Annotated in this window: 61 protein-coding genes; 59 read left to right on the top strand and 2 right to left on the bottom strand. The window is 42.3% G+C overall.

What is annotated here, in order from left to right; all coding sequences use genetic code 11:
- Positions 1-80: 80 nt before the first annotated feature.
- From rpoB to BLW31_RS16560, 38 genes are all read left to right on the top strand, one after another.
- The gene (gene rpoB / locus BLW31_RS16745; RefSeq protein ID WP_008762029.1) at positions 81-3,893 is read left to right on the top strand and encodes a DNA-directed RNA polymerase subunit beta; all 3,813 of its coding nucleotides are present in this window, start codon (positions 81-83) and stop codon (positions 3,891-3,893) included.
- Between the two features lie 106 nt (positions 3,894-3,999).
- Positions 4,000-8,283 carry a DNA-directed RNA polymerase subunit beta' gene (rpoC, locus tag BLW31_RS16740; protein WP_008762030.1) on the top strand — a complete coding sequence of 1,428 codons (4,284 nt, stop codon included), beginning with the start codon at positions 4,000-4,002 and terminating at the stop codon, positions 8,281-8,283.
- Between the two features lie 143 nt (positions 8,284-8,426).
- Positions 8,427-8,732: a DUF3467 domain-containing protein gene (locus BLW31_RS16735; RefSeq protein WP_008762031.1), complete on the top strand. Its 306-nt coding sequence runs from the start codon at positions 8,427-8,429 to the stop codon at positions 8,730-8,732.
- A gap of 136 nt (positions 8,733-8,868) precedes the next feature.
- Complete coding sequence (gene rpsL, locus BLW31_RS16730; RefSeq protein ID WP_005675419.1) at positions 8,869-9,270, top strand: 30S ribosomal protein S12; 402 nt, start codon at positions 8,869-8,871, stop codon at positions 9,268-9,270.
- A 143-nt stretch (positions 9,271-9,413) separates the two neighbouring features.
- Positions 9,414-9,890, top strand: a complete 477-nt coding sequence (gene rpsG, locus BLW31_RS16725; RefSeq protein ID WP_008762032.1) for a 30S ribosomal protein S7 — start codon at positions 9,414-9,416, stop codon at positions 9,888-9,890.
- A 55-nt stretch (positions 9,891-9,945) separates the two neighbouring features.
- Positions 9,946-12,063, top strand: coding sequence for an elongation factor G (gene fusA, locus BLW31_RS16720; protein ID WP_008762033.1), 2,118 nt, complete (start codon positions 9,946-9,948; stop codon positions 12,061-12,063).
- 84 nt (positions 12,064-12,147) lie between these two features.
- Positions 12,148-12,453, top strand: a complete 306-nt coding sequence (gene rpsJ / locus BLW31_RS16715) for a 30S ribosomal protein S10 (protein ID WP_002558075.1) — start codon at positions 12,148-12,150, stop codon at positions 12,451-12,453.
- An 18-nt stretch (positions 12,454-12,471) separates the two neighbouring features.
- Positions 12,472-13,089: a 50S ribosomal protein L3 gene (gene rplC / locus BLW31_RS16710; protein WP_008762034.1), complete on the top strand. Its 618-nt coding sequence runs from the start codon at positions 12,472-12,474 to the stop codon at positions 13,087-13,089.
- Positions 13,089-13,715, top strand: coding sequence for a 50S ribosomal protein L4 (gene rplD, locus BLW31_RS16705; protein WP_008762035.1), 627 nt, complete (start codon positions 13,089-13,091; stop codon positions 13,713-13,715). The genes rplC and rplD overlap by 1 nt, the downstream gene beginning before the upstream one ends.
- Positions 13,716-13,731: 16 nt before the next feature.
- A complete protein-coding gene (rplW, locus tag BLW31_RS16700; protein WP_007747932.1) occupies positions 13,732-14,022 on the top strand; it encodes a 50S ribosomal protein L23 in 291 nt (96 codons plus the stop codon).
- 5 nt (positions 14,023-14,027) lie between these two features.
- The gene (gene rplB / locus BLW31_RS16695) at positions 14,028-14,852 is read left to right on the top strand and encodes a 50S ribosomal protein L2 (RefSeq protein ID WP_008765427.1); all 825 of its coding nucleotides are present in this window, start codon (positions 14,028-14,030) and stop codon (positions 14,850-14,852) included.
- Between the two features lie 20 nt (positions 14,853-14,872).
- Entirely contained in the window at positions 14,873-15,142 is a 270-nt protein-coding gene (gene rpsS / locus BLW31_RS16690) for a 30S ribosomal protein S19 (protein WP_008762037.1), read from the top strand.
- A 35-nt stretch (positions 15,143-15,177) separates the two neighbouring features.
- Positions 15,178-15,588 carry a 50S ribosomal protein L22 gene (gene rplV, locus BLW31_RS16685; protein WP_004296344.1) on the top strand — a complete coding sequence of 137 codons (411 nt, stop codon included), beginning with the start codon at positions 15,178-15,180 and terminating at the stop codon, positions 15,586-15,588.
- Between the two features lie 5 nt (positions 15,589-15,593).
- Positions 15,594-16,325: a 30S ribosomal protein S3 gene (gene rpsC / locus BLW31_RS16680; protein WP_008762038.1), complete on the top strand. Its 732-nt coding sequence runs from the start codon at positions 15,594-15,596 to the stop codon at positions 16,323-16,325.
- Between the two features lie 23 nt (positions 16,326-16,348).
- A complete protein-coding gene (gene rplP, locus BLW31_RS16675; RefSeq protein ID WP_002558067.1) occupies positions 16,349-16,783 on the top strand; it encodes a 50S ribosomal protein L16 in 435 nt (144 codons plus the stop codon).
- A 5-nt stretch (positions 16,784-16,788) separates the two neighbouring features.
- Entirely contained in the window at positions 16,789-16,986 is a 198-nt protein-coding gene (gene rpmC, locus BLW31_RS16670; RefSeq protein ID WP_008762039.1) for a 50S ribosomal protein L29, read from the top strand.
- Positions 16,983-17,252, top strand: a complete 270-nt coding sequence (gene rpsQ / locus BLW31_RS16665) for a 30S ribosomal protein S17 (RefSeq protein WP_008762040.1) — start codon at positions 16,983-16,985, stop codon at positions 17,250-17,252. The genes rpmC and rpsQ overlap by 4 nt, the downstream gene beginning before the upstream one ends.
- A gap of 2 nt (positions 17,253-17,254) precedes the next feature.
- Positions 17,255-17,620: a 50S ribosomal protein L14 gene (rplN, locus tag BLW31_RS16660; RefSeq protein WP_004296340.1), complete on the top strand. Its 366-nt coding sequence runs from the start codon at positions 17,255-17,257 to the stop codon at positions 17,618-17,620.
- 20 nt (positions 17,621-17,640) lie between these two features.
- Positions 17,641-17,958: a 50S ribosomal protein L24 gene (gene rplX / locus BLW31_RS16655; protein WP_008762041.1), complete on the top strand. Its 318-nt coding sequence runs from the start codon at positions 17,641-17,643 to the stop codon at positions 17,956-17,958.
- Between the two features lie 2 nt (positions 17,959-17,960).
- Complete coding sequence (rplE, locus tag BLW31_RS16650; protein ID WP_005675434.1) at positions 17,961-18,518, top strand: 50S ribosomal protein L5; 558 nt, start codon at positions 17,961-17,963, stop codon at positions 18,516-18,518.
- 6 nt (positions 18,519-18,524) lie between these two features.
- Entirely contained in the window at positions 18,525-18,824 is a 300-nt protein-coding gene (gene rpsN, locus BLW31_RS16645) for a 30S ribosomal protein S14 (RefSeq protein ID WP_008762042.1), read from the top strand.
- A gap of 52 nt (positions 18,825-18,876) precedes the next feature.
- Positions 18,877-19,272: a 30S ribosomal protein S8 gene (gene rpsH, locus BLW31_RS16640; protein ID WP_008762043.1), complete on the top strand. Its 396-nt coding sequence runs from the start codon at positions 18,877-18,879 to the stop codon at positions 19,270-19,272.
- 17 nt (positions 19,273-19,289) lie between these two features.
- Positions 19,290-19,859 (top strand): 50S ribosomal protein L6, encoded by a 570-nt coding sequence (gene rplF, locus BLW31_RS16635; RefSeq protein ID WP_008765429.1) that lies wholly within the window; start codon positions 19,290-19,292, stop codon positions 19,857-19,859.
- Positions 19,860-19,880: 21 nt separating this feature from the next.
- Complete coding sequence (gene rplR / locus BLW31_RS16630) at positions 19,881-20,225, top strand: 50S ribosomal protein L18 (RefSeq protein ID WP_008765430.1); 345 nt, start codon at positions 19,881-19,883, stop codon at positions 20,223-20,225.
- 5 nt (positions 20,226-20,230) lie between these two features.
- Positions 20,231-20,749, top strand: coding sequence for a 30S ribosomal protein S5 (rpsE, locus tag BLW31_RS16625; protein ID WP_008762045.1), 519 nt, complete (start codon positions 20,231-20,233; stop codon positions 20,747-20,749).
- 9 nt (positions 20,750-20,758) lie between these two features.
- Positions 20,759-20,935 carry a 50S ribosomal protein L30 gene (rpmD, locus tag BLW31_RS16620; protein WP_005782220.1) on the top strand — a complete coding sequence of 59 codons (177 nt, stop codon included), beginning with the start codon at positions 20,759-20,761 and terminating at the stop codon, positions 20,933-20,935.
- A gap of 31 nt (positions 20,936-20,966) precedes the next feature.
- On the top strand, positions 20,967-21,413 hold the full coding sequence (gene rplO / locus BLW31_RS16615) for a 50S ribosomal protein L15 (RefSeq protein ID WP_008762046.1): 447 nt from the start codon (positions 20,967-20,969) through the stop codon (positions 21,411-21,413).
- A gap of 4 nt (positions 21,414-21,417) precedes the next feature.
- A complete protein-coding gene (secY, locus tag BLW31_RS16610) occupies positions 21,418-22,761 on the top strand; it encodes a preprotein translocase subunit SecY (protein WP_010535560.1) in 1,344 nt (447 codons plus the stop codon).
- A gap of 15 nt (positions 22,762-22,776) precedes the next feature.
- Positions 22,777-23,574, top strand: a complete 798-nt coding sequence (gene map, locus BLW31_RS16605; RefSeq protein ID WP_010535559.1) for a type I methionyl aminopeptidase — start codon at positions 22,777-22,779, stop codon at positions 23,572-23,574.
- 1 nt (position 23,575) lies between these two features.
- Positions 23,576-23,794 (top strand): translation initiation factor IF-1, encoded by a 219-nt coding sequence (gene infA / locus BLW31_RS16600; RefSeq protein WP_002558052.1) that lies wholly within the window; start codon positions 23,576-23,578, stop codon positions 23,792-23,794.
- 9 nt (positions 23,795-23,803) lie between these two features.
- Positions 23,804-23,920, top strand: coding sequence for a type B 50S ribosomal protein L36 (gene ykgO, locus BLW31_RS16595; protein ID WP_002558051.1), 117 nt, complete (start codon positions 23,804-23,806; stop codon positions 23,918-23,920).
- Between the two features lie 33 nt (positions 23,921-23,953).
- The gene (gene rpsM / locus BLW31_RS16590; protein WP_004296328.1) at positions 23,954-24,334 is read left to right on the top strand and encodes a 30S ribosomal protein S13; all 381 of its coding nucleotides are present in this window, start codon (positions 23,954-23,956) and stop codon (positions 24,332-24,334) included.
- 11 nt (positions 24,335-24,345) lie between these two features.
- The gene (gene rpsK / locus BLW31_RS16585; protein WP_004296327.1) at positions 24,346-24,735 is read left to right on the top strand and encodes a 30S ribosomal protein S11; all 390 of its coding nucleotides are present in this window, start codon (positions 24,346-24,348) and stop codon (positions 24,733-24,735) included.
- A 116-nt stretch (positions 24,736-24,851) separates the two neighbouring features.
- On the top strand, positions 24,852-25,457 hold the full coding sequence (gene rpsD / locus BLW31_RS16580; protein WP_008762050.1) for a 30S ribosomal protein S4: 606 nt from the start codon (positions 24,852-24,854) through the stop codon (positions 25,455-25,457).
- Between the two features lie 11 nt (positions 25,458-25,468).
- The gene (locus tag BLW31_RS16575; RefSeq protein ID WP_008762051.1) at positions 25,469-26,461 is read left to right on the top strand and encodes a DNA-directed RNA polymerase subunit alpha; all 993 of its coding nucleotides are present in this window, start codon (positions 25,469-25,471) and stop codon (positions 26,459-26,461) included.
- Positions 26,462-26,464: 3 nt separating this feature from the next.
- A complete protein-coding gene (gene rplQ / locus BLW31_RS16570) occupies positions 26,465-26,947 on the top strand; it encodes a 50S ribosomal protein L17 (protein WP_010535558.1) in 483 nt (160 codons plus the stop codon).
- Between the two features lie 147 nt (positions 26,948-27,094).
- A complete protein-coding gene (locus tag BLW31_RS16565; RefSeq protein WP_008765431.1) occupies positions 27,095-27,490 on the top strand; it encodes a DUF8440 family protein in 396 nt (131 codons plus the stop codon).
- Between the two features lie 106 nt (positions 27,491-27,596).
- Positions 27,597-28,136: a DUF8460 domain-containing protein gene (locus tag BLW31_RS16560; protein ID WP_010535556.1), complete on the top strand. Its 540-nt coding sequence runs from the start codon at positions 27,597-27,599 to the stop codon at positions 28,134-28,136.
- Positions 28,137-28,326: 190 nt separating this feature from the next.
- Here BLW31_RS16560 and BLW31_RS16555 read toward each other — a convergent pair whose 3' ends face one another.
- On the bottom strand, positions 28,327-30,141 hold the full coding sequence (locus BLW31_RS16555; protein ID WP_010535555.1) for a MutS family DNA mismatch repair protein: 1,815 nt from the start codon (positions 30,139-30,141) through the stop codon (positions 28,327-28,329).
- 1,112 nt (positions 30,142-31,253) lie between these two features.
- On the opposite strand from BLW31_RS16555, the gene BLW31_RS16550 reads away from it, so the two are divergent.
- From BLW31_RS16550 to BLW31_RS16450, 21 genes are all read left to right on the top strand, one after another.
- The gene (locus tag BLW31_RS16550) at positions 31,254-31,901 is read left to right on the top strand and encodes a DUF6563 family protein (protein ID WP_029425055.1); all 648 of its coding nucleotides are present in this window, start codon (positions 31,254-31,256) and stop codon (positions 31,899-31,901) included.
- 120 nt (positions 31,902-32,021) lie between these two features.
- On the top strand, positions 32,022-34,013 hold the full coding sequence (hutU, locus tag BLW31_RS16545) for a urocanate hydratase (protein WP_010535553.1): 1,992 nt from the start codon (positions 32,022-32,024) through the stop codon (positions 34,011-34,013).
- A 28-nt stretch (positions 34,014-34,041) separates the two neighbouring features.
- Positions 34,042-34,944: a glutamate formimidoyltransferase gene (ftcD, locus tag BLW31_RS16540; RefSeq protein ID WP_008762058.1), complete on the top strand. Its 903-nt coding sequence runs from the start codon at positions 34,042-34,044 to the stop codon at positions 34,942-34,944.
- A 97-nt stretch (positions 34,945-35,041) separates the two neighbouring features.
- Positions 35,042-36,295, top strand: coding sequence for an imidazolonepropionase (hutI, locus tag BLW31_RS16535; protein ID WP_010535552.1), 1,254 nt, complete (start codon positions 35,042-35,044; stop codon positions 36,293-36,295).
- A gap of 21 nt (positions 36,296-36,316) precedes the next feature.
- Entirely contained in the window at positions 36,317-36,946 is a 630-nt protein-coding gene (locus BLW31_RS16530; RefSeq protein WP_010535551.1) for a cyclodeaminase/cyclohydrolase family protein, read from the top strand.
- Entirely contained in the window at positions 36,943-38,442 is a 1,500-nt protein-coding gene (gene hutH, locus BLW31_RS16525) for a histidine ammonia-lyase (protein ID WP_010535550.1), read from the top strand. The genes BLW31_RS16530 and hutH overlap by 4 nt, the downstream gene beginning before the upstream one ends.
- 331 nt (positions 38,443-38,773) lie before the next feature.
- Positions 38,774-39,424: a TetR/AcrR family transcriptional regulator gene (locus BLW31_RS16520; protein WP_010535549.1), complete on the top strand. Its 651-nt coding sequence runs from the start codon at positions 38,774-38,776 to the stop codon at positions 39,422-39,424.
- 49 nt (positions 39,425-39,473) lie between these two features.
- A complete protein-coding gene (locus BLW31_RS16515) occupies positions 39,474-40,820 on the top strand; it encodes a TolC family protein (protein ID WP_010535548.1) in 1,347 nt (448 codons plus the stop codon).
- A gap of 34 nt (positions 40,821-40,854) precedes the next feature.
- On the top strand, positions 40,855-41,871 hold the full coding sequence (locus tag BLW31_RS16510) for an efflux RND transporter periplasmic adaptor subunit (RefSeq protein ID WP_010535547.1): 1,017 nt from the start codon (positions 40,855-40,857) through the stop codon (positions 41,869-41,871).
- A gap of 30 nt (positions 41,872-41,901) precedes the next feature.
- Positions 41,902-45,060 (top strand): efflux RND transporter permease subunit, encoded by a 3,159-nt coding sequence (locus BLW31_RS16505; protein ID WP_010535546.1) that lies wholly within the window; start codon positions 41,902-41,904, stop codon positions 45,058-45,060.
- A gap of 12 nt (positions 45,061-45,072) precedes the next feature.
- On the top strand, positions 45,073-45,366 hold the full coding sequence (locus BLW31_RS16500) for a PG0541 family transporter-associated protein (protein WP_008762066.1): 294 nt from the start codon (positions 45,073-45,075) through the stop codon (positions 45,364-45,366).
- A gap of 222 nt (positions 45,367-45,588) precedes the next feature.
- On the top strand, positions 45,589-46,983 hold the full coding sequence (locus BLW31_RS16495; protein ID WP_010535545.1) for an SGNH/GDSL hydrolase family protein: 1,395 nt from the start codon (positions 45,589-45,591) through the stop codon (positions 46,981-46,983).
- Positions 46,970-47,878 carry an SGNH/GDSL hydrolase family protein gene (locus tag BLW31_RS16490; RefSeq protein ID WP_029425053.1) on the top strand — a complete coding sequence of 303 codons (909 nt, stop codon included), beginning with the start codon at positions 46,970-46,972 and terminating at the stop codon, positions 47,876-47,878. Before BLW31_RS16495 ends, BLW31_RS16490 begins: the two co-directional genes overlap by 14 nt.
- Positions 47,865-49,352, top strand: a complete 1,488-nt coding sequence (locus BLW31_RS16485; RefSeq protein WP_010535543.1) for an MBOAT family O-acyltransferase — start codon at positions 47,865-47,867, stop codon at positions 49,350-49,352. The genes BLW31_RS16490 and BLW31_RS16485 overlap by 14 nt, the downstream gene beginning before the upstream one ends.
- Positions 49,353-49,531: 179 nt before the next feature.
- Entirely contained in the window at positions 49,532-52,537 is a 3,006-nt protein-coding gene (locus BLW31_RS16480; protein WP_010535542.1) for a glycoside hydrolase family 2 protein, read from the top strand.
- A 167-nt stretch (positions 52,538-52,704) separates the two neighbouring features.
- Positions 52,705-53,718, top strand: coding sequence for an aldo/keto reductase (locus BLW31_RS16475; RefSeq protein ID WP_010535541.1), 1,014 nt, complete (start codon positions 52,705-52,707; stop codon positions 53,716-53,718).
- 232 nt (positions 53,719-53,950) lie between these two features.
- Entirely contained in the window at positions 53,951-54,397 is a 447-nt protein-coding gene (locus BLW31_RS16470; protein WP_010535540.1) for a lipocalin-like domain-containing protein, read from the top strand.
- 139 nt (positions 54,398-54,536) lie between these two features.
- The gene (locus BLW31_RS24890; RefSeq protein WP_074759626.1) at positions 54,537-54,767 is read left to right on the top strand and encodes a hypothetical protein; all 231 of its coding nucleotides are present in this window, start codon (positions 54,537-54,539) and stop codon (positions 54,765-54,767) included.
- 98 nt (positions 54,768-54,865) lie between these two features.
- Entirely contained in the window at positions 54,866-55,351 is a 486-nt protein-coding gene (locus tag BLW31_RS24505) for a hypothetical protein (protein WP_029425050.1), read from the top strand.
- A 21-nt stretch (positions 55,352-55,372) separates the two neighbouring features.
- Positions 55,373-56,008, top strand: coding sequence for an outer membrane beta-barrel protein (locus tag BLW31_RS16455; RefSeq protein ID WP_010535537.1), 636 nt, complete (start codon positions 55,373-55,375; stop codon positions 56,006-56,008).
- 95 nt (positions 56,009-56,103) lie between these two features.
- A complete protein-coding gene (locus tag BLW31_RS16450; RefSeq protein WP_010535536.1) occupies positions 56,104-56,829 on the top strand; it encodes a hypothetical protein in 726 nt (241 codons plus the stop codon).
- Between the two features lie 289 nt (positions 56,830-57,118).
- On the opposite strand, the gene BLW31_RS24885 is transcribed toward BLW31_RS16450, so the two are convergent.
- Positions 57,119-57,247, bottom strand: coding sequence for a hypothetical protein (locus tag BLW31_RS24885; protein WP_255323165.1), 129 nt, complete (start codon positions 57,245-57,247; stop codon positions 57,119-57,121).
- Positions 57,248-57,671: the final 424 nt, after the last annotated feature.

Raw genomic sequence — 57,671 nt, 5'->3', positions numbered from 1 at the left:
CGGTTAGGAATCCTTCGCAAGAGGATTCTTAACCTTTTTGTGTATATATTTCAAATTAAGTTCTCCAAATTCATTCACAGATGTCTTCAAATACTGTAAATCAAAGAGTTAATTTTGCTTCGACTAAGAATCCGCTTGAATATCCGGATTTCCTGGAAGTACAATTGAAGTCATTCCAAGACTTTCTACAATTAGATACCCCACCTGAAAAGCGCAAGAATGAGGGTTTGTATAAAGTATTTGCTGAAAACTTCCCTATTGCCGATACAAGAAACAATTTTGTTCTTGAGTTTTTGGATTATTATATTGATCCGCCGCGCTATACCATCGATGATTGTATAGAGCGTGGGCTCACATATAGTGTTCCTTTGAAAGCGAAACTTAAGCTGTACTGTACTGACCCCGATCATGAGGATTTTGATACAGTTATTCAGGACGTATTCCTCGGCCCGATTCCTTATATGACTGACAAGGCTACTTTCGTCATTAACGGTGCCGAACGTGTAGTTGTGTCACAGCTTCACCGTTCTCCGGGTGTGTTCTTCGGTCAGAGTGTACATGCCAATGGTACGAAACTTTATTCGGCTCGTATTATCCCGTTTAAAGGTTCGTGGATTGAGTTTGCTACTGACATCAATAATGTGATGTATGCATACATCGACCGTAAGAAGAAATTGCCGGTAACTACTTTGTTACGTGCGATTGGCTTCGAGAACGATAAGGATATTCTTGAGATTTTCAACCTTGCAGAAGATGTGAAGGTAAACAAGACAAATCTGAAGAGAGTTCTAGGTCGTAAGTTAGCTGCACGTGTTTTGAAAACATGGATTGAAGATTTCGTTGATGAAGATACCGGTGAAGTGGTTTCTATCGAACGTAACGAGGTTATTATCGACCGTGAAACCGTGCTGGAGGAAGTACATATTGATGAAATTTTGGAATCGGGAGTTCAAAACATCCTTTTACATAAGGACGAGCCGAATCAATCTGATTTCTCTATTATATATAATACCCTGCAGAAGGACCCGAGTAACTCGGAAAAGGAAGCTGTGTTGTATATCTACCGTCAGTTGCGTAACGCTGATCCGGCTGATGACGCAAGTGCACGTGAAGTTATCAACAACTTGTTCTTCTCAGAAAAACGATATGACCTTGGTGATGTAGGTCGATACAGAATTAACAAGAAGTTGAATCTGACGACTGATATGGACGTGCGTGTCCTCACGAAGGAAGATATCATTGAAATCATTAAATATCTGATTGAGTTGATTAACTCAAAAGCGGATGTGGATGATATTGACCACTTGAGTAACCGTCGTGTGCGTACAGTTGGTGAGCAGCTTTCTAATCAGTTTGCTGTTGGTCTGGCTCGTATGTCTCGTACGATTCGTGAACGTATGAATGTTCGTGACAATGAAGTATTTACTCCGATCGATTTGATCAATGCGAAGACTATTTCTTCTGTGATCAACTCTTTCTTTGGAACAAATGCTTTGTCACAGTTCATGGACCAGACAAACCCGCTGGCTGAAATTACGCACAAGCGTCGTATGTCTGCACTGGGGCCTGGTGGTCTTTCTCGTGAACGTGCCGGATTTGAGGTTCGTGACGTTCACTATACACACTATGGTCGTCTATGCCCGATTGAGACTCCTGAAGGTCCGAATATCGGTTTGATCTCTTCCTTGTGTGTATTCGCTAAAATTAATGAGCTGGGATTCATTGAAACTCCGTACCGTAAAGTGGAAAACGGAAAAGTGGATCTTTCCGATAATGGTCTGGTTTATCTGACTGCTGAAGAAGAAGAAGAAAAGATTATTGCACAGGGTAATGCTCCGTTGAATGATGACGGTACATTTGTCCGCAATAAAGTTAAATCTCGTCAGGACGCTGACTTCCCGGTTGTAGAACCGTCTGAAGTAGATTTGATGGACGTTTCTCCTCAGCAGATTGCATCGATTGCTGCTTCACTGATTCCGTTCCTGGAACATGATGATGCTAACCGTGCATTGATGGGATCAAACATGATGCGCCAGGCAGTTCCTTTGTTGAGAAGTGAAGCTCCGATTGTAGGTACAGGTATCGAACGTCAGTTAGTGAGAGACTCTCGCACGCAGATTACTGCAGAAGGCGATGGTGTTGTTGACTTCGTTGATGCAACTACGATCCGTATTTTGTATGACCGTACAGAAGACGAAGAATTTGTAAGCTTCGAGCCTGCTTTGAAAGAATATAGAATTCCGAAGTTCCGTAAGACGAACCAGAACATGACTATTGACTTGCGTCCGATTTGTGACAAAGGTCAGCGCGTGAAGAAGGGTGACATCCTGACTGAAGGTTATTCTACCGAAAAGGGTGAATTAGCTTTGGGTAAAAACCTGTTGGTTGCTTATATGCCATGGAAGGGATATAACTATGAGGATGCTATCGTATTGAACGAACGCGTGGTTCGCGAGGACTTGTTGACTTCTGTTCACGTAGAAGAATACTCTCTGGAAGTTCGTGAAACGAAGCGCGGTATGGAAGAATTGACTTCTGATATTCCGAATGTAAGTGAGGAAGCTACTAAAGACCTGGATGAAAATGGTATCGTAAGAATCGGTGCGCGTATCGAACCGGGTGATATCATGATCGGTAAGATTACTCCGAAAGGTGAATCTGATCCTTCTCCGGAAGAAAAACTGCTTCGTGCTATCTTCGGTGATAAGGCAGGTGATGTGAAAGATGCTTCTTTAAAAGCTTCTCCTTCTTTGAAAGGTGTTGTTATTGATAAGAAACTTTTCTCACGTGTAATCAAGAACCGTAGCTCTAAACTGGCGGATAAAGCATTGTTGCCTAAGATTGACGATGAGTTTGAATCAAAGGTTGCAGACTTGAAGCGTATTCTGGTTAAGAAACTGATGACTTTGACTGAAGGCAAGGTTTCTCAGGGTGTGAAAGACTACTTGGGCGCAGAAGTTATTGCTAAGGGATCTAAGTTCAGTGCTTCTGATTTTGATTCACTTGACTTTACTTCTATTCAGCTGAGTAACTGGACTAGTGATGACCATACTAATGGTATGGTTCGTGATCTGGTTATGAACTTTATCAAGAAATACAAAGAACTGGATGCTGAATTGAAACGTAAGAAGTTTGCTATCACTATCGGTGATGAACTTCCGGCTGGTATCATTCAGATGGCTAAAGTATATATTGCTAAGAAACGTAAGATTGGTGTAGGTGATAAGATGGCAGGTCGTCACGGAAACAAGGGTATCGTGTCACGTGTTGTACGTCAGGAAGATATGCCGTTCTTGGCAGATGGTACTCCGGTTGACATTGTACTGAATCCGTTGGGTGTGCCTTCTCGTATGAACATTGGTCAGATTTTTGAAGCTGTATTAGGTCGTGCCGGAAAAACTTTGGGCGTGAAATTTGCAACTCCTATTTTTGACGGTGCTACGATGGACGACTTGGATCAGTGGACAGACAAAGCGGGATTGCCACGTTACTGTAAAACTTATCTTTGTGATGGTGGTACAGGTGAGCAATTTGACCAGGCAGCAACCGTAGGTGTGACTTATATGCTGAAGCTGGGGCACATGGTTGAAGACAAGATGCACGCTCGTTCTATCGGTCCGTACTCATTGATTACTCAGCAACCTCTTGGTGGTAAAGCACAATTCGGTGGTCAGCGTTTCGGAGAAATGGAGGTTTGGGCACTCGAAGGCTTCGGTGCTGCTCATATCCTGCAGGAAATCTTGACTATTAAGTCTGACGACGTAGTAGGACGTTCTAAGGCTTATGAAGCAATTGTGAAAGGTGAACCGATGCCGCAACCCGGTATTCCGGAATCCTTGAACGTATTGTTACACGAGTTGAGAGGTTTAGGTTTGAGTATCAACCTAGAATAAAATAATGAAAGAATGCAGGATGTCAATAGGCCGATGAAGGTCTGTTGACATTCGCATCTTCTTCAATTTCCAATGATTCAATTATCAAATCTCAATTATATAGAGTATGGCTTTTAGAAAAGAAAATAAGACGAAAAGCAATTTCTCGAAGATCTCAATTGGTCTGGCTTCTCCGGAAGAAATCCTAGAGAATTCGAGTGGTGAAGTTTTGAAGCCTGAAACCATAAATTACCGTACGTACAAACCCGAACGCGATGGTTTGTTCTGCGAGCGCATTTTTGGTCCCATTAAGGATTACGAATGCCATTGCGGTAAATATAAGCGTATCCGTTATAAAGGTATCGTCTGCGACCGTTGTGGTGTAGAAGTTACAGAAAAGAAAGTACGCCGTGAACGTATGGGACATATACAGCTGGTGGTGCCGGTGGCACACATCTGGTATTTCCGTTCGCTTCCAAATAAGATCGGTTATTTGCTCGGACTGCCGACAAAGAAGCTGGATTCGATTATATATTACGAACGTTATGTTGTTATTCAGCCGGGTGTAAAGGCTGAAGATGGCATTGCCGAATATGATTTACTTTCTGAAGAAGAATATCTGGATATTCTGGATACACTTCCGAAGGACAATCAATATCTGGAGGATAATGATCCGAATAAGTTCATCGCTAAGATGGGAGCTGAAGCAATCTATGATTTGCTGGCTCGTTTGGATCTGGATGCTCTGTCTTATGAATTGCGTCACCGTGCAGGCAATGATGCTTCACAGCAACGTAAGAATGAGGCATTGAAACGTCTGCAGGTTGTAGAATCGTTCCGTGCATCACGTGGACGTAACAAGCCGGAATGGATGATTGTACGTATCGTACCGGTTATTCCGCCCGAACTTCGTCCATTGGTTCCATTGGATGGTGGTCGTTTTGCTACTTCTGACTTGAATGACCTTTATCGTCGTGTTATCATTCGTAACAACCGTCTGAAGAGATTGATCGAAATCAAAGCTCCGGAAGTAATCTTGCGTAATGAGAAACGTATGCTTCAGGAATCTGTAGACTCATTGTTCGATAATTCACGTAAATCAAGTGCAGTGAAGACGGATGCTAACCGCCCGTTGAAATCACTGTCTGATAGCTTGAAAGGTAAACAAGGACGTTTCCGTCAGAACTTGCTGGGTAAACGTGTTGACTACTCTGCACGTTCGGTAATTGTCGTTGGTCCGGAACTGAAGATGGGTGAGTGCGGTATTCCTAAATTGATGGCTGCCGAACTTTATAAGCCGTTTATTATCCGTAAGCTCATTGAACGTGGTATCGTTAAGACGGTGAAATCTGCAAAGAAGATTGTAGATCGTAAGGAAGCGGTGATCTGGGATATTCTGGAACACGTAATGAAAGGACATCCTGTACTGTTGAACCGTGCTCCGACATTGCACCGTTTGGGTATCCAGGCATTCCAGCCGAAGATGATCGAAGGCAAAGCTATCCAGTTGCACCCGTTGGCATGTACGGCATTCAACGCCGACTTTGACGGTGACCAGATGGCTGTTCACTTGCCTTTGAGTAACGAAGCAATTCTTGAAGCTCAGATGTTGATGCTTCAGTCACATAATATCCTGAATCCGGCAAATGGTGCGCCTATTACTGTGCCTGCACAGGATATGGTTCTTGGTTTGTATTATATTACCAAGTTGCGTGCCGGTGCTAAGGGAGAAGGACTTACATTCTACGGACCGGAAGAAGCATTAATTGCTTATAATGAAGGTAAGGTAGATATTCATGCTCCGGTAAAGGTTATCGTGAAAGACGTTGATGAAAATGGTAACATTGTTGACGTTATGCGTGAAACCTCTGTAGGACGTGTGATTGTTAATGAAATTGTTCCTCCTGAAGCAGGTTATATCAATACGATTATTTCTAAGAAATCTCTTCGTGATATCATTAGTGATGTAATCAAGGTTTGTGGTGTGGCTAAAGCTGCAGACTTCTTGGATGGAATCAAGAACTTAGGTTACCAAATGGCCTTTAAGGGTGGTTTGTCATTCAACTTGGGTGATATTATTATCCCGAAAGAAAAAGAGACATTGGTACAAAAAGGTTACGACGAAGTTGAACAAGTCGTAAATAACTATAATATGGGGTTCATTACCAACAACGAACGTTATAATCAGGTAATTGATATCTGGACACATGTGAACTCTGAGTTGTCTAACATCTTGATGAAAACTATTTCTTCGGATGACCAAGGATTTAACTCTGTATACATGATGCTGGATTCGGGTGCCCGTGGTTCTAAAGAACAGATTCGTCAGTTGTCCGGTATGCGTGGTTTGATGGCTAAGCCCCAGAAAGCTGGTGCTGAAGGTGGTCAGATTATTGAAAACCCGATCTTGTCAAACTTTAAAGAGGGACTTTCTGTGTTGGAGTACTTTATCTCCACTCACGGTGCCCGTAAAGGTTTGGCGGATACCGCTTTGAAGACTGCCGATGCCGGATATTTGACTCGTCGTCTGGTAGACGTTTCTCACGACGTGATCATCACAGAAGAAGACTGCGGTACACTTCGTGGATTGGTTTGTACAGACTTGAAGAATAACGATGAAGTAATCGCTACCCTGTATGAACGCATCTTAGGTCGTGTTTCTGTACATGATATTATTCATCCTACTACAGGCGAATTGCTTGTTGCCGGTGGTGAAGAAATCACAGAAGAAGTTGCTAAGAAGATTCAGGATTCTCCGATTGAAAGCGTTGAAATCCGTTCTGTATTGACTTGTGAAGCGAAGAAGGGTGTTTGTGCTAAGTGTTACGGACGTAACCTGGCAACAAGCCGCATGGTTCAGAAGGGTGAGGCTGTCGGTGTAATTGCTGCTCAGTCAATCGGTGAGCCGGGTACACAGTTGACATTGCGTACATTCCACGCCGGTGGTACTGCTGCGAATATTGCGGCAAATGCAAGTATTGTGGCTAAGAACAGTGCTCGTCTGGAATTTGAAGAACTTCGTACGGTAGATATCGTAGACGAAATGGGTGAAGCTGCAAAAGTAGTGGTAGGCCGTTTGGCTGAAGTTCGTTTTGTGGACGTAAATACTGGTATCGTTCTTTCTACGCACAATGTACCTTATGGTTCTACATTATATGTTTCGGATGGTGATCTGGTTGAAAAGGGTAAGTTAATTGCTAAATGGGACCCGTTCAATGCCGTTATTATAACTGAAGCAACTGGTAAGATTGAATTCGAAGGTGTAATTGAGAATGTTACTTATAAAGTGGAATCGGATGAAGCAACCGGTCTTCGTGAAATCATTATTATTGAATCTAAGGATAAAACGAAAGTTCCTTCGGCTCATATCCTGACAGAAGACGGTGATTTGATTCGTACTTATAATTTACCGGTAGGTGGTCACGTGATTATTGAAAATGGTCAGAAAGTGAAAGCCGGTGAAGTAATCGTGAAGATTCCGCGTGCTGTAGGTAAGGCGGGTGACATCACGGGTGGTCTTCCTCGTGTTACTGAGTTGTTTGAAGCACGTAATCCGTCTAATCCTGCTGTCGTTTCTGAAATTGACGGTGAGGTTACAATGGGTAAGATCAAGCGTGGTAACCGTGAAATCATCGTAACTTCGAAAACAGGTGAAGTGAAGAAGTATCTTGTTGCATTGTCCAAACAGATTCTGGTTCAGGAGAACGACTATGTGCGTGCTGGTACTCCATTATCTGACGGTGCTACTACTCCGGCTGATATCCTGGCAATTAAAGGTCCTACGGCTGTACAGGAATATATTGTGAATGAAGTTCAGGATGTATACCGTCTGCAGGGTGTGAAGATCAATGATAAGCATTTTGAGATTATCGTTCGCCAGATGATGCGTAAGGTTCAGATCGATGAGCCGGGTGATACTCGCTTCTTGGAACAACAGGTAGTGGATAAGCTTGAGTTTATGGAAGAGAACGATCGTATCTGGGGTAAGAAAGTCGTTGTTGATGCAGGTGATTCTCAGAATATGCAGCCGGGACAGATTGTGACTGCCCGCAAGTTGCGTGATGAGAACAGTATGCTGAAGCGCCGTGACTTGAAACCTGTTGAGGTACGTGATGCTGTAGCTGCAACTTCTACTCAGATTCTTCAGGGTATTACGCGTGCTGCACTGCAGACTTCAAGCTTTATGTCAGCTGCATCCTTCCAGGAAACAACGAAGGTATTGAATGAGGCTGCTATCAATGGCAAGACAGATAAACTTGAAGGAATGAAGGAAAACGTAATTTGCGGTCACTTAATTCCGGCAGGTACAGGTCAGCGTGAATTTGAAAAGATTATCGTTGGTTCAAAAGAAGAGTATGATCGTATCTTGGCGAACAAGAAGACAGTACTTGATTACAATGAAGTAGAATAATACAATTCAATTGACTATATGAAAAAGGAGCGATTGCTGTAATAGGGCAGTTGCTCCTTTTTTTGTTTCTTTTACCTGACTGTATCATTCTTATCTCGATAAAATTTTGTTATTTTGCAAAAAAACATTTTATCTTATTTAATATGGAAGAACAAAATAACAACCAGTTACAGATCGAGTTGAAAGAAGAAGTAGCGCAAGGAACTTATGCGAATCTTGCAATCATTACTCATTCAAGCTCAGAGTTTATTCTAGACTTTGTACGGGTTATGCCAGGAGTGCCGAAAGCAGGAGTGCAATCTCGTATTATAGTAGCTCCAGAACACGCAAAACGCTTGTTGCGGGCATTGGAGGATAACATAGCAAAGTATGAACGTGCTTTTGGACCTATTCGTATTTCTGAAGAGTCACCGATGCCTCCGCTAAGTGTTGTAAAAGGCGAAGCATGAGGTTGATATAAAAACATTAAAAAAGAAAAAAAAGTTGTAGCGCATTGAATATTCAAATATTATTCGTATTTTTGCAGCCCAAAATGTATAGTTACGAAATTAATATAACAATAATATAAATCAAAAAACAATTAAAATGCCTACAATTCAGCAATTAGTAAGAAAAGGACGCGAAGTGCTGGTGGAGAAAAGTAAATCTCCAGCCTTGGATTCATGTCCTCAAAGACGTGGCGTTTGCGTGAGAGTATATACTACTACTCCGAAGAAGCCGAACTCTGCAATGCGTAAAGTAGCTCGTGTACGTTTGACTAACCAAAAAGAGGTTAACTCATACATTCCGGGAGAAGGACACAACTTGCAGGAACACTCAATCGTTTTGGTACGTGGCGGTCGTGTAAAAGACCTTCCTGGTGTACGTTACCACATTGTACGTGGTACACTTGATACTGCAGGTGTTGCTGGTCGTACTCAAAGACGTTCTAAATACGGAGCTAAGCGTCCGAAACCAGGACAAGCTGCGCCGGCTAAGAAAAAATAAGGATTAAAACCTAATTAGAATTAAAGTAATAACTTACGTTTTAGTTTGTTGGAAATGCTAAAGGTTGAGTAAATTCTCCGGTGGGAGAGTTGAAGAAGTCAAGAAGTAGACAACCAAGAACAAAAACATTATTTTTCAAACAAATGAGAAAAGCAAAACCCAAAAAACGCGTAATCCTTCCGGATCCCGTTTTTAATGACCAAAAGGTTTCTAAGTTTGTAAACCATTTGATGTATGATGGTAAAAAGAATGCGTCTTATGAAATCTTTTATGCCGCTCTGGAAACAGTGAAAGCAAAACTTCCTAACGAAGAAAAATCAGCTCTCGAAATCTGGAAAAAGGCTTTGGATAATGTAACTCCGCAAGTAGAAGTAAAATCTCGTCGTGTAGGTGGTGCTACCTTCCAGGTTCCTACTGAAATCCGTCCTGATCGTAAAGAATCGGTTTCAATGAAAAACTTGATTCTGTTTGCTCGCAAAAGAGGTGGTAAATCTATGGCAGACAAATTGGCTGCTGAAATCATGGATGCCTTTAACGAACAAGGTGGTGCATACAAACGTAAAGAAGATATGCATAGAATGGCTGAAGCTAACCGTGCATTTGCCCATTTCAGATTCTAATACTATAAGAATATAACCGATTTAGATTAAAAACTTAAAGTAAAGGAATAAGAAAATGGCAAAGACAGATTTACATTTGACTCGTAATATCGGTATCATGGCTCACATTGATGCCGGAAAAACAACAACTTCTGAACGTATCCTGTTCTACACTGGATTGACTCACAAAATTGGTGAGGTACACGATGGCGCTGCAACAATGGACTGGATGGAACAGGAGCAAGAACGTGGTATTACTATTACATCTGCTGCAACAACAACAAGATGGAAATATGCTGGTGATACTTATAAAATCAACTTGATTGACACTCCGGGACACGTTGACTTTACTGCTGAAGTAGAACGTTCGTTACGTATCCTGGATGGTGCTGTGGCTGCTTACTGTGCAGTAGGTGGTGTAGAACCTCAATCAGAAACTGTATGGCGTCAAGCTGATAAGTATAATGTGCCACGTATTGCGTACGTAAACAAAATGGACCGTTCGGGTGCTGACTTCTTTGAGGTTGTACGCCAGATGAAAGCTGTTTTGGGTGCTAATCCTTGTCCAATCGTTGTTCCTATTGGTGCTGAGGAAACCTTCAAAGGTCTAGTAGACTTGATTAAAATGAAAGCTATCTATTGGCATGATGAAACAATGGGGGCTGACTATACAGTTGAAGAAATACCGGCAGATCTCGTTGATGAAGCAAATGAATGGAGAGATAAAATGCTTGAAAAGGTAGCTGAGTTTGACGATGCTTTGATGGAGAAATATTTCGACGATCCTTCTACTATTACAGAAGAAGAAGTGTTGAGAGCTCTCCGCAATGCAACAGTTCAGATGGCAGTTGTACCAATGTTGTGTGGCTCTTCATTTAAGAATAAGGGTGTTCAGACATTGTTGGATTATGTTTGTGCTTTCTTGCCTTCTCCATTGGATACTGAGAATGTGATTGGTACAAATCCGAATACAGGTGCAGAAGAAGATCGTAAACCGAGTGATGATGAGAAAACATCAGCTTTGGCATTTAAGATTGCTACTGACCCTTATGTAGGTCGTTTGACTTTCTTCCGTGTATATTCGGGTAAGATTGAAGCTGGTTCTTATATCTATAATTCTCGCTCTGGTAAGAAAGAACGTGTTTCTCGTCTGTTCCAGATGCATTCAAACAAGCAGAATCCGGTTGAAGTAATCGGTGCTGGTGATATTGGTGCAGGTGTAGGTTTTAAAGATATTCATACAGGTGATACGCTTTGTGATGAAACAGCTCCGATCGTATTAGAGTCTATGGACTTCCCAGAACCGGTAATCGGTATTGCAGTTGAGCCTAAAACTCAGAAAGACATGGATAAATTGTCTAACGGTTTGGCTAAGCTCGCTGAAGAAGATCCGACATTTACAGTTAAGACTGATGAGCAAACAGGACAGACTGTAATCTCTGGTATGGGTGAGTTGCACTTGGATATCATTATTGACCGTTTGAAACGTGAATTTAAAGTAGAATGTAACCAAGGTAAACCTCAGGTTAATTATAAAGAAGCTATCACTAAGACAGTTGATCTTCGTGAAGTTTATAAGAAACAGTCTGGTGGTCGTGGTAAGTTTGCAGATATTATCGTTAAGATCGGTCCTGTTGATGAAGATTTCAAAGAAGGCGGATTGCAGTTTATCGATGAAGTGAAGGGTGGTAATATTCCTAAAGAATTTATTCCTTCAGTTCAGAAAGGTTTCACAAGCGCAATGAAGAACGGTGTGTTGGCCGGATATCCGTTGGATTCAATGAAAGTAACTTTGATTGATGGTTCATTCCACCCGGTTGACTCTGACCAGTTGTCTTTCGAAATCTGTGCTATTCAGGCATATAAGAATGCATGTGCTAAAGCTGGTCCGGTATTGATGGAGCCTATCATGAAACTGGAGGTTGTTACTCCGGAAGAAAACATGGGTGATGTGATCGGTGACTTGAATAAGCGTCGTGGCCAGGTTGAAGGGATGGAATCTAGCCGTTCCGGTGCTCGTATCGTGAAAGCAATGGTGCCACTGGCTGAAATGTTTGGTTATGTAACAGCGTTACGTACTATTACATCAGGTCGCGCAACTTCATCAATGGTATATTCTCATCACGCTCAAGTTTCTAACTCTATTGCTAAGGCAGTATTGGAAGAAGTAAAAGGACGTGCTGATTTACTCTAAAAGAATATCAAAAGCAGCAGGCTAGCGAATGACTCTTAGCCTGCCGCTTTATCTTATTTATAAATATATTAATTTAAAACCATAATGAGTCAGAAAATTAGAATTAAATTGAAATCTTACGACCACAACTTGGTTGACAAGTCAGCTGAGAAGATTGTAAGAACCGTAAAGGCTACGGGTGCTATTGTTAGTGGTCCAATTCCTCTGCCTACGCACAAGCGTATCTTTACAGTAAACCGCTCGACTTTCGTTAACAAGAAGTCACGTGAACAGTTTGAACTCTCTTCTTATAAGAGATTGATCGACATCTATAGCTCAACTGCTAAGACAGTAGATGCTCTTATGAAGCTTGAGTTGCCGAGTGGTGTGGAAGTAGAAATTAAAGTTTGATAATTAAAAATTAGTGAAATGCCAGGATTATTAGGAAAAAAAATCGGAATGACATCCGTTTTCAGTGCTGATGGTAAGAATGTACCATGCACTGTTATCGAAGCAGGTCCTTGTGTTGTTACTCAGGTTAAAACTGTCGAAAAAGATGGCTATGCAGCTGTTCAGTTGGGTTTTCAGGACAAAAAGGAAAAACATACAACTAAACCGTTGATGGGTCACTTTAAGAGAGCTGGAGTAACACCGAAGAGACACTTGGCCGAGTTCAAAGAATTTGAAACAGAGTTGAATCTGGGTGATACTATTACTGTAGAGATGTTTAATGACGCTACTTTCGTAGATGTTGTCGGAACTTCTAAAGGTAAAGGCTTCCAGGGTGTAGTTAAGAGACATGGTTTCGGTGGTGTAGGTCAAGCTACTCACGGTCAGCATAATCGTGCTCGTAAGCCGGGTTCTATCGGTGCTTGTTCTTATCCAGCTAAAGTATTCAAAGGAATGCGCATGGGCGGACAGCTCGGTGGTGACAGAGTTACTGTTCAAAACTTGCAGGTATTAAAAGTAATCGCGGATCATAACCTTCTTTTGATCAAAGGTTCTATCCCGGGTTGCAAAGGTTCAATCGTAATAATTGAGAAATAATGGAAGTTAACGTATATAACATTAAAGGTGAAGACACTGGGAGAAAGGTTACGTTAAACGAATCTATCTTCGGAATTGAGCCCAACGACCACGCTATCTATTTGGATGTAAAGCAATTTATGGCCAACCAGCGTCAGGGTACTCATAAGTCAAAAGAAAGAAGTGAAATCAGTGGCTCTACTCGTAAGATCGGTCGCCAGAAAGGTGGTGGTGGAGCACGTCGTGGTGATATGAATTCACCGGTGCTCGTTGGTGGTGCTCGTGTTTTTGGTCCGAAACCAAGAGACTACTTCTTCAAGTTGAATAAAAAAGTTAAGACATTGGCTCGTAAGTCAGCATTGTCTTATAAAGTTCAGAACAACGCGCTTATTGTTGTTGAAGACTTCGTTTTTGAAGCTCCTAAGACAAAAGATTTCGTTGCTATGACAAAAAATCTTAAAGTTTCCGATAAAAAGCTACTCGTAATTTTACCGGAAGCAAATAAAAACGTATATTTGTCAGCTCGTAACATAGAGGGTGCAAACGTGCAGACTGTCTCAGGATTAAATACTTACAGAGTATTGAATGCTGGGGTTGTTGTGCTTACAGAAAACTCTTTGAAGGCTATTGACAATATCTTAATTTAAAAAGGAGGCTTAAATAATGGGAATTATTATTAAACCGTTGGTAACAGAGAAAATGACTGCAATCACTGATAAGCTGAATCGTTTCGGCTTTGTTGTACGTCCTGATGCTAACAAACTGGAAATTAAGAAGGAAGTTGAAGCTCTTTATAATGTTACTGTAGTTGATGTGAATACAGTGAAGTATGCAGGCAAAAATAAAAGCCGTTATACTAAAGCAGGTATCATCAATGGCCGTACGAATGCATTCAAAAAAGCAATTGTAACATTGAAAGAAGGAGATACTATTGATTTTTATAGTAATATTTAATAAAAATGGCAGTACGTAAATTAAAGCCCACAACACCGGGGCAAAGACATAAAATTATTGGTACTTTCGAAGAAATTACTGCATCAGTACCAGAAAAGTCTCTTGTATATGGTAAGAAATCATCTGGTGGTCGTAACAACGAAGGTAAGATGACTATGCGCTACATTGGTGGCGGTCATAGAAAGGTGATTAGAATTGTTGATTTCAAGAGAAACAAAGACGGTGTACCAGCAGTGGTTAAGACAATTGAATACGATCCGAATCGTTCGGCTCGTATCGCTTTGTTATATTACGCTGATGGAGAAAAAAGATATATTATTGCTCCCAATGGATTGCAAGTTGGTGCGACTCTGATGTCGGGTGAAACAGCAGCGCCAGAGATTGGTAATACTCTTCCCCTTCAGAACATTCCGGTTGGTACTGTAATTCACAATATTGAGTTACGTCCGGGACAGGGTGCTGCTCTGGTTAGATCAGCTGGAAACTTTGCTCAGTTAACTTCTCGTGAGGGTAAGTATTGTGTGATTAAATTGCCTTCAGGTGAAGTAAGACAGATTCTTAGCACTTGTAAAGCTACTATCGGTAGTGTTGGTAACTCAGATCATGGATTGGAACGCTCAGGTAAGGCTGGACGTTCTCGTTGGCAAGGTCGTCGTCCTCGTAACCGTGGTGTTGTAATGAACCCGGTTGATCACCCGATGGGTGGTGGTGAAGGACGTTCTTCCGGAGGACATCCAAGATCTCGTAAGGGATTGTACGCTAAGGGACTTAAGACTAGAGCTCCTAAGAAACAATCGTCTAAGTACATTATTGAGAGAAGAAAAAAGTAATCTGATTAATTGAGTAAACTATGAGTCGTTCATTAAAAAAAGGTCCATATATTAACGTAAAGCTTGAAAAGAGAATTTTTGCCATGAATGAATCTGGCAAAAAAGTCGTAGTAAAGACATGGGCCAGAGCTTCAATGATTTCGCCTGATTTTGTAGGCCATACAGTTGCAGTTCACAATGGAAATAAATTTATTCCTGTATATGTTACCGAAAATATGGTAGGACACAAGTTGGGCGAATTCGCTCCAACTCGTACATTCAGAGGACACGCTGGTAACAAGAAAAGATAACAGGAATTATTTGAAATAATAAAGTAATAAATATAATGGGAGCAAGAAAAAAAATATCGGCTGAAAAAAGAAAAGAAGCCCTTAAGACCATGTATTTTGCTAAATTGCAAAATGTTCCTACTTCTCCACGTAAGATGCGCTTAGTCGCTGATATGATTCGTGGTATGGAAGTGAACAGAGCACTTGGTGTTTTGAAATTTTCTTCAAAAGAAGCTGCTGCAAGAGTGGAAAAATTGCTTCGCTCTGCAATTGCTAACTGGGAACAGAAAAACGAACGTAAAGCAGAAAGCGGCGAGTTGTTCGTAACGCAGATTTTTGTTGATGGTGGCGCTACACTCAAAAGAATGAGACCGGCACCGCAGGGTAGAGGTTATAGAATTCGCAAACGTTCAAATCACGTAACATTGTTCGTTGGTGCTAAAAGTAATAACGAAGATCAAAATTAAGGTAGATGGGACAAAAAGTTAATCCAATAAGCAACCGTTTAGGAATTATCAGAGGATGGGATTCTAACTGGTATGGTGGAAATGATTACGGTGATTCTTTGCTGGAAGATAGCAAAATCCGTAAATATCTTAATGCAAGACTTGCAAAGGCAAGTGTATCAAGAATCGTAATTGAACGTACGCTGAAGCTCGTTACTATTACCGTTTGCACTGCTCGCCCGGGTATTATCATCGGTAAAGGTGGCCAAGAAGTTGATAAGTTAAAAGAAGAGTTGAAGAAGGTTACCGACAAAGATATTCAGATTAATATCTTTGAAGTGAAAAGACCGGAACTGGATGCTGTAATTGTTGCTAACAACATTGCTCGCCAGGTAGAAGGTAAAATTGCCTACCGCCGTGCCATTAAAATGGCTATCGCAAATACAATGCGTATGGGTGCTGAAGGTATCAAAATTCAGATTTCAGGACGTTTGAATGGAGCTGAAATGGCTCGTTCTGAAATGTATAAAGAAGGAAGAACTCCGTTACACACTTTCAGAGCTGATATCGACTACTGTCATGCTGAAGCATTGACTAAAGTGGGTCTTTTAGGTATCAAAGTTTGGATTTGTAGAGGTGAAGTGTTTGGTAAGAAAGAATTAGCTCCGAACTTTACACAAAGCAAAGAAAGTGGTCGTGGAAACAATGGTGGAAACAACGGCGGAAAGAACTTCAAAAGAAAGAAAAATAATCGCTAAACGAATTTGAATTTTAGGAAACTATGTTACAACCGAAAAAGACAAAATTCAGAAGACAACAAAAAGGCCGTGCAAAAGGTAATGCTCAGAGAGGCAACCAGCTGGCTTTCGGTTCTTTTGGCATTAAGGCTTTGGAAACTAAATGGATTACAGGCCGTCAGATCGAAGCTGCTCGTATTGCAGTAACAAGATATATGCAACGTCAAGGACAGATCTGGATCCGTATATTCCCGGATAAACCAATTACTAGAAAACCTGCCGATGTGCGTATGGGTAAAGGTAAAGGTGCTCCCGAGGGATTTGTGGCTCCTGTAACTCCAGGTAGAATCATTATTGAAGCTGAAGGAGTATCTTACGAAATCGCGAAAGAAGCATTGCGCTTAGCTGCTCAAAAGCTTCCTATTACAACGAAGTTTGTCGTAAGACGTGATTATGATATTCAAAATCAAAATGCGTAAGGTTTATGAAAATTGCAGAAATTAAAGAAATGACTACTAATGATTTAGTAGAAAGAGTAGAGGCAGAAACAGCTAATTATAACCAGATGGTTATCAATCATTCTATTTCTCCTTTGGAAAATCCTGCTCAAATCAAACAATTACGCAGGACTATTGCGCGTATGAAAACAGAATTACGCCAAAGAGAACTTAACAATAAATGATCAGCTTGATGGAAGCAAGAAATTTAAGAAAAGAAAGAACAGGGGTTGTATTGAGCAACAAGATGGAAAAAACTATCACAGTTGCTGCCAAGTTTAAAGAAAAACACCCTATATATGGTAAGTTCGTTAGTAAAACGAAGAAGTACCATGCTCATGATGAAAAGAATGAATGCAATATCGGTGATACTGTACGCATCATGGAAACTCGTCCTTTGAGCAAGACTAAAAGATGGAGATTAGTAGAAATAATTGAAAGAGCTAAGTAATTATGATACAAGTAGAATCCAGACTTACAGTATGTGATAACAGTGGAGCTAAAGAAGCTTTGTGTATCCGTGTATTGGGTGGCACAGGTCGTCGTTATGCTTCAGTAGGAGATGTTATTGTAGTTTCCGTAAAGAGTGTTATCCCTTCGAGTGATGTTAAAAAAGGTGCAGTATCAAAGGCTTTGATTGTACGTACGAAGAAAGAAATCCGTCGTCCTGATGGTTCTTATATACGTTTTGATGATAATGCTTGCGTGTTGCTTAATAATGCAGGTGAAATTAGAGGAAGTCGTATTTTCGGTCCTGTAGCAAGAGAACTTCGTGCTACAAACATGAAGGTTGTGTCACTTGCGCCTGAGGTACTTTAATTTTGTAAAAGATTTGAGTAATGAGTAAATTACATATTAAAAAAGGCGATACAGTTTACGTAAATGCTGGCGAAGATAAGGGCAAAACTGGTCGTGTATTGAAGGTTCTTGTTAAAGAAGGTCGTGCAATTGTTGAGGGTATCAATATGGTATCTAAGAGCACTAAGCCGAATGCAAAGAATCCGCAGGGTGGTATTGTGAAGCAAGAAGCTTCTATCCACATTTCAAACTTGAACCCGGTTGATCCAAAAACTGGTAAAGCAACGCGTATTGGGAGAAGAAAGAGTTCTGAAGGAACTTTAGTGCGTTATTCTAAAAAATCAGGAGAGGAGATTTAGTAATGAGTAATACTGCTAGCCTAAAGAAAGAATATGCAGATCGTATTGCACCTGCATTGAAATCACAATTCCAGTATTCTTCAACGATGCAGGTACCCGTACTTAAGAAGATTGTTATCAATCAAGGTTTAGGTATGGCTGTTGCTGATAAGAAGATTATTGAAGTAGCAATCAATGAAATGACAGCTATCACAGGTCAGAAGGCCGTAGCTACCATTTCTCGTAAAGATATCGCAAACTTTAAGTTACGTAAAAAAATGCCGATTGGCGTTATGGTAACTTTGCGCCGTGAGAGAATGTATGAATTCTTGGAAAAACTAGTTCGTGTAGCTCTTCCTCGTATTCGTGACTTCAAAGGTATCGAAAGTAAGTTTGATGGTAAAGGTAACTATACCCTTGGTATTCAGGAACAAATCATTTTCCCTGAAATAAATATCGATAGTATTACAAGAATTCTCGGAATGAATATTACCTTTGTAACCTCTGCGGAGACAGATGAAGAAGGTTATGCCTTGTTGAAGGAATTCGGTTTACCTTTTAAAAACGCTAAAAAAGATTAATAGAATATGGCAAAGGAATCAATGAAGGCACGTGAAGTAAAGCGTGCTAAATTAGTAGCCAGATACGCCGAGAAAAGAGCTGCTTTGAAGCAAATCGTGAGAACAGGTGAACCTGCCGATGCTTTTGAAGCTGCACAGAAATTGCAAGAGTTGCCTAAGAATTCAAATCCGATTCGTATGCACAACCGTTGCAAACTGACTGGTCGTCCAAAAGGTTATATCCGTCAGTTCGGAATTTCAAGAATCCAGTTCCGTGAGATGGCATCTAACGGTCTGATCCCGGGCGTAAAGAAAGCAAGCTGGTAATTATTGTTTAAATATTGTCAGGGAAGTCCTGATTAATTTAATTTATTTTTATATGACTGATCCAATAGCAGATTATTTGACGAGGTTGCGGAACGCAATTGGTGCTAAGCACAGAGTTGTAGAAGTTCCCGCTTCGAACTTGAAAAAAGAAATCACTAAGATTCTTTTTGAAAAAGGCTACATTCTTAACTATAAGTTTGTAGAAGATGGTCCTCAAGGAACTATTAAGGTTGCCTTGAAGTATGATTCTGTTAACAAAGTTAACGCAATCAAAAAATTAGAAAGAGTATCTTCTCCGGGTATGCGTAAGTATACTGGTTACAAAGATATGCCGCGTGTTATTAATGGGCTGGGTATTGCTATAATATCTACTTCCAAAGGTGTAATGACTAACAAAGAAGCTGCTGAACTGAAAATCGGTGGTGAAGTCTTGTGTTACGTATATTAATTTAGGAGGAATAAGCAATGTCAAGAATAGGAAAATTACCCATTAGTATCCCTGCTGGAGTGACAGTCACTCTGAAGGATGATGTGGTTACCGTTAAGGGACCCAAAGGCGAACTTAGCCAATATGTGAATCCTGCTATCAATGTTGCCATTGAAGACGGACACGTGACTTTAACAGAAAACGAAAAAGAAATGATTGATAACCCGAAGCAAAAACATGCTTTCCACGGTTTGTATCGTTCTTTAGTTCATAACATGGTTGTGGGCGTGTCTGAAGGATATAAAAAGGAACTGGAACTTGTCGGTGTAGGTTACCGTGCTTCTAACCAAGGTAACATCATTGAACTGGCTTTAGGTTATACACACAATATTTTCATTCAATTGCCTGCTGAGGTGAAAGTTGAAACTAAGTCTGAAAGAAATAAGAACCCTCTTATTATATTGGAATCGTGTGACAAACAATTGCTTGGTCAAGTTTGCTCTAAAATACGTTCTTTCCGTAAGCCTGAACCATATAAGGGTAAAGGTATTAAGTTTGTTGGCGAAGTAATTCGTAGAAAGTCTGGTAAATCAGCCGGTGCTAAGTAAATCATATAAAATTAGATTATTATGACAACAAAAATAGAAAGACGAGTTAAGATCAAATATAGAGTACGCAATAAGATCTCAGGTACTGCTGAACGTCCGCGTATGAGTGTATTTAGAAGTAACAAGCAAATTTATGTCCAGATTATCGATGATCTTTCTGGTAAGACACTGGCTGCTGCTTCTTCTTTAGGTATGGCTGAGAAAGTCGCAAAGAAAGAACAAGCTGCTAAAGTTGGTGAAATGATTGCTAAAAAGGCTCAGGAAGCAGGTATAACTACTGTTGTTTTCGACCGTAATGGTTACTTGTATCATGGGAGAGTAAAAGAAGTAGCTGATGCTGCTCGTAACGGTGGACTTAAATTTTAATCATTATGGCAGGAGTTAATAATAGAGTTAAGGTTACTAACGATATAGAACTGAAGGATAGATTGGTTGCTATTAATCGTGTTACTAAAGTTACCAAAGGTGGTAGAACTTTTAGTTTCTCTGCAATCGTTGTTGTAGGTAACGAAGAAGGTATTATCGGTTGGGGACTTGGTAAAGCAGGTGAAGTAACAGCTGCTATCGCTAAAGGCGTAGAATCAGCTAAAAAGAACCTGGTGAAAGTACCTGTTTTGAAAGGTACTGTTCCTCATGAACAATCAGCTAAGTTTGGTGGTGCTGAAGTATTCATCAAACCTGCATCTCACGGAACCGGTGTAGTAGCTGGTGGTGCTATGCGTGCTGTATTGGAAAGTGTTGGTATTACTGACGTTTTGGCAAAATCTAAAGGTTCTTCAAATCCGCACAACCTTGTTAAAGCTACAATTGAAGCTTTGAGTGAGATGCGTGATGCAAGAATGATTGCTCAGAACAGAGGTATTAGTGTTGAAAAAGTATTTAGAGGATAAGGAGGAGATATGTCAATTATAAAGATTAAACAAGTTAAAAGTAGAATTGGTGCTCCAGCTGATCAGAAAAGAACTCTTGATGCACTGGGACTTCGCAAACTGAACCGTGTGGTTGAACACGAAAGCACTCCTTCAATTCTTGGAATGGTAGATAAAGTAAAACACTTGGTTGCCATTGTTAAGTAATTATTTGTTGAATAAAAAAACGAATTACAATATGAACTTAAGTAATTTAAAACCTGCAGAAGGATCTACTAAGACAAGAAAGAGAATAGGACGTGGTGCCGGTTCTGGCTTGGGTGGCACTTCTACAAGAGGTCATAAAGGAGCTAAATCAAGATCTGGATACTCTAAGAAAGTTGGCTTTGAAGGTGGTCAGATGCCTCTTCAACGTCGAGTACCTAAATTTGGTTTTAAGAATATCAATCGTGTAGAATATAAGGCTATCAACTTGGATACAATTCAGACGCTTGCAGACGCTAAGAATCTGACAAAAGTTGGTATTAGCGACTTTATTGAAGCAGGATTTATTTCTTCAAATCAATTGGTTAAAGTATTGGGTAACGGAGCTCTGACTAACAAGCTGGAAGTAGAAGCTAACGCATTCTCTAAGAGTGCTGCTGCTGCTATTGAAGCTGCTGGTGGAACTGTAGTAAAACTCTGATTCAATGAGAAAAGCTATTGAAACATTAAAGAATATATGGAAGATTGAGGATCTGAGACAGCGGATCCTCATCACCATATTGTTTGTGGCAATTTACCGTTTCGGATCATATGTCGTATTACCGGGTATTAATCCGGCAATGCTGGCAAAATTGCACGAACAAACAAGTGAAGGCCTTTTAGCCTTGTTAAATATGTTCTCTGGAGGAGCATTTTCTAATGCCTCTATTTTTGCATTAGGAATCATGCCTTATATCTCTGCATCTATCGTTATTCAGCTATTGGGAATCGCTGTGCCGTATTTCCAGAAGTTGCAGCGCGAAGGTGAGAGCGGCAGAAGAAAAATGAATCAATATACTCGTTATCTGACGATTGCTATATTGTTAGTTCAGGCCCCTTCTTATTTGCTCAATCTTAAAATGCAGGCTGGCCCTTCCTTAAATGCTTCATTAGATTGGACTCTGTTTATGGTTACCTCTACCATTATTTTGGCAGCAGGTAGTATGTTTATTTTGTGGCTTGGTGAAAGAATAACTGATAAAGGTATTGGTAACGGTATTTCATTTATCATCCTGATCGGTATTATCGCTCGTTTCCCTGATGCTTTGATACAAGAAGTTGTATCCAGAGTAGCAAATAAGAGTGGTGGTCTGATTATGTTTATAATTGAAGTCGTATTCTTATTGTTAGTAATTGGTGCTGCAATCCTGTTGGTACAAGGTACAAGAAAGATTCCTGTACAATATGCTAAAAGAATTGTAGGTAATAAACAATATGGTGGTGCAAGACAGTATATTCCTTTGAAGGTGAATGCTGCTGGTGTAATGCCTATTATCTTTGCTCAGACAATCATGTTTATTCCAATTACATTTATCGGTTTTTCCAATAATGTAAATAACGCAGGCGGTTTCTTGCATGCGTTTACAGATCATACAAGTTTCTGGTATAATTTTGTTTTTGCGGTAATGATTATATTATTTACATATTTCTATACTGCAATTGCAATCAATCCGACTCAGATGGCTGAGGATATGAAGAGAAATAATGGTTTCATCCCTGGTATCAAACCGGGAAAGAAAACAGCAGAGTATATTGATGATATCATGTCTCGTATTACTTTACCGGGTTCTTTCTTCTTGGCATTGGTTGCTATTATGCCTGCTTTTGCTGGTATATTTGGGGTTCAAGCTGGATTTGCTCAATTCTTCGGCGGTACATCTTTGTTAATTCTTGTAGGTGTTGTTCTTGATACACTGCAACAGGTTGAAAGTCATTTGTTGATGAGACATTATGATGGTCTGTTGAAATCAGGTCGTATTAAGGGACGCGCTGGTGTAGCGGCATATTAATTCTTTAGAATAGAAATGATATTTCTTAAGACAGAAGATGAAATAGAATTGCTCCGTCAGAGTAACCTGCTTGTCGGTAGAACTCTAGCTGAGGTTGCTAAAGTGGTGAAGCCTGGTGTAACTACACGTGAGTTGGATAAAGTTGCTGAAGAATTCATTAGAGATAATGGGGCAACTCCAACTTTTAAAGGATTCCCGAATCAATATGGAGACCCGTTTCCTGCATCCATCTGTACTTCTGTAAATGACCAGGTAGTACATGGAATCCCGGGGGATATTGTTTTGAAAGACGGTGATATCGTATCTGTGGATTGCGGAACTTATATGAATGGTTTTTGTGGAGATTCTGCTTATACTTTTTGTGTAGGAGAGGTAGACGAAGAAATTCGTAACTTATTGAAGGTAACTAAAGAAGCGTTATATATCGGTATTCAGAATGCAGTACATGGAAAAAGAATCGGAGATATCGGATATGCTATTCAGCAATATTGTGAGTCTCATTCTTATGGTGTAGTGCGTGAGTTTGTCGGTCACGGCATCGGTAAGGAAATGCACGAAGATCCCCAGGTACCTAATTATGGTAAAAGAGGATATGGTCCTTTGATGAAAAGAGGTCTTTGCATTGCAATTGAGCCGATGATAACGTTGGGAGACAGACAAGTGATTATGGAAGGTGACGGATGGACTGTGAGGACCAGAGATCGTAAATGTGCTGCGCACTTTGAACATACGGTAGCTGTTGGAGTTGGTGAGGCTGATATTTTGTCTTCATTCAAATTCATAGAAGAAGTTTTAGGAGATAAAGCAATATAATATGGCAAAGCAATCTGCAATAGAACAAGATGGAGTTATAGTTGAAGCATTGTCTAATGCAATGTTTCGTGTTGAATTAGAAAACGGACATGAGATTACTGCACATATTTCAGGTAAGATGCGTATGCATTACATTAAGATTTTGCCGGGAGATAAAGTGAGAGTCGAAATGTCTCCTTACGACTTATCGAAAGGAAGAATTGTGTTTAGATATAAATAAAATTAAGATATGAAAGTAAGAGCATCATTAAAGAAACGCACGCCAGAATGTAAGATCGTTAGACGTAATGGCCGTTTGTATGTTATTAACAAGAAAAATCCTAAGTATAAACAACGTCAAGGATAATTTGTTATTTTTGCAAAAAAAATAATTTAGTATATGGCTATAAGAATAGTTGGTGTAGATTTACCTCAGAATAAAAGAGGTGAAATTGCGTTGACCTATGTATATGGAATAGGTCGCAGTAGTTCAGCAAAAATTTTAGATAAAGCTGGTGTAGATAAAGATCTGAAGGTTAAAGACTGGACAGATGATCAAGCTGCTAAGATTCGTGAGATTATCGGTGCAGAGTATAAAGTAGAAGGTGATCTTCGTTCTGAAATCCAATTGAACATTAAGCGATTAATGGATATTGGTTGTTACCGTGGTGTACGTCATCGTATTGGTCTGCCGGTTAGAGGTCAGAGCACTAAGAACAATGCGCGTACTCGTAAGGGTAGAAAGAAAACCGTTGCTAATAAGAAAAAAGCTACTAAATAATAATTGTTGATATGGCAAAAAAAACAGTTGCAGCTAAGAAGAGAAATGTGAAAGTAGACGCTAATGGACAGTTACACGTTCATTCATCTTTCAACAATATTATTGTTTCTCTTGCAAACAGTGAAGGGCAGATAATCTCTTGGTCATCTGCAGGAAAGATGGGATTTAGAGGTTCAAAAAAGAATACTCCTTATGCAGCTCAGATGGCTGCCCAGGATTGTGCAAAAATTGCATTTGATCTTGGCCTGAGAAAGGTAAAAGCATATGTGAAGGGTCCAGGTAACGGACGTGAGTCTGCTATTAGAACTATCCACGGAGCTGGTATTGAGGTTACAGAGATCATCGACGTAACTCCACTTCCACACAATGGTTGTCGTCCTCCGAAAAGACGTAGAGTTTAATTTACCTTTAACTTAAAATGATCTTGATTTTGTTTTTGGATTGCAATAATTTCTTCTCTGCAATCGCGGCTGCAACAAATTAAGTTCATGAATAAACAATTAAATATTTAAAAGAAATGGCTAGATATACTGGACCAAAATCAAGAATAGCCCGTAAATTCGGTGAAGGCATCTTTGGAGCTGATAAAGTTTTGTCAAAGAAGAACTATCCTCCCGGACAACACGGAAATTCAAGAAAAAGAAAAACTTCTGAATATGGTGTGCAACTTCGTGAAAAGCAGAAAGCGAAATACACTTATGGAGTTTTAGAAAAACAATTCCGCAATTTGTTTGAAAAAGCCGCTACCGCTAAAGGTATTACCGGTGAGGTGCTTCTTCAATTGCTGGAAGGCCGCCTTGACAACGTAGTATTCCGTTTGGGTATTGCTCCTACACGTGCTGCTGCTCGTCAGTTGGTTAGTCACAAGCATATTACTGTAGATGGTGAAGTGGTAAACATTCCTTCGTTCGCAGTAAAACCAGGACAATTGATTGGTGTTCGTGAAAGATCTAAATCTTTGGAAGTAATTGCTAACTCTCTTGCAGGTTTCAATCACAGCAAATACGCTTGGTTGGAGTGGGATGAAACTTCTAAGGTTGGTAAAATGTTGCATATACCTGAAAGAGCAGACATTCCTGAGAACATTAAAGAACATTTGATCGTTGAATTGTATTCTAAATAATAATTAATTTCATGGCGATATTAGCATTTCAAAAACCTGATAAAGTATTAATGTTGGAGGCGGACTCCAGATTCGGTAAATTCGAATTTCGTCCGTTGGAACCGGGGTTTGGTATTACCGTAGGTAATGCATTACGCCGTATCCTGCTCTCTTCATTAGAGGGTTTTGCTATCACTACTATCAGAATAGATGGTGTGGAGCATGAATTTTCTAGTGTACCTGGAGTAAAAGAGGATGTTACCAACATTATCTTGAATCTGAAACAAGTGAGATTCAAGCAAGTAGTTGAAGAATTCGAGAGCGAAAAAGTGAGCATCACTGTCGAGAATTCAAGTGAATTTAAAGCAGGTGACATAGGTAAGTATTTGACTGGATTTGAAGTGTTAAATCCGGAATTAGTTATTTGTCATTTAGATTCTAAGGCAACTATGCAGATTGATATTACTATTAACAAGGGTCGTGGATATGTTCCTGCTGATGAAAATCGCGAATATTGCACGGATGTTAATGTAATTCCAATCGACTCTATTTATACACCGATACGTAATGTCAAGTATGCTGTAGAAAACTTCCGTGTAGAACAGAAGACAGACTACGAAAAGCTAGTGCTTGAGATTAGTACCGACGGTTCTATACACCCGAAGGAAGCGCTGAAAGAAGCTGCAAAAATTCTGATTTATCACTTCATGTTGTTCTCTGACGAGAAGATCACGCTTGAAAGTAACGATACTGATGGCAATGAAGAGTTTGATGAAGAAGTATTGCATATGCGTCAGCTGTTGAAGACTAAGCTTGTTGATATGGACTTGTCAGTTCGCGCCCTCAATTGTTTGAAGGCTGCTGACGTAGAAACTCTCGGTGACTTGGTACAATTCAACAAAACTGACCTGTTGAAGTTCAGAAACTTCGGAAAGAAATCGCTTACCGAGCTTGATGATTTGCTGGAAAGTCTGAATCTATCGTTTGGAACCGACATTTCTAAATATAAATTAGATAAAGAATAAAAAATGAGACATAATAAAAAATTCAATCATTTAGGTCGTACTGCTTCTCATAGAAGCGCTATGTTATCTAACATGGCTTGCTCCTTGATCAAGCACAAAAGAATCACTACGACTGTGGCAAAGGCTAAAGCTTTGAAGAAGTTTGTTGAGCCTTTGATTACAAAGTCTAAAGAAGATACTACGAATTCTCGTCGTGTTGTATTTAGCAACCTGCAAGATAAGATTGCAGTAACAGAATTGTTCAAAGAAATCTCGGTTAAGATTGCTGACCGTCCGGGTGGTTATACTCGTATCATCAAGACTGGTAACCGTTTAGGTGACAATGCAGAAATGTGTTTCATTGAGTTGGTTGACTACAATGAAAACATGGCTAAAGAAAAAGTTGCTAAGAAAGCTACTCGTACTCGTCGTTCTAAGAAGAGTGCTGCTCCTGCTGCTGTTGAAGCTCCTGCAACTGAAGAACCAAAAGCTGAATCAGCTGAATAATTTTACAGTTATTCTTATACATATAAAAAAGGCTACTCATACGGGTAGCCTTTTTTGTATCCTTATATTTTAGTTATACTAAGATACATTAAAAGATTTACCGAATGAACTTTTCGTAAGAATTATCTGTTATATTTGCAGGAGAATATGGCAAAATTTGTAAAGGTAATATTGTTTCTGTTGCTGGCAGTTGCCCTTCATGGGGTCGCAGGCAATGTTTTCACTGAAAAACAGGTGGAACAACCAGAGCATGCTGTTACATATTCTATGAAACCGCAGGGGCAGATTAATGCTCCAGAATCTCCTTATCTTCCTGTGGCTGAATTAACTAATTTGCAAAGCCATCAGATATCGGTGACACGCATCCAACGTGTGCAAATCGGTGAATACTTCTCTTCTCTGAGAAATGTACTGCAATGTTGTGCAGACCGTGATAACTCACTGTCACAGCATTGGGGAAGGATTTATAATACTACAACTTCCTATTATTGCCAGCCTGCAAGTGAATATTATGTATTTACTTTAAGGCATATTATTATTTAGACGTTTATTTATTGGTATTATTTTACGGATTGCTGGCGTTAATTATATAGTGCCGGTCAGTCTTTATTATCTTCATATTTTTACTAATAATTTAAACTTCAATATTATGGCAACTCAAGCTATTGATGCTACTATATTTGCATCTTCACATCCCGATATCGCTAAACGTACGAGTATCTCCGGTCTTTTAATTTCTTGTGTAATGTTACTGATTGGTATTTTATCTTTTGCTTCTACTTTCGAACTGGAAGATAAATCGTCTACTGTCAGTATGGCTCTGATGGTCTTTGGAACAGGATTGTTCCTTTTAGGTATATTCCGGCTTTTCTGGAAGTCAAAAGAAGTGGTCTATGTTCCGACAGGAAGCATAACGAAAGAGCGTAGTGTTTTCTTTGATCTGAAGCATATGGACAAGTTGACTGACCTTGTTAATTCCGGTTCATTTTCTGCGGATTCAAAGATTAAGAGTGAGGCAAGTGGTAATATACGTATGGACGTGATACTATCTGCTGATAATAAATTTGCAGCTGTACAGCTATTCCAGTTTGTACCTTATACATATCAGCCGGTGACTGCTGTGCATTATTTTACCAATGATGCAGCTGCAGCTGTTGCTGCGTTTCTGACTAAAAGTCAATTGAATTAAAGTGCTTAATGCCAAATGGTGTTCATGTTGATGGCGAATTGTCATTCATCAGAAGATCATTTCTAAGATAGTCAAGTGCAGGGATGCAGGGATAAATGGATAATGGATTGATAATTACTGAATATCGCACTTCTATGTCTTAATAGCTTAGATACAAGCAGGCTTTAAGGAATAATTTGACATGTGGGGATTAACCGTCGATGACGGCAATCCCCATTTTTTTCATTAAGAAGCACGCATTCATGTTCTGTGCGACTCCGCTTCTCATCTGGTATGAAAATGTCAGTTCGTTGTTGGTAATGTCCGCTTCGAAACAATAATTCCGGATATTTTGTGGAAAAGCATCTATTAGTGTGCCTAGCAGTAGGTCATGAGTAGCGATAATACCATTGGCATCCATGCTCATGAACTGTTTGATTAAGGCAAAAGAACCTTTCTGTTTATCCATAGAGTTAGTTCCTTTCAGAATTTCATCAAGGATGATAAATAATTCTTCTCCGGCTTTGAGTTTATCAATGATTAGTTTCAGTCGTTTGAGTTCGGCGAAGAAGTAAGATTCGTTGTCGGTGAGTGAATCACTTGTCCGGAGGCTGGTGACAAGACGAGCGGGAAATATTTCCATTTTCGCAGCCCATACAGGAGCACCAATGCAAGCCAAGAGGTAGTTGACACCTACGGTGCGCAGGTAAGTACTTTTGCCTGCCATGTTGGCGCCGGTAATAATGATAAAGAACGGGCGTTTCTCCATATCGATTCCATTGCGGACACATTTATTGCGGTCCATGAGCGGATGCCCTAAGGCTTCGGCTTGCAGATGGAAAGACTGAGAAGTTATTTGAGGATAGATGTAATCCGGATGGTTGTATGAGAATGTTGCAAGAGAACAATAAGCATCAATTGCTCCGATAGCTTCGATCCAGCGGGGGAGATCTGCGGAGTGTACTTCTTTCCATTTCTCGATTTGCATGACTTGGCGGAGTTCCCAAAATAGGAGGCCGTTCAAGATGGTGCTTATTAGCAGATTACCTCGTTGGTCGAGTGCATTCATGAGTTTAGCAAGGCGATGTACGGACTGGGAAGCTGTTTGATTTTGGCTTGTAAGTTCGGCTTTCAGTTGTTGCAGTGCAGGGCTGTGCATCTCTTTTTTCTCGGTGATGAGAATCTGGTCGGCGTAAGTAGACAGAATTTGTAGTTTTTCGCCATACGTCGCTTGTATTTTGGTTATTCCTTTTGAGAAGATAAAACTGAATACGACAAAGCATGCAAATACTATCCCGCTGATGCTTGCAGGGAGAAATCCCAGAATCGTTGCGCCGATACATAGGAGGTTTATAATACCTACTGCTGTCGGGAGGATACGGAGGAAAGCGTGTTTCCGATAGTCGCTCGGACTGTTTACCCATTCTTTAATTTCAGAGGTGTCGGATGGCTTGCCTTTATAAAGTAATCCGAGCAGGCGGAATTGTTGCCGAAACTCAAGTTCTGAAGATAGTTCCCGAATCGCTTCCTGACGTTGTTCGATAGCTTCTTTTTCTTCCAGATGTGCATTGAACCAGTTGGCAAGACGCTGTTTGCCGATGGGGGTCGAAGTACGATTGATATACTGGAATAGTGAGTGCTCGCCAAATATGTCCAAGTCAAAAGTATAGAGGTGAGACGGATCGATGTATTCCTTTCCGTTGTCGAAGTCGGAAAAGTCATATTGCAGTGCTCGTAGTTCCTGCTGATTGATTTCTATTTTCTTTTTGAGATAATCTTTCCAGTAAAACCATCGGTTGTGGCTTTGCACCAGCCAAATGAAAGCGATGATGGGAATTACGGTAAAGACGATGAGCTTTAACCATCCATCAGACCAAAAAATAATGGCGGAGGCTACTGCTTCTACGAATAAGATCAGTCTCAGAAGGCTGATATAGCGAATGCGTTTCTGCGCTTTTTGTAGTTGTTGTTCTGTTTCCTGAATGATTTGTTGATAGGTTGCTATAATATTTTCTTGTTTTTCCATACGATTATATTGCTTTTCGGACAAAGGTAATATAATTCGTAAAAAGCAGAATGGGAGCGTGTTTTTGTAAAGAGCAGATTTACTCTTTATTAACGGTCATTCAGTAATCGGTGATGAAGCAAGTTGTGATGGTTTAGAGCAAAGTTACATAGGAAATAAACACACTTTGTTATTGTCACTTGTCACCTTTGTGTGATAAGTGTCTTATAATTAGTCAAGTAATGGTGATAATAACCGGTGATAATAAGGTGATAATAGATGTTTTTCTGCTTTCTATTATCACCTGTTTTTAATAGATAATACGGTTAATTTGTTGATTATCAGTAGAAAGTGTACTCTTTTAAAGCCTTTGCCTATTTGTGTTAAGAATTCCCTTTTAGGCATGAATGTACGTTGTTTATGCCATATATTACTTCCTGTATGCCGCCTATATTAAGACAAGACTCGGCAACCTTAACCTGTAAACAAGGTTTGACTAATATATTTTGTTCGTTTCATATTTTCGTTTCACGTCCGTGATCTGTTCGGTTCACGTATGTGAGCTCAATGGTTTACGTACGTGGACTGATGGGAGCATGTACGTGAAACGATTTGTTGTTACTGACGGAATATATTAATCATGCCTGCATAATAGCATAATGAATCGTTCATTTGCTGTTGTTCCCGGGTGCTTATCCTTTCTTTGTCCGGATAAACATTGTCGCAAACTTAAACGGATATGAATGGAGTCTGTTTCCATGTAAATTGTCACAACTTATTCTTTATGATTACTTATGTATGCTACATCAGTATGGGGCACAGTATAAGTCATAATATCGGTCATAACAGGTATTAATGCTTGATATACCAGATAAAACACCTGATATTCAGGATGGAAAAAGACAAGATAAGATTATAAAAAGAACCATAAACCGTATCTCATGAGTAAACAAACTTCGGGGGCGATTGACTTGCTTCCGGGATAATTGCGTGTAAGAGGTGCTGTGCCAAGAAGGCGAAAGAGGCTTCTTGGCTTCTTTTTTCAACATTTCTTTTTCCATTCTTGCATTTATGCGCTAAAATTTATAACTTTCCACTCGAAAAGGCGTTGAATGAAGAAAGGAGGATGGCTTATGAAGAAAGGATATGTTTTGTGGTTGCTGATAAGCGTGATTAGCCTTCCGGTAGTTGCGCAGAATATCATTTATTCAAACTTGAAGGAGTTGATGGTTCAAGATGGCGATACCCTTGCAGTGTTGCGAGTAGAGAAGCGTTCCAGAAGCCAGATTCTATTGACAGGCGGGGCTGACTACCGGATAACGGCAGGCAATGATGAATCTATGTGCCGCCAGTTGAAGAAGCGTTGTTTTGCGGTGCGTACTTCTGAAGGAGACTTATTTATCAACTGTCGTAAGTTGCGTTATAAAAAGATGCGTTTCGGGGCGTGGTATGCTCCGGCTGTTCAGTTGGGCAAAAATATTTATTTCTGTGCGATGCCATTAGGGTCGGTAATCGGTGGGACATTTGCAGAAGAAGATGATGTGAAACTGGGCGGAAATGTGGGAGATGCTCTTGCTGCTTCAAGTCTGGTTACTAAACGGGTCTGCTATGAGCTGAACGGTGAGACCGGAAAGATTGATTTTGTAGGAAAAGAAAAGATGGCGCAACTGCTGGAAAAACATCCGGAATGGAAAAAAGCCTACCTTACAAAAGACAGTCAGGAAGCGAAGCATACCTTCAAGTATCTGCAAATGCTGTGTGGTGAGCAGCAGAAAGAATAAATAATACCTTTCTGATAATAAATCTACCAAAACCTTTGTCTTTTCTCTTCTTTTTTTCTATATTGCGAAGAGTTATAGAACTGTATTGCTTACAGTTTGTAATCCTTAATTCTGCTTATTATGAAGATAACTCTTGGCAACACGTTACCTCCCTACCCAGCTTTCATAGAAGGTATCCGGAGGGCCCCCGACCGTAGTTATACGCTTACGCCGGCGCAGACAGCTACGGCATTGAAGAATGCATTGCGCTATATCCCCTTGGAATTGCATGAGCAACTGGCACCTGAATTTATGGAAGAATTGCGTACCCGTGGGCGAATTTACGGATACCGCTTCCGCCCCGCAGGCGATCTGAAAGCCAGACCGATTGATGAATATCGTGGCAAATGTGTGGAAGGCAAAGCCTTTCAAGTAATGATTGACAACAATCTCTGTTTTGATATCGCGTTGTATCCCTATGAACTTGTTACTTATGGTGAAACCGGCCAAGTTTGTCAGAACTGGATGCAATACCTCCTGATCAAGCAATATCTCGAAGAACTTACTCCTGAGCAAACACTGGTCATTGAGTCCGGACATCCGTTGGGACTGTTTCGTTCCCGTCCCGATGCTCCCCGCGTTATTATTACCAACTCTATGATGATAGGTCAGTTCGACAATCAGCACGACTGGCACATTGCCGCACAAATGGGAGTTGCCAACTATGGGCAGATGACGGCGGGCGGCTGGATGTATATCGGTCCGCAGGGTATTGTTCATGGCACTTTCAATACATTACTCAATGCCGGACGATTGAAACTCGGCATTCCGCAGGACAAAGATTTGCGTGGCCACCTCTTCGTATCTTCCGGTTTGGGAGGAATGAGTGGGGCACAGCCAAAGGCAGCCGAAATAGCCGGAGCAGCCTCTATTATAGCCGAAGTCGATAGCTCCCGTATCGAAACACGTTATCGGCAGGGATGGGTAGGCCATGTCACACAGGACCTGTCGGAAGCTTTCCGCCTGGCAAAAGAAGCGATGGAACGTCGGGAACCTTGCTCGATAGCCTATCATGGCAACGTCGTTGATTTGCTGGAATATGCGGAACGCGAGCAGATTCATATTGAACTTTTGTCCGATCAGACCTCTTGTCATGCCGTTTACGAAGGAGGCTACTGTCCCGCAGGCTTGACTTTCGAAGAGCGGACCCGCCTTCTTCATGAATCTCCTGATCAGTTCCGCCGTCTGGCAGACGCTTCTTTGCGCCGCCATTTTGAGGTAATCCGGAAACTGGTGGCACGCGGCACTTACTTCTTCGATTATGGCAACTCCTTTATGAAAGCGATTTATGATGCCGGAGTGAAAGAGATTTCCCGCAATGGAGTTGATGAGAAAGACGGATTTATATGGCCGAGTTATGTAGAAGATATCATGGGACCCCAACTCTTTGATTATGGCTATGGTCCCTTCCGATGGGTATGTCTGAGCGGTAGGCACGAAGATCTGATAAAAACGGACCGTGCCGCAATGGAGTGCATTGATGTCAATCGACGGGGACAGGATCTGGATAATTATAACTGGATACGCGACGCCGAAAAGAACAGGCTGGTAGTAGGTACTCAGGCACGTATTCTCTATCAGGATGCCGTAGGAAGAATGAATATCGCCCTCCGTTTCAATGAAATGGTACGGCGGGGAGAAGTAGGACCGATCATGTTGGGCCGCGATCATCATGATGTGAGTGGAACCGATTCGCCTTTCCGTGAGACATCGAATATCAAAGACGGAAGTAATGTCATGGCTGATATGGCCGTGCAGTGTTTCGCCGGAAACTGCGCGCGTGGCATGAGCTTGGTAGCCCTGCATAATGGCGGCGGAGTCGGTATCGGAAAAGCGATTAATGGCGGCTTCGGCATGGTATGTGACGGCAGCGAACGGGTAGACGAGATACTTCGCTCGGCTATGCTTTGGGATGTGATGGGCGGAGTAGCCCGCCGCTCGTGGGCCCGCAATCCGCATGCAATGGAAACTAGTGACGCTTTCAATGAATCACATTCGGAAGGGTATCATATAACGATGCCTTATCTGGCTGATGACGAGCTGATTAAAAAGACAATAAAAGAAGCATTGTAATAGAAAGTAACGAAATAGAGAAATAAATATGAATTGGAGTAAGATCATCGAATGTGTCCCCAACTTTAGCGAGGGACGTGATTTGGAGAAAATAGACAAGATAGTAGCCCCTTTTCGTGGCAAATCCGGCGTGAAGCTGCTCGACTATAGCAATGATGAAGATCATAACCGTCTGGTAGTCACTTTGGTTGGCGAACCGGAAGCTTTGCGCGATGCAGTCATTGAAGCTATCGGCATTGCTGTCCGTCTGATAGACCTTAATCATCATAGCGGACAGCATCCCCGCATGGGAGCGGTGGACGTGGTTCCTTTCATTCCGATCAAGAATACGACGATGGAAGAAGCCGTCGCCCTGTCGAAAGAAGTGGCTTCCCGGGTGGCGGAACTATATAATCTCCCAGTCTTTCTGTATGAAAAGTCCGCCACAGCTCCGCATCGGGAAAATCTGGCCTCCGTCCGTAAGGGAGAATTTGAAGGAATGGCGGAGAAAATCAGACTTCCCGAATGGCAGCCCGACTTCGGTCCTGCCGAGCGTCATCCCACTGCCGGAACGGTAGCTATCGGTGCCCGAATGCCGCTGGTTGCTTATAACATCAATCTGAGTACCAATAATCTTGAAATAGCCACGAAGATAGCAAAAAATATCCGGCATATCAACGGCGGTCTCCGCTACGTCAAAGCAATGGGGGTGGAACTGAAAGAGCGGAATATCACCCAAGTATCCATTAATATGACCGATTACACCCGCACCGCCCTTTACCGTGCTTTCGAATTGGTGCGTATTGAGGCCCGCCGCTATGGAGTGACGATTGTTGGAAGTGAGATCATTGGTCTGGTGCCGATGGAAGCGCTGATAGATACGGCCTCCTATTATTTAGGACTGGAGAATTTCTCCATGCAGCAGGTGCTGGAAGCGCGTATCATGGAATAGCGCCCGGAGTATTAAAATAATGTGCGTCCGATATAAAACTGCTGAAACTTATATCGAATTATGATTGAAATAGTAAGAACCGAATAATAAAAGATCAATGAGTGAAAACCTGATTATATTCAATGCCCGTATTGTCACCCCGACAGGAATCTCCGCCCGTAAAGGTGCGGAAATGAGACAACTCCGTATCATAGAAAACGGAACGGTAGAAGTGACCAAAGGCATCATCACTTACGTCGGTGAGAGCCGTGGCGAAGATCGTGACGGCTACTACCAGCATTACTGGCATTACAACGCCCGGGGACATTGCCTGCTTCCGGGCTTTGTCGATTCGCATACCCATTTTGTTTTTGGCGGAGAACGTTCCGAAGAATTTTCATGGCGGCTGAAAGGCGAAAGCTATATGTCCATCATGGAACGTGGCGGAGGGATAGCCAGTACCGTAAAAGCTACCCGGCAAATGAATTTCCTGAAACTTCGCTCGGCAGCCGAAGGCTTTCTGAAGAAGATGAGTGCTATGGGAGTCACCACGGTAGAAGGTAAAAGCGGTTATGGACTCGATCGGGAAACAGAGCTGCTGCAACTGAAAATAATGCGCAGCCTGAACAATGACGAGCACAAACGTATCGACATTGTATCCACTTTCTTAGGAGCCCACGCCCTTCCCGAAGAGTATAAAGGAAGAGGAGACGAATACATCGACTTTCTGATTCGTGAAATGCTCCCCGTTATCCGCGAGAACGAACTTGCCGAATGTTGTGATGTCTTTTGCGAACAAGGAGTTTTCTCTGTCGAACAGTCCCGCCGCCTCCTTCAGGCAGCCAAAGAACAAGGCTTCCTGTTAAAGCTCCATGCCGATGAAATCGTTTCCTTTGGTGGCGCTGAGCTGGCTGCCGAACTGGGCGCTTTGTCTGCCGATCATCTGCTTCAGGCTTCCGATGCCGGAATCCGTGCAATGGCCGACGCAGGAGTAGTAGCTACCCTGCTGCCTCTGACGGCTTTCGCACTGAAAGAACCTTATGCACGCGGTCGTGAAATGATTGATGCCGGCTGTGCCGTGGCACTTGCCACAGACTTGAATCCGGGAAGCTGTTTCTCCGGTTCCATCCCGTTGACCATTGCTTTGGCGTGTATTTACATGAAACTTAGCATCGAAGAAACCATCACTGCCCTGACACTGAACGGAGCTGCTGCCCTTCATCGGGCAGACCGGATCGGAAGTATCGAAGTAGGCAAGCAAGGTGACTTTGTCATACTGAATTCGGACAATTATCACATTCTGCCATACTACGTAGGCATGAACTGTGTCATCATGACTATTAAAGGCGGTATGTTATACCCCGTCAATTGATAACTAAAAGCATAAAATACCATGTTAGCAGATTTAACCGTAAAAGATTTTTTAGATAAGGTAGCCGGCAATGATCCGGTACCCGGCGGTGGCAGTATTGCTGCTTTAGGCGGAGCGCTGGCTTCTGCTTTGGCCACGATGGTGACGAGACTCACCATCGGAAAGAAAGGATATGAAGCCAGCGAAGAAGTAATGCAGCACGCACAGACGCTTACCACCCGATTCCAAAAAGAATTCGTCGCCTTGATTGATAAAGACTCCGAAGCCTATGATGAAGTTTTTGCCTGTTTTAAACTTCCCAAAGCTACCGATGAAGAAAAAGCTGTCCGTAGCGCTGCCATTCAGGAAGCCACCAGGCATGCCGCCCTCATTCCGATGGAAGTTGCCCGAAAAGCACTCGAAGTGATGCCCGTCATAGCAGACATCGCCCGTCTGGGGAATCGGAACGCTATTACAGACGCTTGTGTAGCCATGATGGCGGCACGATCCGCCGTATTGGGGGCATTGCTGAATGTCCGCATTAATCTGGGGGTACTCAAAGACAAAGAATTTGTCTTGGGCTTGCAAGCCGAAGCGGACCGGATAGAGCAAACCGCTTGCCGGAAAGAGAAAGAATTACTGGATGCCGTCAACCAAGACTTACGCGTATGAGCAAGAATGTGTATCAAATAGGTTCCGGAGAACTGACCTTCGAAATCATCGAACGGATCATCAACGAGAATCTGAAGCTGGAACTGGCTCCCGAAGCCAAGCTCCGCATTCAGAAATGCCGTGATTATCTAGACCATAAAATAGCTTCTTCCGAAGAACCTCTTTATGGCATCACCACTGGCTTCGGCTCATTATGCACTAAAAATATTTCTTCCGGCGAATTGGGAACCTTGCAGGAAAACCTGATAAAGAGCCATGCCTGCAGTGTAGGCGAAGAAATCCGTCCTGTCATCATCAAACTGATGATGTTACTCAAAGCCCACGCTCTCTCGTTGGGACATAGCGGCGTGCAACTAATCACCGTACAGCGTATCCTCGACTTTTTCAATAACGACGTACTGCCCATCGTCTATGATCGCGGTTCCTTGGGAGCTTCCGGCGATCTCGCCCCATTAGCCAATCTGTTCCTTCCTTTGATCGGTGTGGGCGACGTCAACTATAAAGGAAAGAAATGCGAAGCAATCAGCGTGCTCGACGAATTTGGCTGGGAACCCGTCCGGCTCATGAGCAAGGAAGGGCTTGCACTGCTCAACGGTACCCAGTTCATGAGTGCCAACGGTGTATTTGCCATTCTCAAAGCTTTCCGCCTTTCCAAGAAAGCCGACCTGATAGCTGCTCTTTCTCTTGAAGCCTTCGACGGACGCATCGACCCGTTTATGGATTGCATCCAGCAGATACGCCCTCATCCCGGACAGATCGAGACAGGAGAGGCTTTCCGTAAACTGCTGGCAGGCAGCGAACTGATCGAACGTCCCAAGGCGCACGTACAGGATCCTTACTCTTTCCGTTGCATCCCGCAAGTGCATGGTGCTACGAAAGACGCTATCCGCTATGTTTCCTCCGTACTGCTGACCGAAATCAATTCCGTCACGGACAATCCAACGATCTTCCCTGACGAAGACAGAATCATTTCCGGTGGAAATTTCCACGGTCAGCCGTTGGCTATCTCCTATGACTTTCTAGCCATTGCCTTGGCAGAACTGGGAAATATTTCCGAACGTCGTGTTTCCCAATTGATCATGGGGCTCCGTGAACTTCCGGAGTTTCTGGTAGCCAATCCGGGACTAAATTCCGGTTTCATGATTCCACAATATGCCGCTGCATCTATGGTCAGCCAGAACAAAATGTACTGTTATGCCGCGTCAAGCGATTCCATTGTCTCGTCTAATGGACAGGAAGACCACGTAAGTATGGGCGCCAATGCCGCGACTAAACTTTATAAAGTGATGGATAATCTGGAGCATATCCTTGCTATCGAACTGATGAATGCCGCACAGGGTATCGATTTCCGCCGTCCGTTGAAAACCTCTCCGCTTTTGGAGAGTTTCCTGAATGCTTATCGGAAAGAAGTGCCTTTTGTGAAAGATGACATCGTGATGTACAAAGAGATACATAAAACAGTTGCTTTTTTAAAAAGGACTAAGTTAGAGTACTAAACCTCCTTTTGTTTATCGTTAATAATGGGTGACTGTTACTGCCGGATAACATATCGATTCTTATCGGTATTTATCCGGCATTTACCGGTTATTTCCCTCTTCATAACGATAAAACTTTACTTCATATACCGCTATTCCTTACTTTTGCTCTGTATTTCCTATTAACACTTGTTTTCATATACCTCTAGTGAATGATAATATTTATCAAATGGGCTATAAATAAAAGGAAACTTGATTTGTTAATTGAGTTTTCTATATATCTTTGTTCCGTTTTTCCCCTAAAGTGGTGAATTTATAGTAAACTGAGTCTAACAAAATCTAAAAAAGAGTGATGATGGAGCATGGAAGAGACGCGTCCCAAAAGGCAGAGTTGAGAGAACGGATCATAATGACCGCGACAGAAGCTTTTACTTTGAAAGGTATTAAGTGTATTACGATGGATGACATTGCGGCAGCATTGGGAATTTCCAAACGTACGCTCTATGAGGTTTTTGCAGATAAGGAATCATTATTGAAGGAGTGTATTCTGCATAAACAGGCTGAAAGAGACAAATACTTACAGGCAATATACGAACAATCTAATAATGTGCTGGAGGTTATACTTGCTGTTTTTCAGAAGAGTATTGAGATCTTTCACCAGACAAATAAACGCTTTTTTGAGGATATCAAGAAATATCCGAAGGTGTATGCAATGATGAAAGACCGTAGTGAAAGTGACTCGGAAAAGACGATGTCTTTTTTTAAGTCGGGTGTGGAGCAAGGTATTTTTCGTTCGGATGTCAACTTTGAGATAGTCAACCTGTTGGTACGCGAACAGTTCGATGTGTTGTTGAATACGGATATTTGCAACGAATATCCTTTTATAGAAGTATACGAATCCATCATGTTTACTTATATACGTGGTATTTCCACGGAAAAAGGAGCCAGAGTTTTAGAAGAATTTATATCAGAATATCGTAAAAACCGGGTCGAACAACAATAGGAGTAAGATTCGGATGACAAACAATTAAGGATCAAATAGAAACGAGTTTATGAACAGATTGAAAAGATTGACAGGCAAGAAAATGCTTCTGACAGCAATGGCGCTCTGTGCGTTTGGCTTTGCAAAGGCTCAGACAGAACAGACAGCGCAGAATACGCTGACGCTGACGCTGGATAAAGCCCTGGAAATAGCGTTGGATGAGAATCCTACGATAAAGGTGGCAGCAGAAGAAATTGCCTTGAAGAAAGTTGCAAGTAAGGAAGCGTGGCAGAGTCTGCTACCTGAAGCAAGCCTAAACGGATCACTGGATCACACGATCAAAGCGGCTGAAATGAAACTGAACGACATGTCGTTCAAGATGGGGCAAGACGGTACGAATACCGCTAATGCCGGACTGAGCATTAACCTACCTTTGTTTGCACCGGCAGTTTACCGGGCTATGTCAATGACAAAGACGGATATCGAACTGGCGGTAGAGAAGTCACGTGCTTCCGAACTGGATCTGATCAATCAGGTAACTAAAGCTTATTATCAGCTGATGCTTGCTCAGGATAGTTATGAAGTACTTCAGGGCAGTTATAAGTTGGCAGAAGATAATTTCAACGTTGTGAACGCTAAATATCAACAAGGAGCAGTCAGCGAATTTGATAAGATCAGTGCAGAGGTGCAGATGCGTAGCATCAAACCAAATGTAATTTCTGCCGCTAATGCTGTGACGCTGGCGAAACTCCAGTTGAAAGTGCTGATGGGAATTACGGCAGATGTAGATATTAAGACTGACGATAATCTGACAAACTACGAATCAATGCTGTTTGCCAATCAGTTGAAAGAAGAAGATATGAGTTTGGATAATAATACGACGATGAAGCAGTTTGAGTTGAATATGAAGTTGCTCGAAAAGAACGTGAAGTCGTTGAGAACGAACTTTATACCTACTTTGTCGATGAGTTTCTCTTATCAGTATCAGTCTTTGTATAATCCGAATATCAATTTCTTTGATTATACATGGAGCAACAGTTCATCTTTGATGTTCAATCTGAGTATTCCTTTGTATAGAGCGAGCAACTTTACGAAAGTAAAATCAGCCCGCATCCAGATGCGCCAGCTCGACTGGAACCGCATTGATACGGAGAGAAAGCTGAATATGCAAGTAGTAAGCTACCGTAACAATATGACTGCCAGTTCAGAACAGGTTGTCAGCAACAAGGAAAACGTGATGCAAGCTGAAAAAGCGGTGCAGATTGCCGGAAAACGTTACGAAGTAGGTAAGGGAACCGTACTCGAACTTAATAGTTCGCAAGTATCCCTGACACAGGCACAACTTACTTATAATCAATCAATCTACGATTACCTGACAGCGAAGGCTGACCTTGATCAGGTTTTGGGAAAACAATAAAGAAGATAGACAACTAAAATTACAACTAAGGAATATGAAAAAAGGTATCCAATTAGTGGCTCTGCTATTGACAGTAGTTATGACCTCATGTACGGGTGGAAAAGATAAGGCTGCTTTGAAACAGGAAGACGAGAAGCCTAGAGTAAAAGTGGCTGATGTAACGGCCCGTCCCGTAGATCAGATACAGGATTACACAGCGACGGTGGAAGCTGAAGTAAAGAACAACATTGCTCCTTCGTCACCTGTCCGCATCGACCGGATTCTGGTAGAAGTGGGCGACCGTGTATCCAAAGGTCAGAAGTTGGTACAGATGGATGCAGCCAATCTGACACAAACGAAACTGCAACTGGACAATCAGAAAATAGAATTTAATCGTATTGACGAGCTATATAAAGTAGGTGGTGCTTCTAAATCAGAGTGGGATGCTTCGAAGATGCAGCTCGATGTGAAGCAGACTGCCTATGATAATCTGGTGGAGAATACTTTCCTGTTGAGCCCGATCAATGGAGTAATCACTGCCCGTAATTATGATAATGGTGATATGTATAGCGGAGGCAGTCCGGTATTGGTAGTCGAGCAGATTACTCCGGTCAAGCTGATGATCAACGTTTCTGAAACCTATTTCACGAAAGTGAAGAAAGGTGAACCGGTAGATGTGAAGCTGGATGTATATGGTGACGAACTGTTCAAGGGAACTATCAGCCTGATCTATCCGACTATCGACGCAACTACCCGTACTTTCCAGATCGAGATCAAGTTGGACAACAAAGATCAGCGTGTACGTCCGGGAATGTTTGCCCGTGCTACTCTGAACTTCGGTACGGCGGATAATGTCGTAGTGCCCGACTTGGCTATTGTGAAACAGGCAGGTTCCGGTGATCGCTATGTGTACGTTTATAAAGATGGCAAGGTGTCTTACAACAAAGTAGAGTTAGGCAGACGTATGGGCTCGGAGTATGAGCTGAAATCCGGTGTGCCCGATAACTCACAGGTGGTAGTGGCCGGACAGGCACGTCTGATAAACGGTACAGAAGTAGAGATCGAGAAGTAAAATCACTATTAAACTAATCACGATAAAGAAATGAGTTTATACGAAGGTGCGGTTAAGAAACCGATTATGACCTCCCTCTGCTTTCTGGCAGTGGTGATTTTTGGTCTTTTCTCTTTGTCTAAGTTACCTATCGACTTGTATCCGGATATTGATACAAATACGATCATGGTAATGACCGCATATCCTGGCGCAAGTGCTTCGGATATAGAAAATAACGTTACCCGACCGCTGGAGAATACCTTGAATGCGGTGAGTAACCTGAAACATATTACCTCTCGTTCTTCCGAGAACATGTCATTGATTACGCTGGAATTTGAGTTTGGTAATGATATTGACGTGCTGACGAATGATGTGCGTGACAAACTTGACATGGTAAGTTCTCAGCTTCCGGATGATGTCGAGAATCCGATCATCTTCAAGTTCAGTACGGACATGATTCCTATTGTATTGCTTTCGGTACAGGCTAATGAGAGCCAGGCTGCGCTTTACAAAATATTGGATGACCGTGTGGTTAACCCTCTGGCACGTATCCCCGGTGTGGGTACGGTGTCCATCAGTGGTGCACCGCAGCGTGAGATTCAGGTATACTGCGACCCCAATAAGCTGGAAGCGTATAATCTGAGCATTGAGACAATCAGCTCTATTATCGGAGCCGAAAACAAGAATATTCCGGGTGGTAACTTCGATATCGGTAGTGAGACGTATGCACTCCGTGTGGAAGGAGAATTTGACGATTCCCGGCAGTTGGCGGATATCGTAGTCGGTACGCACAATGGAGCCAATGTATTTCTGCGTGATGTGGCACGAATTGTTGACACAGTAGAAGAACGTGCGCAGGAGACTTACAATAATGGTGTGCAGGGGGCAATGATTGTAGTTCAGAAGCAGTCGGGAGCCAATTCTGTAGAAATCTCCCGTAAAGTAGAAGAAGCCCTTCCGCGCTTGCAGAAGAATCTGCCGAGTGACGTGAAGCTGGGAGTGATTGTAGATACTTCCGATAACATCCTGAACACGATTGACAGTTTGGCAGAAACTGTAATGTACGCTCTGTTGTTCGTTGTGATTGTCGTGTTCCTTTTCTTAGGACGCTGGCGCGCGACGTTGATTATCTGTATCACGATTCCGCTTTCATTGATTGCCTCTTTCATATATCTGGCAATTACCGGAAATACGATTAATATTATTTCGCTTTCGTCTCTGTCTATTGCCATCGGTATGGTGGTGGATGATGCGATTGTGGTACTTGAGAATGTGACGACGCATATTGAGCGTGGCTCGGACCCGAAACAGGCTGCAGTGCATGGAACGAATGAGGTGGCGATTTCCGTAATCGCTTCTACACTGACCATGATTGCCGTGTTCTTTCCGTTGACAATGGTAAGCGGTATGTCCGGTGTACTTTTCAAGCAGTTGGGCTGGATGATGTGTGCCATCATGTTTGTGTCTACTGTGGCGGCATTGTCACTGACCCCGATGCTCTGTTCGCAATTACTCCGCCTGCAAAAGAGACCGTCGAAAATGTTCAAGCTCTTCTTTACTCCGATTGAGAAGGCGTTAGACGGACTCGATACCGGGTATGCGAAGATGCTGAACTGGGCAGTTCGTCATCGTCCGATTGTGATTGTGAGCTGTATCGCTTTCTTTGTTGTCAGTTTGCTTTGTGCAAAAGGCATTGGTACGGAGTTCTTCCCTGCACAGGATAATGCCCGTATCGCTGTTCAGCTTGAGTTGCCGATCGGTACACGAAAGGAAATAGCGCAGGAACTTTCAGAGAAACTGACTAATCAGTGGCTGACGAAGTATAAGGACATCATGAAGGTATGTAACTATACTGTAGGTCAGGCAGATTCCGATAATACTTGGGCTTCTATGCAGGACAACGGTTCGCATATCATTTCCTTCAACATCAGTCTGGTGGACCCGGGCGACCGTGATATTTCGCTGGAAGCAGTCTGCGATGAGATGCGTCAGGACTTGAAAGCTTATCCGGAGTTCAGTAAAGCACAGGTTATTCTGGGAGGTAGTAATACCGGTATGTCTGCTCAGGCAAGTGCCGATTTTGAGATATACGGATATGATATGACGACGACCGATAGCGTGGCCGCCCGTTTGAAACGTGAATTGCTGAACGTGAAAGGTGTAACTGAGGTTAACATCAGCCGTAGCGACTACCAGCCTGAGTATCAGGTTGATTTCGACCGCGAGAAACTGGCGATGCACGGACTGAACCTGGCTACTGCAGGTAATTACTTGCGTAATCGTATCAATGGTGCCGTTGCTTCCAAATATCGTGAGGATGGAGATGAGTATGATATCAAAGTGCGCTATGCACCCGAATATCGTACCAGTCTGGAAAGCCTCGAGAATATCCTTATTTATAATGCAAAAGGAGAATCAGTACGCGTGAAGGATGTCGGAAAGGTAGTAGAACGTTTCGCGCCCCCTACCATCGAACGTAAAGACCGTGAACGTATCGTAACTGTGTCCGCCGTTATTTCGGGAGCTCCGTTGGGTGACGTAGTAGCAGCCGGAAATAAGATTATCGATAAGATGGAACTTCCGGGTGAAGTGACCATTCAGATTTCCGGTTCGTTCGAGGACCAGCAGGATTCGTTCCGTGATTTGGGAACACTGGGTATCCTGATTGTCATTCTTGTGTTCATCGTAATGGCAGCACAGTTTGAGTCACTGACTTATCCGTTCATTATCATGTTCTCTCTGCCGTTTGCATTTAGTGGAGTCTTGATGGCATTGTTCTTCACAGGCAGTACGTTGAGTGTAATGAGTTTGCTGGGAGGTATCATGTTGATTGGTATTGTGGTGAAGAATGGTATTGTGCTCATTGACTATATCACCCTCTGTCGAGAGCGGGGTATGGCAGTCATCAACTCTGTGGTGACATCCGGCAAGAGCCGTCTGCGTCCGGTATTGATGACGACAGCCACTACGGTTTTGGGTATGATCCCGATGGCTATCGGTGGCGGACAAGGTTCTGAAATGTGGAGTCCGATGGCGATTGCCGTTATCGGTGGTCTGACAATATCGACTATTCTTACTTTGATTCTGATTCCTACCTTGTACTGTGTATTTGCCGGAACCGGTATCAAGAACCGACGTCGTAAACTTCATCGTCAGCGCGAGTTGGATGTTTACTTCCAGGAACATAAAGACGAAATTATTAAGAAATAACAGAAAAGAAATATGAAATCAGTATTGATAACATTCGACCAGGCTTATTACGAACGGATTATGGCATTGCTCGACCGTCTGAACTGCCGTGGCTTTACATATTTGGAAAAGGTGCAGGGACGTGGTTCAAAGACAGGTGATCCGCACTTCGGCAGCCATGCCTGGCCTAGCATGTGCTCTGCTATCCTTACGGTAGTTGATGACAATAAAGTTGACCCGTTGCTGGATACACTGCACAAGATGGACTTGCAGACCGAACAGTTGGGCTTACGTGCATTTGTATGGAACATTGAACGGACGATCTAGCGCTCGTACTGTGAATAAATAATCAGAAGGGAGAATCTATAAATAATGTAGATTCTCCCTTCTTTATTCTCTCTTTTGTCTATCTTTGTAGCCCGAAAACGTTTGGCACCGATGAACTTGTGCTCCGGCACCGATGAAGACCTCCTCCGGCACCGATGAAGGGGTGGTTCGGCACCGGGTAAAAAACAAGAACGAAAAGGAGAGCCTATATCTATTTATAAGATGAAGATTATCAAAAACTACCTGAAATATTCGTTATGGTTTGTACTGACAGTGTTTGCAGCGCTGCTCGGACTTTACTGGCTTCCGGCTATAACAATCGACGGACACACGATGAGGCGTGTCGATATTTTAAGTGATCTTCGCTATCCGAAGCAAGAAGTGGCGGCAGCCGATTCTGACAGTATACCTTTACCTCCGGTTGTAAAGCCGGCTTTTGTTGATACATGTCGTGCAGGCATGACTTGTATTGAAGATTACGGTGACTCCACCCGTTGTGGTATGGCTTCTTTTTATGAAGCACTCGATCGTACTTCTTCTTCGAATCCGGAGGATGACGGACTGGTGCGTATAGCCGTTTTCGGTGATTCTTTCATAGAGGCGGATATATTTACGGCTGATTTGCGCGAAATGCTTCAGAAGCGTTTTGGCGGTTGTGGTGTGGGATTTGTCACGATTACTTCGATGACGAGTGGCTATCGTCCTACTGTGCGCCATACCTTCGGGGGATGGTCCAGCCATGCGGTGACGGACAGTGTCTATTTCGATAAAAAGAAACAAGGTATTTCCGGACATTACTTTATTCCCCGTGAAGGGGCATACGTCGAGTTGAGAGGACAAAGCAAATATGCTTCGCTTCTTGACACTTGCCAGCGAGCTTCGATTTTCTTCTGCAATAAAGATTCCGTTCATCTTACTGCACGTGTGAACCGGGGAGAGAATAAGAACTACTCTTTAGCACCTTCCGGTGATTTGCAAAAGATTTCTGTAGAGGGGCGTATCGGCTCTGTACGGTGGACGGTAGATCGTGCCGACTCCACCCTTTTCTACGGATTGGCCATGGATGGTAAGAAAGGAATCATTCTCGATAACTTTTCTTTGCGTGGTAGTTCCGGCTTGTCATTGCGTGGTATTCCGCAACAAATGCTCCGTCAGTTTAACGAGCAACGTCCTTATGACCTGATTATTCTTGAATACGGATTGAACGTGGCTACCGAGCGTGGACGCAATTATGATAACTATCAGAAAGGGCTGCTTACTTCTATCGAGCATCTGAAGAACTGTTTCCCACAGGCGAGTATTTTGCTGTTAAGTGTCGGTGACCGTGATTATAAGACTGAAGACGGTGAACTTCGTACTATGCCGGGAGTCAAGAACCTGATTCGCTATCAGCAGAACATTGCTGCCGAGAGCGGCATTGCTTTTTGGAATATGTTCGAAGCGATGGGCGGCGAGGGCAGTATGGCGAATCTGGTACATGCCAAACCTTCGATGGCGAACTATGATTATACGCATATCAACTTCCGCGGAGGCAAGCATCTGGCCGGATTGCTTTATGAAACATTGATATACGGTAAGGAACAATATGACAGGAGGCGTGCTTATGAGCAAAAGTAGCCTGTTGCGTGTCTTTATCTTAGTCTTCTCCGGAGTTTTCTCTTTTCTTCCGGAGGGAATGGCGCAAGACCGTATCCCTGCTTGTCCTCCATTGGGGAAGACCTTGAAGCACATAAAGCCTTTGCGGGAAATGAACTGGGCAAATGACACGATCTCGGTGCAGACATCTTTTCCCTCCGCTTTCCGCGAAACCGGCAGGAATGAGATTATCGACAGCATTGCTTTGTTGACACCCGTATTTGAACGGCTTCGTCAGGTGCGTGCCGGCCTTTCCGAAGATACGGTGCGTATTCTTCATATTGGTGACAGCCATATTCGGGGGCATATCTATCCGCAAACTACGGGAACGTTGCTGAAAGAAACGTTTGGGGCTGTCTCTTATACGGATATGGGAGTGAACGGAGCCACTTGTCTGACGTTTACCCATCCGGGACGTATTGCGGATATTGTAGCCTTGAAGCCCGAATTGCTGATTCTCTCTTTTGGAACAAACGAGAGTCACAATCGCCGGTATAATGTCAATCTGCATTATAACCAGATGGACGAGCTTATCAAACTGTTGCGTGACAGCCTTCCCAATATCCCCATTCTCCTGACCACTCCTCCGGGCTCTTACGAAAGTTTCCGGCAGAGACGGCGGAAACGGACATACGCCATCAATCCCCGCACAGTTACAGCGGCAGAAACGATTCGTCGCTACGCCAAAGACCACCGCCTGCTCGTTTGGGATATGTACGATGTAGTAGGGGGCAAGCGACGTGCCTGCACCAACTGGACGGAAGCGAAACTGATGCGTCCCGATCATGTACATTATTTACCCGAAGGATACATCCTGCAGGGAAATTTATTATACCAGGCCTTTATCCAAGCTTATAACGATTATGTTTCCCATTGATATTGACTTCAGTCGTTTAAAAGATGTGCTTGCCTACGATCCGCAGGCACCGATGATATTCAGTAGTGGTATCTTCCTCTGGCTGTTTGCTGCCTTTATGGTGGTATATGCACTGTTGCAGCGTAAGTATACAGCCCGTATCCTGTTTGTAACGCTTTTCTCTTATTATTTCTATTATAAGAGTAGTGGTACATACTTTTTTCTGTTGGCTTTGGTCACGGTTTGTGACTTTCTGCTGGCGCAATGGATGGATCGTACCAAAGGGCGTTGGAAGCGTAAGGGGCTGGTAACGCTGAGTCTGGGAGTCAATCTGGGACTTCTTGCTTATTTTAAATACACTAATTTCCTGGGAGGAGTGATTGCCTCGCTGATGGGAGGAGAGTTCACCGCACTCGATATATTCTTGCCTGTGGGTATCTCATTCTTCACTTTCCAGTCATTGAGCTATACTATCGATGTTTACCGGAAAGACATCAAGCCTTTGACAAACATACTGGATTATGCGTTTTATGTATCTTTCTTCCCGCAGTTGGTGGCAGGGCCTATCGTACGTGCCCGTGACTTTATCCCGCAAATCAGGAAACCGCTTTTCGTCTCTCAGGAAATGTTCGGGCGAGGAATCTTCCTCATTCTTTCCGGCTTGTTCAAGAAAGCTATTATTTCCGATTATATCAGTGTCAATTTTGTAGAGCGTATCTTTGACAATCCCACCCTTTATTCCGGTGTTGAGAATCTGATGGGAGTATATGGTTATGCTTTGCAGATTTACTGTGACTTCTCCGGATATAGTGATATGGCTATCGGTATTGCTCTATTACTGGGCTTTCATTTCAATCTCAACTTTAATTCTCCTTATAAGTCTGCTTCTATCACCGAATTCTGGCGGCGGTGGCATATTTCATTGTCCAGCTGGTTGCGCGATTACCTGTACATCTCCTTGGGAGGAAACCGGAAAGGCAAGTTCCGCCAGTATCTGAATCTGATTATTACCATGTTTTTGGGTGGACTGTGGCACGGTGCTTCCTGGAACTTTGTGCTTTGGGGGACCTTTCACGGCATCGCTTTGGCGTTGCATAAAATGTGGATGTCCATCACCGGTCGTAAGAAAGGAGAGCAAAGTCATGGCTGGCGTCGTGTATTCGGAGTCATTATCACTTTCCACTTTGTCTGTCTCTGCTGGATTTTCTTCCGTAATGCCGATTTTCAGAACTCGATGGACATGCTGAGGCAGATATTCACCACCTTCCGTCCGCAACTTTTCCCACAGTTGATTGAGGGTTACTGGCGTGTGTTTGCTTTGATGCTACTCGGCTTTTTACTCCATTTCACCCCGGATAGTTGGGAAAATGCTGCTTGTCGTGGAGTCATTCGTCTGCCGTTTTTAGGGAAAGCCCTGCTGATGGTAGCTTTGATCTATCTGGTTATCCAGATGAAGAGTTCGGAGATTCAGCCGTTTATTTATTTCCAGTTTTAAATGAATGAAGAATGATGAATGAAGAATTACTTTGCAGCGTGATAGCGCAGCCAATTCTTCATTCATCATTCTTCATTTCTATGCTTTCTGAACAAATCTCTATGCAATCTGTATTTTAGTCTATGGACAGGTGTGGTATTTTGCGCTAGCTTTGCCACGAACAGATAAATAGACATACTATGAGACATAGAATCCTCTTTTTCTTTTTGGCTTTTATTGGAATAAGCCAGTTCGTGACATCGTCCGATGTCCGTAATAAATATAATTTCAATTCAGACTGGTTGCTTTATGTGGGTGATACTCCGGAAGCAAAGCAAATACGTTTTTCTGATTCGGACTGGAAGAAAGTGACTTTGCCGCATGCTTTCAATGAAGATGAGGCTTTTCGCTTAAGTATTGATGAACTGACCGATACGATTATGTGGTATCGGAAGCATTTTCGTCTGCCGGGCGATAGTAAAAATAAGAAGGTCTTTGTAGAGTTCGAAGGAGTTCGTCAAGGGGCGGATTTTTATATCAATGGTCATCATATCGGTCTGCACGAAAATGGCGTGATGGCTGTCGGCTTCGACCTGACTCCTTACATTAAGTATGGACAGGAAAATGTAATAGCACTTCGCATCGACAATGACTGGAATTATAAAGAACGGGCAACAGGTACGAAATATCAGTGGAGCAATAAGAATTTTAATGCCAATTATGGAGGCATTCCGAAAAATGTATGGTTGCATGTCACCGACCGTCTGTATCAGACTTTACCTTTATATAGTAATCTCAAAACGACCGGAGTCTACGTCTATGCTGAAGATATTCGTGTGAAATCACAGAAAGCTGTCATTCATGCGGAGTCGGAAATCAAGAACGAATATAATCGTGATAAGCAAGTATCTTATCAAGTGGAACTGATAGACCGTGACGGGACATCCGTCAAGACATTCGGAGAAACACAAGCGGTGGTGAAACCGGGTGAAACAATCACACTGAAAGCGGCATCTGAGGTAGACAACCTGCATTTCTGGAGTTGGGGATACGGCTATTTGTATACGGTAAAGACAAGTCTGTGGGTAGATGGCAGGAAAGTAGACGAGGTCGCTACCCGTACCGGATTCCGTAAAACGCGTTTCGGTAAAGGAATGATCTGGCTGAATGATCGCGTTATTCAGATGAAGGGCTTTGCACAGCGGACGAGCAATGAATGGCCGGGAGTCGGGATGAGCGTGCCTGCCTGGTTGAGCGATTATAGCAATCATCTGATGGTAGAGGGCAATGCGAACCTTGTGCGCTGGATGCATGTCACTCCGTGGAAACAGGATATCGAGTCGTGTGACCGTGTAGGATTGATTCAGGCTATGCAGGCCGGTGATGCCGAGAAAGATTGTGAAGGACGTCAGTGGGAACAGCGTACGGAATTGATGCGTGACGCTATCATTTATAACCGCAATAATCCGAGTATCCTGTTTTATGAATGTGGCAATGAGTCTATCAGTCGTGAGCACATGATAGAAATGAAAGGAATCCGTGATCTGTATGATCCTCATGGCGGGCGTGCAATCGGTTCCCGCGAAATGCTGGATATCCGTGAAGCGGAATATGGCGGCGAAATGCTTTATATCAATAAAAGTGCGCATCATCCGATGTGGGCTATGGAGTATTGCCGTGACGAGGGGTTACGTAAATATTGGGATGATTATTCTTATCCTTATCACAAGGATGGAGAGGGCAGTAGTTCTTATAAATCTACTGTCACCAATAAGGTACAGAAGAAGGTGGATGCGCGTGTCTACAACCGTAATCAGGATTCCTTTACTGTCGAGAATATCATTCGCTGGTTCGATTATTGGCGGGAACGTCCGGGAACGGGAGATCGTGTCAGTTCGGGTGGTGTGAAGATTATCTTTTCCGATACCAATACGCATTACCGTGGAGTCGAAAATTATCGTCGTAGCGGGGTGACTGATGCCATGCGTATCCCTAAAGATCCTTTCTTTGCACATCAGGTGATGTGGGACGGCTGGGTAGATACGGAATGTCCCCGTATTTATATTGTCGGCCATTGGAACTATGATGATACGGTAGTGAAACCTGTATATGTCGTATCGAGTGCCGATAAGGTAGAGTTGCTCCTGAATGGGAAATCGTTGGGGAATGGCGAACGGGGCTACCATTTCCTGTATACTTTCAGAGATATCGCTTTTGTGCCGGGCAAGTTGGAAGCTGTGGGATATGACGAAAACGGAAAAGAATGCTGCCGCACTCAATTGCAGACGGCAGGTAAGCCGGAACAAATCCGGTTGAGCCTGATTCAGAGTCCTGAAGGATGGAAAGCGGATGGTGCGGATATGGTATTGCTTCAGGTAGAAGTGATGGATAAAGAAGGGAACCGTTGTCCGCTGGCAAATGACTTGATCCACTTTGAGGTGGAAGGGCCTGCCGAATGGCGAGGCGGTATCGCACAAGGAGAAAATAATTATATTCTTTCAAAAGATTTGCCGGTAGAGTGTGGCATCAATCGTGCGTTGATCCGTTCGCTCACCACTGCCGGAACAGTTCGTATCACGGCGAAGGCTACCGGATTGAAACCGGCAGAAATTAGCTTCGCTTCTATGCCTGTTGAAGTAAAGAACGGTTTGAGCGATTATATCCCCGGTGATGAACTGGAAGGCAGGCTGACTCGTGGGGAGACTCCGCAAACTCCTTCATACAAGGTGTCAAAGGTCGATGTCGGCATTGTCTCTGCCATAGCAGGTGCCAATAGCGAGTGTGCGGTTAACAGCTTTGATGATAATGAACTGAGTGAATGGCGGAATGACGGGAAAGCGGGTACTGCATGGATAACCTATCAGTTGGAACGTGCCGCACGTGTGGATGAAGTCTGTCTGAAGTTGACCGGATGGCGTATGCGCAGCTATCCGCTGGAAATTTATGCGGGTAAAGAATTGATTTGGAGCGGAGATACAGACAAGAGTCTGGGATATGTCCACTTAGATGTGAAGCCTGTGTTGACGAATGAAATCACTATCCGGCTCAAGGGTACAAGTAAGGAAGGAGATGCTTTCGGGCAAATAGTAGAAGTAGCTGCCCCTGTTGCCAATGAACTGGATTTGTTTAAAGCAAAGGATGGCGATAAAACCGGGCACGAATTACGCATTGTAGAAATAGAATTCAAAGAGAATTTGTTGGAGTAAGTTTCTTTAGGGTTTGTTTCTTGAACTGTTGGAGGATGTATCTCTGTGTGAGACATACATTCTCCAATATTTTACGGTTATCTTGAAGAATGAAATTTAGAGTGAATAGAATAATCGTTATTGAAATATTTTCTTTTTCTTTGTAGAAAGAAAAATCATTGACTCTTATGGACAATTATCAACCGGCTACTGGTCGTTATGATCAGATGAAATATAAGTATTGTGGTAAAAGCGGATTGCAACTGCCTCTTATTTCTTTAGGATTATGGCACAACTTCGGTAGTGTTGATGACTTTGTCGTGGCAGCGGATATGATTAAGTATGCCTTTGATCACGGGATCACCCATTTTGATCTGGCAAACAACTACGGTCCTGTTCCGGGGAGTGCTGAAGCAAACTTCGGGCGAATTCTGAAGGAGAATTTTCACGGTTACCGGGATGAAATGATAATTTCCTCCAAGGCCGGGCATGATATGTGGGCGGGGCCTTATGGCGGAAACAGTTCCCGTAAGAACCTGATGGCAAGTATCGATCAGAGCCTCCGTCGTACGGGGCTGGAGTATTTTGATATTTTCTATAGCCATCGCTATGACGGAGTCACTCCGGTAGAAGAAACGATTCAGACCTTGATCGATATTGTCAGACAAGGAAAAGCACTGTATATCGGAATCTCTAAATATCCTCCTCGGCAAGCACGGTTTGCTTATGAAATGATGGCAAAAGCGGGTGTCCCCTGTCTTATCAGCCAGTATCGTTATAGTATGTTCGACCGTGCAGTTGAGGCTGAAAATCTTCCGCTGGCTGCCGAATATGGTTCCGGCTTTATAGCCTTTTCTCCTTTGGCACAAGGATTACTCACGGATAGGTATTTGAATGGTGTCCCCGAAGGTTCGCGTGCGGCACGTTCTTCTACTTTTCTCCAACGTTCGCAGGTGACACCTGAAAAAGTGGAGGTCGCCCGGCAATTGAATGAAATCGCCCGTCGTCGTGGGCAAACACTGGCAGAGATGGCATTGGCATGGGTGTTGAGAGACGAACGGATGACATCGGTGATTGTAGGAGCTAGTTCAGTAAATCAGCTGGCTGATAATTTGCAAGCTTTAAACCATCTGGAGTTTACTGCTGAAGAATTAAATGAGATAGAGCAAATACTTTCATCGTACAAATCTTACATAAAATAATATGTTCTGACATTCTTGAAGAGAAAAACAATAAATAGGGAAATATTTATCAATGCTCTCCGGTTTTGCGCTTAAAAAATATGCATAATAAACATCTTTTTAAATAGAATGATCATCCCTTTTAGCCGTTTAATCATAAACAGATATTTTGCGTAAAAACGCCAATAATAATTTTATATATATTTGTGACCTATATCTTAATAGATAAGAATATTAACTAAAATTATTGTGTATGAAAAAGTTTATAATGAGGTCCAGTTTTGCGCTGGTCATGTGTTGTCTGCTTTTTGCAGCGTGCAGTAAGGATGATAATACGGATGTAAACACCGCATCCGTCACTGGATATTGGGTTTGTTATTATCAGTGTTGGAGTGAGGATGGCGAAACATGGGAGAGTAACTATAATGGTGATGACTATTACATTAACTTCAGTAGTCATTTGGCAGATGGTAAGTATGAGGGGGATATAGACAGTGGTAGCGACCAGCTTTTGGAACTGATGGGACATTACTCTTTTGCCTGGACTATATCTGGTAACAAAATCAAAGTTGCATTGAGTGATAGTTGGACTGAAGAATGGCAGGTCAAATCTCTCAAAGGTGATGAGATGACACTTCAATGGAAAGACGAAGAAGTTGACTATACAATTATTGCTAAATTCAAAAAACAGCCTGAGTAGTTAATATGAATTTGGTTAATAATGGGAAGAAATAGAAAAAATAGAGAAAGTATGATTGCATCGGTGTTCTTGCCATTCGTGCAAAGAGCATAAGACCAGATAGTTATTTGTTCTTGAGATGTGTATAGATAAAAATAGTATGATTCATGCAGGACGACTTATTGAACGCACACTTCACGACCAAGGGCGTACGGTCACTTGGTTCGCTGAACAATTGTGTTGTACACGTCCAAATGTCTATAAAATATTTCAGAAAGAAAATATTGACATTCATCTCCTTTGGCGTATCTCCTGTATTCTCGAACATGATTTTTTTCGTGACCTCTCTGATAGCATTGATGTTCGGGTTTCTTTGAGTGTCTCCAAATAGGACACAGTTTTGTATCGCTCTTGGAACTATGTTTTTCTCTACAAGTATACTCCTTTAGCATATCTTTGCGCTGTATTAACATATAATCACAAAAGAAAATGAAAAAGCTATTTCTAATTATCATGCTGGCTTTTGGTTGTGCAATCGGGACATATGCACAAAAGACTGTCTTCAAATTTCGTGATGCACAGGCACGTGCAGGAGATGCAGTGACTGAGGTTTGTGTAAAACCCACAGTTGTTGAGGTGAAAATACTCGAAGAAAAAGGGCGTATAAAGGATGAATGGACACTGAGCAAAGAAGAAGTGGAAGTTGCCATGAAAGGGGAACTTGATAATATCCGTGCATGGGGAACTTATTTGTCCACTATCAAGAATGACTGTGATGTGATCATGGGAGCTACTTTTAAGATAGAAGACGATGAAAAATCGGGAGGATATACGGTTACGGTCGTAGGTTATCCGGGAGTGTTCACAAACTGGCATACTGCTACGACAGAAGACTACGAATGGATACGCATTCAAAAACTTTCGGGTGCTGATGATAGAACGAAAATAGCCCCCGTTATAAAGAATAAGAATTAATAACTAAAAACATAGACAATAATGAAAAAAGTATTATCAATTGTTGCTGCGCTTTTGTTGTGCGTAGGAACACAGGCACAGATTGTATCATCCAGAAGCACAATCGTTAAGACTCAAAAGCAAGCTAGTAATACACAATGGTTCTTGCGTGCAGGCGTGAACATGATGAACCTTAGTGGTGACGGAATTGATGGAACAGATTCAAACATCGGCTATAATGCAACATTAGGCTATCAGAAGTCATTGGGTGGTGCAGGAGCTTATTGGGGAATGGAGTTCGCTCTTGGTTCTCGTGGATTTAAAGTTGACGACATGAAATGTATCGCACACAATGTTCAATATTCACCGTTTACTTTCGGATGGAAAATCGGAGTAGCAGATAATATTAGTATTGATCCGCACTTAGGAGTTTTTGCAAGTTATGACTATACCAGCAAAATGAAAGAAGATGGAGAAAGCATTAGCTGGGGAGATTTTGCTGATGCTCTTGAAGTAGATTATAATCATTTCGATGCAGGTATGAATATTGGTGTAGGCGTATGGTACGACCGTTTCAATCTGGATCTTACTTATCAGCGTGGATTCATTGATGTATTTACCGATGCTGATGGCATTAAGACTAGCAACTTTATGATTCGTCTGGGTATCGCTTTTTAATTGAAACAACCTTTTTAAGCATATAAATTTCAGCATTCACGTCTTTTCTATAAAAAGAAAAGAAAGTGAATGCTGTTTTCTTAAAATAACAGAATATGATAACAAGACTGAGACTTTTGGCAATTGTATTTTTATTGGGTGGGATATTACCCTCTTTGATTGCACAAACTTTTACAGAACAAAAGAAAACTTATCCGGTCAGTGCAGATGGTAGTAAATATGTAGTCAATGGATTCATTCCTTTCAGTCCGATGAGTGATGAAAATATTTATGCCAATGCTCTGTTATGGACTATCAAAAACGTCTGTTCCGTACAGCGTGAGGGAATAACGGAAGTAAGCGTTCCTGCCAAGAGTTTTAGTTGCAACCTGGTGCTTACTTCTCAAGCGGATGCAAAACAAAAGAATACATATTATTGTACAGCTCAGTTTCAGGTAAAAGACGGAAAATTGGTTTACTATCTTTCCAATATTCAGATAGAATCATTGGTTGTTGTAATGAAGAAATTGACTCCGATGGAAAAACTACAGCCGGAGAAGAGGACTTCTCATAAGGAAACAATGGATGATTTTGTGCATATAGAATCGCAAATGCTGAATAAGATGTTTGACTTTGTTAGTACTAACCAACTTTCTCCTATCAGCCACTGGAATGAGATAAGCATCGGAAAACCGGTAAAGGGCATGACAGAAGATGAATGTTTGCTGGCTTTTGGTAAACCACAGACAGTTTCAGAATCAAATGGAGAGGTGCAGTGGATGTATTCTAGTTCTTTTTATCTTTTTTTCAAGAATGGACATGTAGAAACAATCATAAAGTAAAATTGATACTCCTTTCCGGCTCTCGCATTCTTTTGTTTGTAAAGAGGGGGGAAGGAGTTTCTTTTAGAATTGTGATTTTTACTCTGTGAAATCTCACTTTTGTTTATTCCGTAATAATTCGAAATAGCTACATAGACCCGTTATCTGGAATTAGATATATACCTAATTCTTTTGGACTGTCTCATTTATAACTTGAATTCAGCGAAAGATGAGTTTTTTCATCTTCTTCTCTCTAAAATTATATTTCTACACGATATTCTCAATCAACTGTCTCATTTATGACTTGAACTTAGGATTTCTCTCCAAGTGAATTAAACATAGATTTTGCTCCCATGCTCTCACTTTTTGCTTGTATCGGTTTATTCATCGTTGTTACAGCTGTGATAGCAGCTGTGGTAGCAAGTGTGGTAGCAGGCATTTGCTCTCACTCTATATTCATGCTTTAATACACATTTTTCTTGATGTTGTAATCTTGTATTCAGTATGTTAACCTCTTATCTGTCAACTATTAATAATTGACGTCCCATCTGTTAATAATTGATATATCAGGTATTAAGATCTGATACTCCCTCTATTATTGTGTGATAAATGCTTTTTTCGCTTATGTCCATACTCCTGTTCTTCCTAAGAGAACAGGTTAATCGGGACATTGTTATGGTCGGGTTGGTTGAATCGTGCGGTACTTTTACTCCACTCGTGCGTTCATTTCACTCCAATCATGCGTTCCTCCTTATCCACTCATGCGGTCCTCTGCTCCCGTCTCCGGTTGTTTCCTGAAGTTTCTTGCCTCTTGAAACTCCAGTTCCAGATGGTTTGAAACTTTAGTTTCCCCTGCTTGAAAC

The organism is Bacteroides faecis MAJ27 (assembly GCF_900106755.1).
GTDB classification, from domain to species: domain Bacteria; phylum Bacteroidota; class Bacteroidia; order Bacteroidales; family Bacteroidaceae; genus Bacteroides; species Bacteroides faecis.
Note: the sequence above shows the minus strand (reverse complement) of the source record. Positions and strands in the feature narration are given on the sequence as shown.

Bases quoted from the DNA above. Each gene is read 5' to 3' on its own strand.
- rpoB (WP_008762029.1), top strand. From the start codon at position 81: ATGTCTTCAAATACTGTAAATCAAAGAGTTAATTTTGCTTCGACTAAG.
- rpoC (WP_008762030.1), top strand. From the start codon at position 4,000: ATGGCTTTTAGAAAAGAAAATAAGACGAAAAGCAATTTCTCGAAGATC.
- BLW31_RS16735 (WP_008762031.1), top strand. From the start codon at position 8,427: ATGGAAGAACAAAATAACAACCAGTTACAGATCGAGTTGAAAGAAGAA.
- rpsL (WP_005675419.1), top strand. From the start codon at position 8,869: ATGCCTACAATTCAGCAATTAGTAAGAAAAGGACGCGAAGTGCTGGTG.
- rpsG (WP_008762032.1), top strand. From the start codon at position 9,414: ATGAGAAAAGCAAAACCCAAAAAACGCGTAATCCTTCCGGATCCCGTT.
- fusA (WP_008762033.1), top strand. From the start codon at position 9,946: ATGGCAAAGACAGATTTACATTTGACTCGTAATATCGGTATCATGGCT.
- rpsJ (WP_002558075.1), top strand. From the start codon at position 12,148: ATGAGTCAGAAAATTAGAATTAAATTGAAATCTTACGACCACAACTTG.
- rplC (WP_008762034.1), top strand. From the start codon at position 12,472: ATGCCAGGATTATTAGGAAAAAAAATCGGAATGACATCCGTTTTCAGT.
- rplD (WP_008762035.1), top strand. From the start codon at position 13,089: ATGGAAGTTAACGTATATAACATTAAAGGTGAAGACACTGGGAGAAAG.
- rplW (WP_007747932.1), top strand. From the start codon at position 13,732: ATGGGAATTATTATTAAACCGTTGGTAACAGAGAAAATGACTGCAATC.
- rplB (WP_008765427.1), top strand. From the start codon at position 14,028: ATGGCAGTACGTAAATTAAAGCCCACAACACCGGGGCAAAGACATAAA.
- rpsS (WP_008762037.1), top strand. From the start codon at position 14,873: ATGAGTCGTTCATTAAAAAAAGGTCCATATATTAACGTAAAGCTTGAA.
- rplV (WP_004296344.1), top strand. From the start codon at position 15,178: ATGGGAGCAAGAAAAAAAATATCGGCTGAAAAAAGAAAAGAAGCCCTT.
- rpsC (WP_008762038.1), top strand. From the start codon at position 15,594: ATGGGACAAAAAGTTAATCCAATAAGCAACCGTTTAGGAATTATCAGA.
- rplP (WP_002558067.1), top strand. From the start codon at position 16,349: ATGTTACAACCGAAAAAGACAAAATTCAGAAGACAACAAAAAGGCCGT.
- rpmC (WP_008762039.1), top strand. From the start codon at position 16,789: ATGAAAATTGCAGAAATTAAAGAAATGACTACTAATGATTTAGTAGAA.
- rpsQ (WP_008762040.1), top strand. From the start codon at position 16,983: ATGATCAGCTTGATGGAAGCAAGAAATTTAAGAAAAGAAAGAACAGGG.
- rplN (WP_004296340.1), top strand. From the start codon at position 17,255: ATGATACAAGTAGAATCCAGACTTACAGTATGTGATAACAGTGGAGCT.
- rplX (WP_008762041.1), top strand. From the start codon at position 17,641: ATGAGTAAATTACATATTAAAAAAGGCGATACAGTTTACGTAAATGCT.
- rplE (WP_005675434.1), top strand. From the start codon at position 17,961: ATGAGTAATACTGCTAGCCTAAAGAAAGAATATGCAGATCGTATTGCA.
- rpsN (WP_008762042.1), top strand. From the start codon at position 18,525: ATGGCAAAGGAATCAATGAAGGCACGTGAAGTAAAGCGTGCTAAATTA.
- rpsH (WP_008762043.1), top strand. From the start codon at position 18,877: ATGACTGATCCAATAGCAGATTATTTGACGAGGTTGCGGAACGCAATT.
- rplF (WP_008765429.1), top strand. From the start codon at position 19,290: ATGTCAAGAATAGGAAAATTACCCATTAGTATCCCTGCTGGAGTGACA.
- rplR (WP_008765430.1), top strand. From the start codon at position 19,881: ATGACAACAAAAATAGAAAGACGAGTTAAGATCAAATATAGAGTACGC.
- rpsE (WP_008762045.1), top strand. From the start codon at position 20,231: ATGGCAGGAGTTAATAATAGAGTTAAGGTTACTAACGATATAGAACTG.
- rpmD (WP_005782220.1), top strand. From the start codon at position 20,759: ATGTCAATTATAAAGATTAAACAAGTTAAAAGTAGAATTGGTGCTCCA.
- rplO (WP_008762046.1), top strand. From the start codon at position 20,967: ATGAACTTAAGTAATTTAAAACCTGCAGAAGGATCTACTAAGACAAGA.
- secY (WP_010535560.1), top strand. From the start codon at position 21,418: ATGAGAAAAGCTATTGAAACATTAAAGAATATATGGAAGATTGAGGAT.
- map (WP_010535559.1), top strand. From the start codon at position 22,777: ATGATATTTCTTAAGACAGAAGATGAAATAGAATTGCTCCGTCAGAGT.
- infA (WP_002558052.1), top strand. From the start codon at position 23,576: ATGGCAAAGCAATCTGCAATAGAACAAGATGGAGTTATAGTTGAAGCA.
- ykgO (WP_002558051.1), top strand. From the start codon at position 23,804: ATGAAAGTAAGAGCATCATTAAAGAAACGCACGCCAGAATGTAAGATC.
- rpsM (WP_004296328.1), top strand. From the start codon at position 23,954: ATGGCTATAAGAATAGTTGGTGTAGATTTACCTCAGAATAAAAGAGGT.
- rpsK (WP_004296327.1), top strand. From the start codon at position 24,346: ATGGCAAAAAAAACAGTTGCAGCTAAGAAGAGAAATGTGAAAGTAGAC.
- rpsD (WP_008762050.1), top strand. From the start codon at position 24,852: ATGGCTAGATATACTGGACCAAAATCAAGAATAGCCCGTAAATTCGGT.
- BLW31_RS16575 (WP_008762051.1), top strand. From the start codon at position 25,469: ATGGCGATATTAGCATTTCAAAAACCTGATAAAGTATTAATGTTGGAG.
- rplQ (WP_010535558.1), top strand. From the start codon at position 26,465: ATGAGACATAATAAAAAATTCAATCATTTAGGTCGTACTGCTTCTCAT.
- BLW31_RS16565 (WP_008765431.1), top strand. From the start codon at position 27,095: ATGGCAAAATTTGTAAAGGTAATATTGTTTCTGTTGCTGGCAGTTGCC.
- BLW31_RS16560 (WP_010535556.1), top strand. From the start codon at position 27,597: ATGGCAACTCAAGCTATTGATGCTACTATATTTGCATCTTCACATCCC.
- BLW31_RS16555 (WP_010535555.1), bottom strand. From the start codon at position 30,141: ATGGAAAAACAAGAAAATATTATAGCAACCTATCAACAAATCATTCAG.
- BLW31_RS16550 (WP_029425055.1), top strand. From the start codon at position 31,254: ATGAAGAAAGGATATGTTTTGTGGTTGCTGATAAGCGTGATTAGCCTT.
- hutU (WP_010535553.1), top strand. From the start codon at position 32,022: ATGAAGATAACTCTTGGCAACACGTTACCTCCCTACCCAGCTTTCATA.
- ftcD (WP_008762058.1), top strand. From the start codon at position 34,042: ATGAATTGGAGTAAGATCATCGAATGTGTCCCCAACTTTAGCGAGGGA.
- hutI (WP_010535552.1), top strand. From the start codon at position 35,042: ATGAGTGAAAACCTGATTATATTCAATGCCCGTATTGTCACCCCGACA.
- BLW31_RS16530 (WP_010535551.1), top strand. From the start codon at position 36,317: ATGTTAGCAGATTTAACCGTAAAAGATTTTTTAGATAAGGTAGCCGGC.
- hutH (WP_010535550.1), top strand. From the start codon at position 36,943: ATGAGCAAGAATGTGTATCAAATAGGTTCCGGAGAACTGACCTTCGAA.
- BLW31_RS16520 (WP_010535549.1), top strand. From the start codon at position 38,774: ATGATGGAGCATGGAAGAGACGCGTCCCAAAAGGCAGAGTTGAGAGAA.
- BLW31_RS16515 (WP_010535548.1), top strand. From the start codon at position 39,474: ATGAACAGATTGAAAAGATTGACAGGCAAGAAAATGCTTCTGACAGCA.
- BLW31_RS16510 (WP_010535547.1), top strand. From the start codon at position 40,855: ATGAAAAAAGGTATCCAATTAGTGGCTCTGCTATTGACAGTAGTTATG.
- BLW31_RS16505 (WP_010535546.1), top strand. From the start codon at position 41,902: ATGAGTTTATACGAAGGTGCGGTTAAGAAACCGATTATGACCTCCCTC.
- BLW31_RS16500 (WP_008762066.1), top strand. From the start codon at position 45,073: ATGAAATCAGTATTGATAACATTCGACCAGGCTTATTACGAACGGATT.
- BLW31_RS16495 (WP_010535545.1), top strand. From the start codon at position 45,589: ATGAAGATTATCAAAAACTACCTGAAATATTCGTTATGGTTTGTACTG.
- BLW31_RS16490 (WP_029425053.1), top strand. From the start codon at position 46,970: ATGAGCAAAAGTAGCCTGTTGCGTGTCTTTATCTTAGTCTTCTCCGGA.
- BLW31_RS16485 (WP_010535543.1), top strand. From the start codon at position 47,865: ATGTTTCCCATTGATATTGACTTCAGTCGTTTAAAAGATGTGCTTGCC.
- BLW31_RS16480 (WP_010535542.1), top strand. From the start codon at position 49,532: ATGAGACATAGAATCCTCTTTTTCTTTTTGGCTTTTATTGGAATAAGC.
- BLW31_RS16475 (WP_010535541.1), top strand. From the start codon at position 52,705: ATGGACAATTATCAACCGGCTACTGGTCGTTATGATCAGATGAAATAT.
- BLW31_RS16470 (WP_010535540.1), top strand. From the start codon at position 53,951: ATGAAAAAGTTTATAATGAGGTCCAGTTTTGCGCTGGTCATGTGTTGT.
- BLW31_RS24890 (WP_074759626.1), top strand. From the start codon at position 54,537: ATGATTCATGCAGGACGACTTATTGAACGCACACTTCACGACCAAGGG.
- BLW31_RS24505 (WP_029425050.1), top strand. From the start codon at position 54,866: ATGAAAAAGCTATTTCTAATTATCATGCTGGCTTTTGGTTGTGCAATC.
- BLW31_RS16455 (WP_010535537.1), top strand. From the start codon at position 55,373: ATGAAAAAAGTATTATCAATTGTTGCTGCGCTTTTGTTGTGCGTAGGA.
- BLW31_RS16450 (WP_010535536.1), top strand. From the start codon at position 56,104: ATGATAACAAGACTGAGACTTTTGGCAATTGTATTTTTATTGGGTGGG.
- BLW31_RS24885 (WP_255323165.1), bottom strand. From the start codon at position 57,247: ATGCCTGCTACCACACTTGCTACCACAGCTGCTATCACAGCTGTAACA.